This is a genomic window from Streptomyces echinoruber, from assembly GCF_014651135.1.
Lineage (GTDB): Bacteria > Actinomycetota > Actinomycetes > Streptomycetales > Streptomycetaceae > Streptomyces > Streptomyces echinoruber.
On the sequence record NZ_BMWH01000005.1, the window covers coordinates 1 to 55,879 of the forward strand.

Annotated in this window: 54 protein-coding genes and 1 tRNA gene (1 of these 55 cut by a window edge); 15 read left to right on the forward strand and 40 right to left on the reverse strand. The window is 72.1% G+C overall.

The window, feature by feature from the left end; translation table 11 throughout:
• From IE225_RS08960 to IE225_RS08995, 8 genes are all read right to left on the reverse strand, one after another.
• Positions 1 to 459: Uma2 family endonuclease (locus IE225_RS08960; protein ID WP_190056855.1), on the reverse strand; the 459-nt coding region annotated here is incomplete at its 3' end.
• A gap of 265 nt (positions 460 to 724) precedes the next feature.
• The gene (locus IE225_RS08965) at positions 725 to 988 is read right to left on the reverse strand and encodes a hypothetical protein (RefSeq protein ID WP_190056856.1); all 264 of its coding nucleotides are present in this window, start codon (positions 986 to 988) and stop codon (positions 725 to 727) included.
• Positions 985 to 1,338 (reverse strand): DUF6247 family protein, encoded by a 354-nt coding sequence (locus tag IE225_RS08970; protein WP_308432461.1) that lies wholly within the window; start codon positions 1,336 to 1,338, stop codon positions 985 to 987. The genes IE225_RS08965 and IE225_RS08970 overlap by 4 nt, the downstream gene beginning before the upstream one ends.
• Positions 1,339 to 1,498: 160 nt before the next feature.
• A complete protein-coding gene (locus tag IE225_RS08975; RefSeq protein ID WP_190056857.1) occupies positions 1,499 to 1,798 on the reverse strand; it encodes a hypothetical protein in 300 nt (99 codons plus the stop codon).
• On the reverse strand, positions 1,795 to 2,193 hold the full coding sequence (locus IE225_RS08980; protein WP_190056858.1) for a hypothetical protein: 399 nt from the start codon (positions 2,191 to 2,193) through the stop codon (positions 1,795 to 1,797). The genes IE225_RS08975 and IE225_RS08980 overlap by 4 nt, the downstream gene beginning before the upstream one ends.
• Before the next feature lie 161 nt (positions 2,194 to 2,354).
• Positions 2,355 to 2,552, reverse strand: coding sequence for a DUF397 domain-containing protein (locus IE225_RS08985; protein WP_190056859.1), 198 nt, complete (start codon positions 2,550 to 2,552; stop codon positions 2,355 to 2,357).
• A gap of 18 nt (positions 2,553 to 2,570) precedes the next feature.
• The gene (locus tag IE225_RS08990; protein ID WP_190056860.1) at positions 2,571 to 3,422 is read right to left on the reverse strand and encodes a helix-turn-helix domain-containing protein; all 852 of its coding nucleotides are present in this window, start codon (positions 3,420 to 3,422) and stop codon (positions 2,571 to 2,573) included.
• A gap of 39 nt (positions 3,423 to 3,461) precedes the next feature.
• The gene (locus tag IE225_RS08995) at positions 3,462 to 4,745 is read right to left on the reverse strand and encodes an adenylosuccinate synthase (protein ID WP_190056861.1); all 1,284 of its coding nucleotides are present in this window, start codon (positions 4,743 to 4,745) and stop codon (positions 3,462 to 3,464) included.
• 217 nt (positions 4,746 to 4,962) lie between these two features.
• Between IE225_RS08995 and IE225_RS09000 the strand changes: the two genes are divergently transcribed.
• On the forward strand, positions 4,963 to 5,877 hold the full coding sequence (locus tag IE225_RS09000) for a diacylglycerol kinase (protein ID WP_190056862.1): 915 nt from the start codon (positions 4,963 to 4,965) through the stop codon (positions 5,875 to 5,877).
• A gap of 100 nt (positions 5,878 to 5,977) precedes the next feature.
• On the opposite strand, the gene IE225_RS09005 is transcribed toward IE225_RS09000, so the two are convergent.
• The gene (locus IE225_RS09005; protein ID WP_190056863.1) at positions 5,978 to 6,514 is read right to left on the reverse strand and encodes a GbsR/MarR family transcriptional regulator; all 537 of its coding nucleotides are present in this window, start codon (positions 6,512 to 6,514) and stop codon (positions 5,978 to 5,980) included.
• Between the two features lie 139 nt (positions 6,515 to 6,653).
• Between IE225_RS09005 and IE225_RS09010 the strand changes: the two genes are divergently transcribed.
• Positions 6,654 to 7,550 (forward strand): ABC transporter ATP-binding protein, encoded by an 897-nt coding sequence (locus IE225_RS09010; protein ID WP_190056864.1) that lies wholly within the window; start codon positions 6,654 to 6,656, stop codon positions 7,548 to 7,550.
• A complete protein-coding gene (locus tag IE225_RS09015) occupies positions 7,547 to 9,169 on the forward strand; it encodes an ABC transporter permease (RefSeq protein WP_190056865.1) in 1,623 nt (540 codons plus the stop codon). The genes IE225_RS09010 and IE225_RS09015 overlap by 4 nt, the downstream gene beginning before the upstream one ends.
• A gap of 165 nt (positions 9,170 to 9,334) precedes the next feature.
• Here the strand turns inward: IE225_RS09015 and IE225_RS09020 are convergent, their stop codons facing one another.
• The 11 genes from IE225_RS09020 to IE225_RS09070 form a co-directional block, all read right to left on the reverse strand.
• Positions 9,335 to 10,555 (reverse strand): cytochrome P450, encoded by a 1,221-nt coding sequence (locus IE225_RS09020; protein ID WP_190056866.1) that lies wholly within the window; start codon positions 10,553 to 10,555, stop codon positions 9,335 to 9,337.
• 226 nt (positions 10,556 to 10,781) lie between these two features.
• On the reverse strand, positions 10,782 to 11,693 hold the full coding sequence (locus IE225_RS09025) for an alpha/beta hydrolase family protein (RefSeq protein WP_190056867.1): 912 nt from the start codon (positions 11,691 to 11,693) through the stop codon (positions 10,782 to 10,784).
• Between the two features lie 448 nt (positions 11,694 to 12,141).
• A complete protein-coding gene (kynU, locus tag IE225_RS09030; protein WP_190056868.1) occupies positions 12,142 to 13,383 on the reverse strand; it encodes a kynureninase in 1,242 nt (413 codons plus the stop codon).
• On the reverse strand, positions 13,376 to 14,215 hold the full coding sequence (locus tag IE225_RS09035; protein ID WP_190056869.1) for a tryptophan 2,3-dioxygenase family protein: 840 nt from the start codon (positions 14,213 to 14,215) through the stop codon (positions 13,376 to 13,378). Before IE225_RS09035 ends, kynU begins: the two co-directional genes overlap by 8 nt.
• 167 nt (positions 14,216 to 14,382) lie before the next feature.
• The gene (locus IE225_RS09040; RefSeq protein WP_190056870.1) at positions 14,383 to 14,796 is read right to left on the reverse strand and encodes a DUF3151 domain-containing protein; all 414 of its coding nucleotides are present in this window, start codon (positions 14,794 to 14,796) and stop codon (positions 14,383 to 14,385) included.
• A gap of 187 nt (positions 14,797 to 14,983) precedes the next feature.
• A complete protein-coding gene (gene fbaA, locus IE225_RS09045) occupies positions 14,984 to 16,015 on the reverse strand; it encodes a class II fructose-bisphosphate aldolase (RefSeq protein WP_190056871.1) in 1,032 nt (343 codons plus the stop codon).
• Positions 16,016 to 16,149: 134 nt separating this feature from the next.
• Positions 16,150 to 16,698, reverse strand: a complete 549-nt coding sequence (gene pyrE / locus IE225_RS09050) for an orotate phosphoribosyltransferase (RefSeq protein ID WP_190056872.1) — start codon at positions 16,696 to 16,698, stop codon at positions 16,150 to 16,152.
• A gap of 210 nt (positions 16,699 to 16,908) precedes the next feature.
• Positions 16,909 to 17,697 carry an aldose epimerase family protein gene (locus tag IE225_RS09055; protein WP_190056873.1) on the reverse strand — a complete coding sequence of 263 codons (789 nt, stop codon included), beginning with the start codon at positions 17,695 to 17,697 and terminating at the stop codon, positions 16,909 to 16,911.
• A gap of 223 nt (positions 17,698 to 17,920) precedes the next feature.
• On the reverse strand, positions 17,921 to 18,835 hold the full coding sequence (locus IE225_RS09060; protein WP_190056874.1) for an SRPBCC domain-containing protein: 915 nt from the start codon (positions 18,833 to 18,835) through the stop codon (positions 17,921 to 17,923).
• Between the two features lie 507 nt (positions 18,836 to 19,342).
• Positions 19,343 to 20,995: a polyamine aminopropyltransferase gene (locus tag IE225_RS09065; RefSeq protein ID WP_190056875.1), complete on the reverse strand. Its 1,653-nt coding sequence runs from the start codon at positions 20,993 to 20,995 to the stop codon at positions 19,343 to 19,345.
• A 306-nt stretch (positions 20,996 to 21,301) separates the two neighbouring features.
• Entirely contained in the window at positions 21,302 to 21,838 is a 537-nt protein-coding gene (locus tag IE225_RS09070; protein WP_190056876.1) for a DUF2617 family protein, read from the reverse strand.
• 1,137 nt (positions 21,839 to 22,975) lie between these two features.
• Here IE225_RS09070 and IE225_RS09075 point away from each other — a divergent pair.
• Positions 22,976 to 24,292: a pyridoxal phosphate-dependent aminotransferase gene (locus IE225_RS09075; protein ID WP_190056877.1), complete on the forward strand. Its 1,317-nt coding sequence runs from the start codon at positions 22,976 to 22,978 to the stop codon at positions 24,290 to 24,292.
• A gap of 318 nt (positions 24,293 to 24,610) precedes the next feature.
• On the forward strand, positions 24,611 to 25,822 hold the full coding sequence (locus IE225_RS09080) for a putative hexosyltransferase (RefSeq protein ID WP_373303149.1): 1,212 nt from the start codon (positions 24,611 to 24,613) through the stop codon (positions 25,820 to 25,822).
• A gap of 24 nt (positions 25,823 to 25,846) precedes the next feature.
• Here IE225_RS09080 and IE225_RS09085 read toward each other — a convergent pair whose 3' ends face one another.
• The 3 genes from IE225_RS09085 to IE225_RS09095 form a co-directional block, all read right to left on the reverse strand.
• The gene (locus IE225_RS09085) at positions 25,847 to 26,374 is read right to left on the reverse strand and encodes a YbjN domain-containing protein (protein ID WP_190056878.1); all 528 of its coding nucleotides are present in this window, start codon (positions 26,372 to 26,374) and stop codon (positions 25,847 to 25,849) included.
• A gap of 379 nt (positions 26,375 to 26,753) precedes the next feature.
• Positions 26,754 to 29,363: an ATP-dependent chaperone ClpB gene (gene clpB, locus IE225_RS09090; protein ID WP_190056879.1), complete on the reverse strand. Its 2,610-nt coding sequence runs from the start codon at positions 29,361 to 29,363 to the stop codon at positions 26,754 to 26,756.
• 564 nt (positions 29,364 to 29,927) lie between these two features.
• Positions 29,928 to 30,224 carry a Rieske (2Fe-2S) protein gene (locus IE225_RS09095; RefSeq protein WP_190057106.1) on the reverse strand — a complete coding sequence of 99 codons (297 nt, stop codon included), beginning with the start codon at positions 30,222 to 30,224 and terminating at the stop codon, positions 29,928 to 29,930.
• Between the two features lie 26 nt (positions 30,225 to 30,250).
• Here IE225_RS09095 and IE225_RS09100 point away from each other — a divergent pair, with 26 nt between their 5' ends.
• Both IE225_RS09100 and IE225_RS09105 read left to right on the forward strand, forming a co-directional pair.
• Positions 30,251 to 30,526 (forward strand): hypothetical protein, encoded by a 276-nt coding sequence (locus IE225_RS09100; protein WP_190056880.1) that lies wholly within the window; start codon positions 30,251 to 30,253, stop codon positions 30,524 to 30,526.
• 146 nt (positions 30,527 to 30,672) lie between these two features.
• Positions 30,673 to 31,644: a helix-turn-helix domain-containing protein gene (locus IE225_RS09105; protein ID WP_229879350.1), complete on the forward strand. Its 972-nt coding sequence runs from the start codon at positions 30,673 to 30,675 to the stop codon at positions 31,642 to 31,644.
• Here IE225_RS09105 and IE225_RS09110 read toward each other — a convergent pair.
• The 7 genes from IE225_RS09110 to IE225_RS09140 form a co-directional block, all read right to left on the reverse strand.
• Positions 31,580 to 32,647, reverse strand: a complete 1,068-nt coding sequence (locus IE225_RS09110; protein WP_190056882.1) for a helix-turn-helix transcriptional regulator — start codon at positions 32,645 to 32,647, stop codon at positions 31,580 to 31,582. The two genes, IE225_RS09105 and IE225_RS09110, sit on opposite strands and share 65 nt — an antisense overlap.
• Before the next feature lie 228 nt (positions 32,648 to 32,875).
• Positions 32,876 to 33,979 (reverse strand): sugar ABC transporter substrate-binding protein, encoded by a 1,104-nt coding sequence (locus IE225_RS09115; RefSeq protein ID WP_190056883.1) that lies wholly within the window; start codon positions 33,977 to 33,979, stop codon positions 32,876 to 32,878.
• 574 nt (positions 33,980 to 34,553) lie between these two features.
• Positions 34,554 to 35,018, reverse strand: a complete 465-nt coding sequence (locus tag IE225_RS09120; protein ID WP_190057107.1) for a heat shock protein transcriptional repressor HspR — start codon at positions 35,016 to 35,018, stop codon at positions 34,554 to 34,556.
• Between the two features lie 5 nt (positions 35,019 to 35,023).
• A complete protein-coding gene (dnaJ, locus tag IE225_RS09125; RefSeq protein ID WP_190056884.1) occupies positions 35,024 to 36,184 on the reverse strand; it encodes a molecular chaperone DnaJ in 1,161 nt (386 codons plus the stop codon).
• A 39-nt stretch (positions 36,185 to 36,223) separates the two neighbouring features.
• Positions 36,224 to 36,961 (reverse strand): nucleotide exchange factor GrpE, encoded by a 738-nt coding sequence (grpE, locus tag IE225_RS09130; protein WP_190056885.1) that lies wholly within the window; start codon positions 36,959 to 36,961, stop codon positions 36,224 to 36,226.
• Positions 36,958 to 38,799: a molecular chaperone DnaK gene (gene dnaK, locus IE225_RS09135; RefSeq protein ID WP_190056886.1), complete on the reverse strand. Its 1,842-nt coding sequence runs from the start codon at positions 38,797 to 38,799 to the stop codon at positions 36,958 to 36,960. Before dnaK ends, grpE begins: the two co-directional genes overlap by 4 nt.
• Positions 38,800 to 38,894: 95 nt before the next feature.
• Positions 38,895 to 40,082, reverse strand: coding sequence for an MraY family glycosyltransferase (locus tag IE225_RS09140; RefSeq protein WP_190056887.1), 1,188 nt, complete (start codon positions 40,080 to 40,082; stop codon positions 38,895 to 38,897).
• Positions 40,083 to 40,539: 457 nt separating this feature from the next.
• On the opposite strand from IE225_RS09140, the gene IE225_RS09145 reads away from it, so the two are divergent.
• Positions 40,540 to 42,822 (forward strand): (Fe-S)-binding protein, encoded by a 2,283-nt coding sequence (locus IE225_RS09145; protein ID WP_190056888.1) that lies wholly within the window; start codon positions 40,540 to 40,542, stop codon positions 42,820 to 42,822.
• 111 nt (positions 42,823 to 42,933) lie between these two features.
• On the opposite strand, the gene IE225_RS09150 is transcribed toward IE225_RS09145, so the two are convergent.
• A complete protein-coding gene (locus IE225_RS09150) occupies positions 42,934 to 43,272 on the reverse strand; it encodes an antibiotic biosynthesis monooxygenase family protein (RefSeq protein ID WP_190056889.1) in 339 nt (112 codons plus the stop codon).
• A gap of 158 nt (positions 43,273 to 43,430) precedes the next feature.
• Here IE225_RS09150 and IE225_RS09155 point away from each other — a divergent pair, with 158 nt between their 5' ends.
• Entirely contained in the window at positions 43,431 to 44,441 is a 1,011-nt protein-coding gene (locus tag IE225_RS09155; protein ID WP_190056890.1) for a Yip1 family protein, read from the forward strand.
• A 258-nt stretch (positions 44,442 to 44,699) separates the two neighbouring features.
• Here IE225_RS09155 and IE225_RS09160 read toward each other — a convergent pair whose 3' ends face one another.
• The 3 genes from IE225_RS09160 to dcd all read right to left on the reverse strand — a co-directional run bounded on the left by IE225_RS09160 (position 44,700) and on the right by dcd (position 47,398).
• Positions 44,700 to 45,617: a helix-turn-helix transcriptional regulator gene (locus IE225_RS09160; RefSeq protein ID WP_190056891.1), complete on the reverse strand. Its 918-nt coding sequence runs from the start codon at positions 45,615 to 45,617 to the stop codon at positions 44,700 to 44,702.
• 679 nt (positions 45,618 to 46,296) lie between these two features.
• Positions 46,297 to 46,806, reverse strand: a complete 510-nt coding sequence (locus IE225_RS09165) for a phosphoribosyltransferase (RefSeq protein WP_190056892.1) — start codon at positions 46,804 to 46,806, stop codon at positions 46,297 to 46,299.
• Positions 46,807 to 46,822: 16 nt separating this feature from the next.
• Positions 46,823 to 47,398 carry a dCTP deaminase gene (gene dcd / locus IE225_RS09170; protein ID WP_190056893.1) on the reverse strand — a complete coding sequence of 192 codons (576 nt, stop codon included), beginning with the start codon at positions 47,396 to 47,398 and terminating at the stop codon, positions 46,823 to 46,825.
• Between the two features lie 615 nt (positions 47,399 to 48,013).
• Here dcd and IE225_RS09175 point away from each other — a divergent pair.
• Positions 48,014 to 48,087: transfer RNA gene (locus IE225_RS09175), tRNA-Gly, on the forward strand.
• Positions 48,088 to 48,161: 74 nt separating this feature from the next.
• On the opposite strand, the gene IE225_RS09180 is transcribed toward IE225_RS09175, so the two are convergent.
• Entirely contained in the window at positions 48,162 to 48,611 is a 450-nt protein-coding gene (locus tag IE225_RS09180; protein ID WP_190056894.1) for an ATP-binding protein, read from the reverse strand.
• A gap of 418 nt (positions 48,612 to 49,029) precedes the next feature.
• Between IE225_RS09180 and IE225_RS09185 the strand changes: the two genes are divergently transcribed.
• From IE225_RS09185 to IE225_RS09200, 4 genes are all read left to right on the forward strand, one after another.
• The gene (locus IE225_RS09185; protein WP_190056895.1) at positions 49,030 to 49,233 is read left to right on the forward strand and encodes a cold-shock protein; all 204 of its coding nucleotides are present in this window, start codon (positions 49,030 to 49,032) and stop codon (positions 49,231 to 49,233) included.
• A 229-nt stretch (positions 49,234 to 49,462) separates the two neighbouring features.
• Positions 49,463 to 50,956, forward strand: coding sequence for a DEAD/DEAH box helicase (locus tag IE225_RS09190; protein WP_190056896.1), 1,494 nt, complete (start codon positions 49,463 to 49,465; stop codon positions 50,954 to 50,956).
• 42 nt (positions 50,957 to 50,998) lie between these two features.
• On the forward strand, positions 50,999 to 51,370 hold the full coding sequence (locus IE225_RS09195; protein ID WP_190056897.1) for a CBS domain-containing protein: 372 nt from the start codon (positions 50,999 to 51,001) through the stop codon (positions 51,368 to 51,370).
• Positions 51,371 to 51,412: 42 nt separating this feature from the next.
• Entirely contained in the window at positions 51,413 to 51,727 is a 315-nt protein-coding gene (locus IE225_RS09200) for an SCO5918 family protein (protein WP_190056898.1), read from the forward strand.
• A gap of 500 nt (positions 51,728 to 52,227) precedes the next feature.
• Here IE225_RS09200 and IE225_RS09205 read toward each other — a convergent pair whose 3' ends face one another.
• Positions 52,228 to 52,401, reverse strand: a complete 174-nt coding sequence (locus tag IE225_RS09205; protein ID WP_190056899.1) for a transposase — start codon at positions 52,399 to 52,401, stop codon at positions 52,228 to 52,230.
• Between the two features lie 113 nt (positions 52,402 to 52,514).
• Between IE225_RS09205 and IE225_RS09210 the strand changes: the two genes are divergently transcribed.
• On the forward strand, positions 52,515 to 52,982 hold the full coding sequence (locus IE225_RS09210; RefSeq protein ID WP_190056900.1) for a hypothetical protein: 468 nt from the start codon (positions 52,515 to 52,517) through the stop codon (positions 52,980 to 52,982).
• A 240-nt stretch (positions 52,983 to 53,222) separates the two neighbouring features.
• Here the strand turns inward: IE225_RS09210 and IE225_RS09215 are convergent, their stop codons facing one another.
• From IE225_RS09215 to IE225_RS09230, 4 genes are all read right to left on the reverse strand, one after another.
• Positions 53,223 to 53,930, reverse strand: a complete 708-nt coding sequence (locus tag IE225_RS09215) for an SDR family oxidoreductase (protein WP_190056901.1) — start codon at positions 53,928 to 53,930, stop codon at positions 53,223 to 53,225.
• On the reverse strand, positions 53,927 to 54,385 hold the full coding sequence (locus IE225_RS09220; RefSeq protein WP_190056902.1) for a VOC family protein: 459 nt from the start codon (positions 54,383 to 54,385) through the stop codon (positions 53,927 to 53,929). The genes IE225_RS09215 and IE225_RS09220 overlap by 4 nt, the downstream gene beginning before the upstream one ends.
• 9 nt (positions 54,386 to 54,394) lie before the next feature.
• Entirely contained in the window at positions 54,395 to 55,177 is a 783-nt protein-coding gene (locus IE225_RS09225; protein ID WP_190056903.1) for an antibiotic biosynthesis monooxygenase, read from the reverse strand.
• Positions 55,178 to 55,325: 148 nt separating this feature from the next.
• Positions 55,326 to 55,879, reverse strand: the 3' end of a protein-coding gene (locus tag IE225_RS09230) for an MFS transporter (protein ID WP_190056904.1). The gene runs 814 nt beyond the window's last position; the window shows 554 of its 1,368 coding nt (coding positions 815-1,368); the start codon falls outside the window, past its right edge — the gene reads right to left on this strand; its stop codon occupies positions 55,326 to 55,328.

The following is a 55,879-nucleotide window of genomic DNA, read 5'->3' on the forward strand; positions in this document are numbered from 1 at the left end:
GCCGGCCCGGCCGATCCCCCACTGGTACGTCCACGTGCCGTCGCGCGGATCCAGGATCAGGTAGTGGGGGATGCCCATGGCGGGATAGTCGCGGGTCTTGTGGTCGTAGTCGTTCTCGGGGTTCGACGGCGAGACGATCTCGATCGCGAGGACGATGTCGTGCGGATCGAGCGGGTCATCGGTCTGCATGGCCTCGCCGGAGCAGACGACGAGGTCCGGGACGCGCAGCTTGCCGAGGGTCTCGTCGTCCGTGTCGGTTCCCTCGAAGGTGAAGAAGCCCTCCGGAAGCTGCGCGTCCAACTGCCGCGACACCAGCTTCGCCGTGTACTGGTGGCGAGGCCGCGGGCTCATCATCATCACAAGCTGTCCCTCGCTGATCTCCGGCCAGGCGAAGCCAGGAGGCGGAGTGATCCGGTCGCGGCACTGGCGCAGCCGCCGGTACAGGGCCTGCTGAGTCATGGGTCCTCCCGCTTTCAGTATGGCGGTGACCTACGGGTGCCGCGGCTACGGCCGGTGGATTCCCCCGCTGCCCACGCTGGACACGCGCGCCAGCCGTCCCCTGGTCGCCGTGGAGGCGGCTCCGTCGCTCGTCCATACCGGGGGGGAAGCCGGCGTCTGGGCGGCTCCGCACGGAACTCGCCACCCACCCCACTCACCTCAAGGCCGGAGAGGCAGCTCGAGCTCTGAGAAGGGCGGGTCCGGGTGGGGAACGCGGGCCGGTGGTCTATCCGTTCCAGACGATGTTGCAGATGTACACGCACTCGTGCCGGGGGACGGCGAGGAACTGGATGAAACCGCGTCCGCCGAAAATGGGGAAGTTCCGCAGGCCGCCCGGTTTGTCCTCCGGTCTGCTTCCCGCGTTTTCCGCATCCCTTCCCAGGGCTGCCAACTCGGTGGCGATGCGCTCCACCTCGGCGATCACCCCGACCGGAAGTCCCTCGGTCAGGTATTCCTCGCTCGGGTTGTAGTCCCACTTCCAGTCGGTCACAACCCCGCCTCGGCCGCCGCGTCCGCGTGGATCTTCCTGATCTCCGCGATGGCGTCCGTCGGGTCCTCGACACCACCGCTCACCACCTCTTCCAGGTGGCGCAGGCGGGCGGCTCGTGAGGGGTACCGCTGGATCGCGACGAAAACGCCCCACCTGTGGACAAAGCCGCGCAGAGGCGCGAGGGATTGGGTTTCCTGAGCGCTGGTGGTCGCTTCGACGAGATCGCGGATGAACGTCTGCATGCGGCTGGGCGTCAGCCTCTCCACCGCGGCGCGCAGGGCTTCGGGTGTGAGGGCCGGCATGGGGATGAGCGGTTCGTCGGCCTGCGGGTCCGCGGGCAGTGCGGTCACGGTCGTGCTCCCGGTTCGGGGTAGGCGTTCGCTGCGTTCTCGACGGTACTCGCACACAGCGGGCGGATGCAGGGGCAAGGCAGGGGATGGGCGGTCCGGGTGGACGGCGCGGGCGGCGCGTTCGTGCACGTGCCGTCCACCCGTGTGTGAGCTGCGGCTACTACGGCCAGTGGACTCCCCGGCTGCCCACGCTGGGCTTGCGGCAGTCCGGTGTGTGGTCTTCGGGTGGTGCCGTCGGCGGTTCGTCGCCGAGGGCGTAGCAGAGCTGGGCGTGCAGCGACTCCGCCTCCGACGGGGAGAGGCGGAGGGGGACGTCGCCGTCGAACTTCCCGTCGTAGGTGAGCCAGAGGGGGATGGTGTAGCGGCCGTCCTCGTCCCGGCGCACCGGCTTGTTCGGCACCCGGTGGACGCGGAAGCCGCGGGAGCCGTCGGGCGGCGTGGTGTGCGGTGCGGGCGTCATGCGGCCGCCCCCGTCACGGGCGTGCCGACGTGGTGGCCGTGGATCACCCACGGGCCCACGTCGACGCCCGCCAGGGCGAGGGCGAGGGCGGCGCGGCGTTCCTGTTGGCGCCGACGGCGTTCGTGGGCGAGGAGGTAGGGGCGGACCAGGGGGCCGGGGTCGTCGAGGAGGGGGTCGCCGGTGGGGGCCGTTCGCGGTCGGGGGAGGGGCAGGAGGAGGGCGGTGCGGCGGACCAGCAGGCGGCGGCCGGAGAGGGTGCGCGGGGGTGGGGGAACGGCCCGGGGGACCCGGCGACGGCGGCCGGTGCCGGATGCCGGGGCGGGCAGGAGGGAGAGGATCAGGGCGAGTGTTCGTTCCAGGGTGAGCTGGAGGGCAAGCCGGATACGCTTGGGCATGCTGATGCTCCTCTAACAGCGTTGGCCGAGCCCCGGGGTGCCGCTAACACCGCCGGGGCATGTTTTTTGACCCCTCACACAGCACGGAGCGTGTGGGGCAACGCACTCAGAGTAGAGGTATCATGCTGCGCCAAACAACATGTTGCCTGAAATGGGGATCGCTACGGCAGTGTGCCGACCTGTCCCGCCCTGGCCGCCTCCAGCAACGCCCGCAACCCGTCCACGGAGGTGTGGAGAACCGCACCGGGGTCGTCGCTCTCCCTGAGCAGGATCTCGTTCCTGTGAACAGCCAGCTCGATGCAGTTGCCGGTGTCCGCCGAGAACGACGACTTGCGCCACACGATGTCCGTCGAATCCACTGGTCCGCCTTCGGGTCGTCACACGTCCTGAGCCACTGCGCGGATGAAGTCCCGCGAGCGTTCCGGGTCGAGAGCGCGTTCCTCGATACGGTCCAGCACCGCGCGGTAGTTGACCAGATGAGTCTCTTCGTGGAGGAAGAGAACCCCCGTGGGCACGTCGATCTGCACCGTGTCGAGCTGCGGGACAGGGCCGTGGGCGTAGACGGTGCAGCTTCCGACGTTGGCGAAGCCGCCTGCGGCGAACGGGATCACACGCACCGCCACGTTGTCCCGCTCCGACTCCTTCAGCAGGTGGGCGAGCTGCGTCCGCAGGACGCCCCGGTCGCCGTACCAGATGCGCAGGGCGGCTTCGTGGATCAGGAAGGTGCACCGGGGCGGATCGTCCCGGTCCAGCACCTCCGTCCGCCGCAGCCTGAACTCGACGTGCCGGTCCAGTGATTCAGGGGTCAAGGGCGGTACGGCCTGCTGGAACACCCCGCGCATGTAGTCCCGGTGCTGGAGCAGGCCGGGCATGTGCGTGATCTGGGCGTAGCGGAGCGCCACGGCGTGATGCTCCATCTCCGCGATGTCCACGAGCTGGGGAGCGAGTTTGCCGCGGTACGCGTCCCACCACTGCGTGCCCCGCATCCCGGCCAGGGCGGCGAGCGCGTCCACGTACGCCGCGTCGGGACACGAGTAGTTCGCCGCCCATACCCGCACGCGGTCGCTGCTGACGCCCGACCGCGCGGACTCGGTGTTGCTGACGGTGGTCCGGTCGGTGTGGTGGAGGGTGGCGGCCTCGTTGATCGACAGACCCGCACGTTCGCGCATCCGCCGCAGTTCCGCGCCGATTCTCCGCTGCCGCTCGGTCGGCGGTTTCCTCACCGGCATCGGCCGCCCCCTCCCTCGTCGTTACCGGAACGAGCGTCGTTACAGGAACGAGTTGATCTGGATCGTCTCGTCCCGGCCCGGGCCCACGCCGATCGCGGAGATCGGGGCGCCGGACATCTCCTCCAGGGCCTTGACGTAGTTCTGCGCGTTCTTCGGCAGGTCGGAGAAGGTCTTGGCCTTGGTGATGTCCTCCTGCCAGCCGGGAAGGTACTCGTAGATCGGCTTGGCGTGGTGGAAGTCGGTCTGGGAGTAGGGGAGTTCCTCGACGCGCTGGCCGTCGATCTCGTAGGCGACGCAGACGGGGATCTGCTCCCAGCCGGTGAGGACGTCGAGCTTGGTGAGGAAGAAGTCGGTCAGGCCGTTCACGCGGGTCGCGTAGCGGGCGATCACCGCGTCGAACCAGCCGCAGCGGCGGTCGCGGCCGGTCGTCACGCCCCGCTCGCCGCCGATGCGGCGCAGCGCCTCGCCGTCCTCGTCGAACAGCTCGGTCGGGAAGGGGCCGGCGCCGACGCGGGTGGTGTACGCCTTGAGGATGCCGATGACGCGGCTGATGCGGGTCGGGCCGACGCCGGAGCCGGTGCAGGCGCCGCCCGCGGTCGGGTTGGAGGAGGTCACGAAGGGGTACGTGCCGTGGTCGATGTCGAGCAGCGTGCCCTGGCCGCCCTCGAAGAGCACGACCTTGTCCTCGTCCAGGGCCTTGTTCAGGATCAGGACCGTGTCGGCGACGTACGGCTTGAGCTGCTCGGCGTAGCCCAGCAGTTCCTCGACCACCTGGTTCGCGGCGATGGCGCGCCGGTTGTACAGCTTGGTCAGGATCTGGTTCTTGACGTCGAGGGCCGCCTCCACCTTCTGGGTGAGGATCGACTCGTCGTACAGGTCCTGCACCCGGATGCCGACCCGGTTGATCTTGTCGGCGTACGTCGGGCCGATGCCGCGGCCCGTGGTGCCGATCCGGCGCTTGCCGAGGAAGCGCTCGGTGACCTTGTCGATCGTCACGTTGTACGGCGTGATGATGTGCGCGTTGCCGCTGATGAGCAGCTTGGAGGTGTCGACGCCGCGCTCGTTCAGCCCGCTCAGCTCGGAGAGCAGGACCGACGGGTCGACGACGACGCCGTTGCCGATGACGGGAATGCAACCGGGGGACAGGATGCCGGACGGGAGCAGGTGGAGGGCGTACTTCTGGTCGCCGACGACGACCGTGTGGCCGGCGTTGTTGCCGCCCTGGTAGCGCACGACATAGTCCACCGAGCCACCGAGCAGGTCGGTGGCCTTCCCCTTGCCTTCGTCACCCCACTGAGCACCGAGCAGCACAAGTGCGGGCACGCGCGTACACCCCTTCCGGGCGGGGCATGTCCATGGTCGGGGCGTACGCGGCACGGCGTGCGGTGCCTGTGCCTCGTACACCGCGGCCCTCGTCGGCCACGACCGTCGGACCGGATGCCCCGGAATAGACGAAGCCCCCGGCGAAACGGCGCAAGGGGCTCTTGCACAAAGATGCTACCCGAGGAAGCGAGGCAGGACCGAGGTGGCGACCTTCGCGATGTCCGACCAGCTTCTGGTGATCATCGATCCGGTCGCCCGGCACACGGACGGCGAGGCCGTGCGGATCGCGAAGGACGTGCTCACCGCGGGTGCGCGGGTGAAGCTGTGCCTGCCGGACAGCCCGGAGGAGTTCGCCCGCGCGCTGCGCCGGCGCGGCTCCCGGCGCCCGGTCGTGGTCGGCGACGACCGGGCCCTGGTGCGGGCGGTCACCCAGCTCCACCGGCAGCGCGAGCTGGCCGGCTGCGCCCTGTCGGTGGTGCCGGTCGGCGCCCCGGAGGCGGTGGCGCTGGCCCACGGGCTGGGCGTGCCGGCCGGGACGGTGGCGGCGGCGCGGGCGGTGCTCGACGGGGAGGTGCGGCGCCGTGACCTGCTCGTCGACGACAGCGACGGCGTGGTGCTGGGCGCGCTGCGGATCCCGCCGGTGGCGGGGGCGCAGGGGACGGGGGCGCAGGGGGCGGCGGGTGGCGCGCCGTCCGGGCCTTCCTGGGTGCGGACCTGCCGGTCGCTGGTGCGGGGCCTGGCGGCGGTACGGCCGGTACGGGCCGGGGTCGCCGTGGCGCCGGGCGGCGGCCGGGCCGCGCCGTCCCGGCTGCGGGTGGAGGTCGACGGGGAGACCCTGATCGACCTGGACCGGCCCGTGCAGGCGGTGACCGTGACGCCCGGCGGGCGCGCCGGGGCGGCCGAGGTGGAGGTGCGGCCGGTGTCGGTGGGCGCGGAGGCGCTGCCGCTGCGGGCGGCGGGGCGGGCGGTGACCGTGACCGGCGCGGACTTCCGCTACCGGGCGGACGCGGTGGAGGCCGGGCCGGTACGGCGGCGGACGTGGGTGGTGCGGGAAGGGGCGTGGGCGGTGACGGTGCCCCGGCCGGGGCTGGGGCGCCGGGCCGGGCAGGGGGCGGGGCACGGGCCGGCCTGAGCGCGGGCGGGCCGCGGCGCCGGGTGTCGGACCTCCGTCCCCGTCTCCGGCCGTCGGACCTCCGTCCTCGTCCCCGGCCCCGGCCGTCGGGCTCCCGTCCTCACCCCCGCCCGTCGCCCGCCCCGAACGTCTTCTCCCGGTGCGCCCGCCAGCGTTCCATCATCGCCTCGACCTCCCCCTCCACGAACTCGAAGAAGGCCAGCGTCTCGGCGAGGCGGCGGCCGGCCGGGGTGTCGGCGCCGAGGCTGGTGACGCCCTCGCGCAGGGCGTCCTCCCACCGCTTGATGAGCGCCTCGCGGTTGGTGAGGGCCTCGTACCACTGGTCGCTGTGCACCCGGTAGCGGTCCCGGCGCGAGCCGGGCTCCCGCTCCCGCGACACCAGGTGGACCTGGGCGAGGTAGCGCACCGCGCCGGAGACGGCGGCGGGGCTGATGCGCAGCTGCTCGCCCAGTTCGGCGGAGGTCAGGGCGCCGGTGTCGGAGGCGAGCAGCGCGGCGAACACCCGGGCCGGCATGCGCGGCACGCCCGCCTCGACGAGCTGCGCGGCGAAGTGCTCGACGAAGCGGGAGACCGATTCCGGGTCCCGCCGCGTCCGGCCGGGCTCCCCGACCTCCCTGGGCTCCCTGGGCTCCGCCATGTCTCGATCCTCTCCCCTGCTCACCGCTCCCCGCTCCCCGCTTTCCCTGCCTGCTCGCCCCTTCCTTCCCGAAGTCTACCCGCGCTTCACAGGATTCCTTACCTTCACAAATTTCTGAAAGAAGCGTAGCTTCTGCTGCATGACGAGAGCCATCACCGTCTCCGGACTGTGCAAGTCGTTCGGCAGGACCCGCGCCCTGGACGGTCTCGACCTCGACGTCGAGACCGGTGAGGTGCACGGCTTCCTCGGCCCCAACGGCGCCGGCAAGTCCACCACCATCCGCGTCCTGCTCGGCCTGCTGCGCGCCGACGCGGGCGCCGCGCAGGTCCTCGGCCGCGACCCGTGGACGGATGCGGTGGAGGTGCACCGCCGCCTCGCCTACGTCCCCGGCGACGTCACCCTGTGGCGCAACCTCTCCGGCGGCGAGGTCATCGACCTGTACGCCCGGCTGCGCGGCGGCGTCGACCGGCGGCGGCGCGACGAGCTGATCGAGCGCTTCGAACTCGACCCGACGAAGAAGGGCCGCACCTACTCCAAGGGCAACCGGCAGAAGGTCGCCCTCGTCGCCGCGTTCGCCTCCGACGTCGACCTGCTGATCCTCGACGAGCCGACCTCCGGCCTGGACCCGCTGATGGAGGCGGTGTTCCGGCGCTGCGTCGAGGAGGAGCGCGACCGGGGCCGCACCGTCCTGCTCTCCTCACACGTCCTCAGAGAGGTCGAGGAGCTGTGCGACCGGGTCAGCATCATCCGCAAGGGCCGCACGGTGGAGAGCGGCACCCTCGCCGAGCTGCGCCACCTGACCCGGACCTCCGTCACGGCCGAACTCGCGGGCCCGCCCGACGGCCTGTCCCGGCTGCCCGGCGTGCACGACCTCGACGTGCGGGGCCGCCGCGTCCGGCTCCAGGTCGACACCGACAAGCTGGACGCGGTCCTGCGCTCGCTGAACGCGTCGGGCGTGCGGTCGCTGACGTCCACGCCGCCGACGCTGGAGGAGCTGTTCCTGCGGCACTACCAGGACGAGGTGACCCCCCGATGACCGCCACCGGCCTCGCGGCACGTCCGGCCGCCCCCCGCCGCCCGGCAGGCCCCCGCCGGCTGGCCGGCACCGGGACCCTGCTGCGCCTCGCGCTGCGCCGCGACCGGGTGATGATCCCGGTGTGGGTCGCGGTGACCGCCCTGATGGTCCTGTCCATGCCGAACACGCTGAACACGCTGTACGGCACCGCGGCCGAACGCGCGCAACTGCGGGCGCAGATGGCGGCCAACTCCTCCCTGCGCGCCCTGGTCGGCCCCGTCTTCGACGACTCCCTCGGCGCGCTCACCGCCTGGCGCGTCGGCGTGTACGCGGGCGCGCTCGCCGCCGTGACCGGCCTGCTCGTCGTCGTACGGCACACCCGGGACGAGGAGGAGAGCGGGCGCCAGGAACTCCTCTCCTCCGGGATGGTGGGCCGCCGCGCCCCGCTGACGGCGGCGCTGCTCGCGGCCGCGGTGGCCAACACGGCCCTGGCGGTGCTGATCGCCGCCGGACTGGCCGGGCGGGGCGCCGCGGGGGCCGTGGCCTTCGGGCTGGCGGTCGGCGGCACCGGCATGGTCTTCGCCACGCTCGCGGCGGTCGCCGCCCAGCTCACGGAGAGCGCGCGACTGGCGCGCGGGCTGACGGCCGGGGTGCTGGGCGCGGCGTTCGTGCTGCGCGCGGCGGGCGACTCGGCGACGAACGACGGTTCCTCACCGCTGACTTGGCTGTCGCCGCTCGGCTGGCTGGAGAACGTACGGCCCTTCGCCGGCGAACGCTGGTGGGTGCTGCTCCTGCCCGCCGCCGCCACGACCGTGCAGGCCGGCCTCGCCTACGGCCTGGCCGGCCGCCGGGACCTCGGCATGAGCTTCCTGCCCACCCGGCCCGGCCCCGCCGAGGGCCGCCTGGCCGGCGCCGGCGCACTGGCCTGGCGCCTGCAGCGCGGCAGCGTCCTCGGCTGGAGCACCGGCTTCCTGCTCGCCGGGGTGGTCTACGGCGGGATGACCGACGGCGCCGTGGACCTGGTCGGCGACAACGAGCGGGCCCGGCAGATCTTCGAGCGGATGGGCGGCCACGCGGGCCTCACGGACGCCTTCCTGTCGTCGATGGCCGGGATGCTGGGCCTGGTCGCGTCCCTGTACGTGGTGTCGTCCGTGCTGCGCCTGCACGGCGAGGAGACCTCCGGGCGGGCGGAACCGGTGCTGGCCTGCGCGGTCGGCCGCCTGCGCTGGGCCGCCGGCCACCTCGCGATCGCCTTCGGCGGCACCGTCTGGCTCATGCTCCTGGCGGCGGCCGGCCTCTCCCTCGGCTACGGCGAACGCCCCGGCGCCCTCGTCGCCGCCTGCCTCGTCCAGGTCCCGGCCGCCTGGGTGATCGGCGGGGCAGCGGTCCTGCTGTACGGCGTCCTGCCCCGGCTGACGACCGCCGCCTGGGGCGTCGCCTGCGGCGTCCTGCTGCTGGGCTGGGTGGGCCCGTCCCTGAACCTCCCGCAGACGGTCCTGGACCTCTCCCCCTACGGCCACCTGCCGAAGCTGCCGGGAGGCGAGCTGACGTGGGGCCCGGTCCTGGCCCTCACGGCGATCGCGGCGGCGCTGGTCACCGCGGGCCTGGCGGGGCTGCGGAGGAGGGACGTGGTGGCGTAGTGGCGGCGTAGGCGACCGGACGGAACCCCGGGCCACCGGAGAGAGAGGGGGCGGAGCCCCCGCCGGAGTCCGGGGCGGAGCCCCGTGGCGGTCACCCGTGCCCCACCGAGGCGGGCGGGCGAGCAAGCTGACGGACGGCGGACGGGCAGGCGGGCGGGAAGTCCCTCACGCCACCACGACCGGCAGCCCCTTCAGCCCCCGGATCACGAAATTGGGCTTGCGTTCCGGTTCCGCCGCGGGCCTGAGGGCCGGGGCCCGCCGCAGCAGCGCCGTCATCGAGGCGGCCAGCTCCACGCGGGCCAGCGGCGCGCCGATGCAGTAGTGGATGCCGGCGCTGAAGGAGATGTGCGGGTTGTCCCGGCGGGTGAGGTCGAGGCGCTCCGGCTCGGCGAAGACCGCCGGGTCGTGGTTGGCGGAGCCGAACAGCATCGCGATCTCCGCGCCGCGCGGGATCACCGTCCCGTCGATCTCGATGTCGTCCAGCACCCAGCGTTCGAAAAGCTGCAGCGGGGTGTCGTAGCGCAGGAGTTCCTCGACGGCGGTGGGGACCAGGGAGTGGTCGGCGCGCAGGGCGGCCAGTTGGGCGGGGTGGCGGAACAGCGCCCACCAGCCGTTGACGGTGGCGTTCACCGTCGCCTCGTGCCCGGCGTTCAGCAGCAGCACGCACGTGGAGACCAGCTCCTGCTCGGTCAGCCGCTCCCCCTCGTCGTACGCCGCGATCAGCCCGGAGATCAGGTCCTCGCCGGGCTCCTTGCGGCGTTCGGCGATCAGCTCGCGCAGGTAGGCGGAGAACTCGACCGACGCCCGCACCGCCCGGGCCGCCGTCTCCTCGGACGGGTTCAGCTCGTACATTCCGCAGATGTCCGCCGACCAGGGCCGCAGCAGCCCCCGGTCCGCCTCGGGGATGCCCAGCATCTGGGCGATCACCGCCACCGGCAGCGGCTCGGCGACGTCGGTCAGCAGGTCCCCGCCGCCCGCCTCGACCAGGCGGCAGACCAGCTCGTCGGCGAGCCGGCGGACGTACGGTTCGAGCCGCCGCACCGTGCGCGGTGTGAACGCCTTCGACACCAGCCGCCGGATGCGGGTGTGGTCCGGCGGCTCCAGGTCGAGCATGCCGTGGTCGTTGAGGGTGTGGAACGGCTCGTGCTCCGGCGGGGGCGGGGTGCGCCCGAACTCCTCGTGCGTGAAGCGGTGCCGGTAGGTCCGTCCCAGCCGCCGGTCGCGCAGCAGCGCCGAGACGTCCGCGTGGTGCGGGACCAGCCACTGGTTCGTGGGCTCGTAGTGGTGCACCCGGCCCCGGGCGCGCAGTGCGGCGTAGACGGGGTAGGGGTCGGCGACGAACTCCGGGTCCCACGGGTCGAAAGCGAGGTCGCTGCGCGCTGCCATGGACGGACGGTAGCCCGGCCGCTCCCCGGCCGGCCAGAGGTCCGCCGTTCCCGGCCGCGGTCTCCCGTTCCCCGGCCGACCAGGGGTCCGCCGTTCCCGACCGCGGTCTCCCGTTCCCCGGCCCGCCAGGGGTCCACCGTTCCCGGCCGCGGTCTCCCGTTCCCCGGCCGGCCGGAGTCCGCCGCTGCCCTGCCCCGTCGGCCGCCGGCCCCACCGCCGGCCCCGCTCACCACGCCAGTTGGGCGATCTCCTCCGCGACCACCGCGCAGGCGTCCGCGGCCGGGTCGATGAGCGGGAAGTGGCCGACGTCCTCCAGCAGGGTCACGCCGACGACCTCCCCGGCCTTGGCGGCGGCCTCGGCGTAGGACTCGGCGACGGCCTGCGGGACGACGATGTCGGTGCGGCCCTGGACCAGGGTGGTCGCGATGCCCGTCGGGAGCAGCAGGGCGGGGTCGGCATACGGCTGGCGCTCCGCGAAGTGCTCCTCCCCGCCCAGGAGCTGGCGCCCGGCGCCGGAGCACACGTCGAGCTTGTCGGCGACGGCGAGGTCGGCGATCGGGGCGAGCGCGACGACGCCGCGCAGCGGGGCGGGGTGCTCGATGCGCCAGGGCGCGTCCGCGGGCAGCACGTGCCGGGCCGCCGCCCACAGGGCCAGGTGGCCGCCGGCGGAGTGCCCGGTGAGGACCGTGCGGCGGGTGTCGGCCTGCGGCAGCGCCTTCCCGACCAGCCCCGGCAGCGCGTCCAGGGCGGCCGCGACGTCGTCGAAGGTGTCCGGCCAGCGGCCCGCGGCGGGCGGCTCGCCCCCGCCCTCGCCGCCCCGCCGGTACTCGACGTTCGCCACGGCGAAGCCGCGCCGGGCGAGGAAGTCCGCGAACGGGCTGACGTGCCGCCGGTCGTACCGCGCCCGCCAGGCACCGCCGTGCAGCACCACCACCAGCGGGGAGGACCCGGTCGGGGAGGGGACGGCGGCCGTGGCGCGCGGCGCGTAGAAGTCGATCACCTGGTCGGGGTGGTCGCCGTAGACGGCGGTGGCGTCCGGGTCGACCGGACGGTGCGAGAAGGCCGACTCCTGTTCTGCGGCATCGCGGGCGGCGGCATCGCGGGCCATGGCATCGCGGGCTGCGGCGTCGTCCGACATGCTCCAACCTCTCAGCCTTGAAACGGTGCTGGCGGACCAGGAGGAAAATCAGGCCGTCGGCGGGGACGTTATCAGGCCAGTGAGGTGCGCGAACACGGGGAGGTGACGCTGGGTGAACGCCGGCCGGTGGGTGGCTCGGCCACGGCGGCGCCGTACGCGCCCTTGGCCGGGAATGTCGCGGCCGGCCCGCGTTCTCGCGGCTCCGCCGCGGCGGGGCGGGCGGGCACGGCGCCCTCGGTGGGCGGGCACGGCGCCCTCGGCGGGCGGGGGCGCGGAACCGGCCCGGGGCCGGTCCGGGGCCGGTCCGGGAAGCGGCCCGGGAAGCGGCCCGGGGCCGGTCCGGGAAGCGGCCCGGGAAGCGGCCCGGGGCCGGTCCGGGAAGCGGCCCGGGGCCGAGCTGCCCCGGGCCGCTCCGGTACCCCGGGCCGCTCCGGGCGTCCAGGGGCGCCTACGCCCCCACCGTCTCCCCCAGCACCCGCGCCGCCCGCTCCACGTCCGCGAAGCCGACGTACAGCGGGGTGAAGCCGAAGCGCAGGACGTCCGGGGGGCGGAAGTCGCCGACGACGCCGCGGGCGATGAGGCGCTTCATGACGTCGCCGGCGTCGTCGCAGCGCAGCGCCACCTGGCTGCCGCGCTCCTCGTGCCGCAGCGGGGTCAGGCACTCCACCCGGCCCGGCGGCACGTAGGCCTCGACGCACTCCAGGAAGAAGTCCGTCAGGGCCAGGGACTTGGCGCGGACCGCCTCCATCGAGACGCCCTCCCAGACGTCCAGCGCCGCCTCCAGGGCCAGCATGGACAGGATGTCCGGGGTGCCGACGCGGCCGCGCGGGGCACCCGGCGCGGGCCGGTACTCCGGGCGCATGCCGAAGGGCTCGGCGTGCGAGTTCCAGCCGGGCAGGGGGGAGTCGAAGCGGTCCTGCAGGTCGCGGCGGACGTAGAGGAAGGCGGGGGCGCCGGGGCCGCCGTTGAGGTACTTGTACGTGCAGCCGACCGCGAGGTCCACGCCGTGCTCGTCCAGGCCGACCGGCAGGGCGCCCGCGCTGTGGCACAGGTCCCAGACCGCCACCGCGCCCGCCGCGTGCGCCGCGGCCGTCAGCCGCGGCAGGTCGTGCAGCCGGCCGGTGCGGTAGTCGACGTGGTTGAGCAGGACGGCCGCGGTGCGGTCGCCGACCGCGCCCGGGACGTCGTCCGGCAGCACGGCGCGCAGGCCGCGGCCGGTCAGGCGCGCCGCCGACTCGGCGATGTACCCGTCCGTGGGGAACGTCGTCGCGTCGACGACGATCTCGTCGCGGCCCTCGCCGGCCATCCGCACCGCCGCCACCAGCGCCTTGAAGACGTTGACGCTGGTGGAGTCGCCGACCACGACCTGGCCCGGGGCCGCCCCGACCAGCGGCGCGATCCGGTCGCCGATCCGCTCGGGCGCGGTCCACCAGCCGCTCTCCTCCCAGGAGCGGATGCGCAACTCGCCCCACTGGCGGCGGACCACGTCGGCCACCTTCTCCGGCACGTGCGCCGGGAGGGCGCCGAGCGAGTTGCCGTCCAGGTAGACGCCCGCGGGGCCGGCCGGGTCGCCGGGCGCGGCGTCCAGGACGAACTCCGCGCGCTTGCCGCGCAGTTCGTCGGCGGCGTCCAACTTCTGCGCCTTCTCGACGAGTTCGGAGAGTGCAGAGACTTCAGAGAGTTCAGACATGTGACCGCGCCGTCCACAGCTCGGGGAACACGTGCTTCTGCGCCCGCTTCTCCAGCCAGGCCACCCCGGCGGAGCCGCCCGTGCCCTGCTTGGCGCCCATGGCGCGGCGGGTGGCCATGAGGTGGTCGTTGCGCCAGCGCCAGACCAGTTCGGCGACGTCGGTCAGCGCCTCGCCCAGGCGGACGAGTTCGTCGTTCTGGTCGCCGGAGTAGATCCGCGCCCACACCTCCTCGACGGCCTCACAGGGCTCGTAGCGCCGGGAGACGTCACGGTTCAGGATCTCGGGCGGGATCGCGTGGCCGCGCCGGGCGAGGAAGCGCAGCACCTCGTCGTAGAGGCTGGGCTCCTGCAGCGCCTTCTCCAGCTCGGCGTGGACGCGCGGGGAGCCACGGTGCGGGACGAGCATGGACGCGGACTTCTCGCCGAGCAGGAACTCCAGGCGGCGGTACATGGCCGACTGGAAGCCGGAGCCCTCGCCGAGGGCGCCGCGGTAGGAGTTGAACTGGGCCGGCGTGAGCTGCCCGAGCGGCTTCCAGGAGGCGTTGAGCGCCTCCAGTTCCCGCACGGACCTCTTCAGGGCGTCGATCGCCACCCGCGGCCGGTCCTCGCGCAGGGCGCGCGCCGCGGTCTCCCACTCGTGGACGATGACGGTGAACCACAGCTCCATCACCTGGGTCGTGACCAGGAAGACCATCTCTCCGGGATCGTCGGAGAGGGGGTGCTGGAGGTGGGTGAGCACGTCGGCCCGGACGTAGTCCTCGTACGGCGTGGTGCCGGCGAAGTCGAGATGCGGGGTCTCGGGCTCGGGAGCGAGGTGAGCCTCGTGGGACATCGCTGTCTCCTGTGATGCACTCCGGGTAGCGGTCCGCCCCTGCCGATACCGGCACGGGGGCCCCGGTCCCCATCCGCATCCTCCGCAATCACCCCGGACGCCGCAAGGCCCGCCCCGGTCACGGGCGGGCCGTGCGGCGCGGCGTGCGGGGTGATTGCGGACCGCGGTCAGCCCAGCGTCTGCGCCGCCGTCGGCGAGGAGTCCTTCAGGAACTGCGTGCAGCGCTCGTACTCCTCCCGCTCCCCGATGGCCTGCGCGGCCCGGGCCAGCGCGTGCAGGGCGCGCAGGAAGCCGCGGTTCGGCTCGTGCTCCCAGGGGATCGGGCCGTGGCCCTTCCAGCCGTTGCGGCGCAGCAGGTCCAGGCCGCGGTGGTAGCCCGTCCGGGCGTAGGCGTACGACTCCACGGCCGCGCCGCGCCGGAAGGCGTCGTCGGCGAGCTGGACCCAGGCCAGCGAGGACGCGGGGTGCCGCGCGGCGACCTCGGCGGGCGCCACGCCCTTCGCCAGCAGCTCGCGCGGCTCCGGGTCGTCGGGGAGGTGGGTCGGGGGCGGACCCCCGAGAAGGTTCTCGTGAAGGGACATGGAGCCAGTATCCCCGCACCTGTCCCCGCGACGCCGAAGCGCCCGCCCGCGCCGGAGCCGGCGGGGACGGGCGCTCGGGAGCGCGGGCGGCCGCGGGGTGCCGGCGGCCGCTACGGGCCGCCGCGGGTTACCGGCAGCCGCCACGGGTTGCCGCGGACTGCTGCGGGCCGCCGCGGGCCGCCGCGGGTTACTTGATCTTCGTGCCGGCCGAGCGCAGGTGCTGGCACGCCTCGACGACGCGCTGCGCCATCGACGCCTCGGCGAGCTTGCCCCAGGTGCGCGGGTCGTAGGCCTTCTTGGAGCCGACCTCGCCGTCGACCTTCAGCACGCCGTCGTAGTTGCGGAACATGTGGTCCGCGACGGGGCGGGTGAAGGCGTACTGGGTGTCGGTGTCGATGTTCATCTTCACCACGCCGTTCTCCAGCGCGGTGTGGATCTCCTCGACGGTGGAGCCGGAACCGCCGTGGAAGACGAAGTCGAACGGCTTGCTGTCGGCCGGCTTGCCGAACTTGGCGGCGACGCCCTCGTTGAGCTCCTTCAGCAGCTCGGGGCGCAGCACGACGTTGCCCGGCTTGTACACGCCGTGGACGTTGCCGAAGGAGGCGGCGAGCAGGTAGCGGCCCTTGTCGCCCAGGCCGAGCGCCTCGGCGGTGCGGATCGCGTCCTCGACCGTCGTGTACAGCTTGTCGTTGATCTCGTGGGAGACGCCGTCCTCCTCACCGCCGGTCGGAGTGATCTCCACCTCCAGGATGATCTTGGCGGCGGAGGTGCGGGCGAGCAGCTCCTGCGCGATCTCGAGGTTGTCGGCGAGGGTCTCGGCGGAGCCGTCCCACATGTGGGACTGGAACAGCGGGTTCTTGCCCGCCTTCACACGCTCCTCGGAGATCGCCAGCAGCGGCCGTACGTACCCGTCGAGCTTGTCCTTGGGGCAGTGGTCGGTGTGCAGGGCGATGTTGACGTCGTACTTCTCGGCGACGACGTGCGCGAACTCGGCCAGGGCCACCGCGCCGGTGACCATGTCCTTGTTGTGCTGGCCGCCGAGGAACTCGGCGCCGCCGGTCGAGATCTGGACGATGCCGTCGCTCTCCGCCTCCGCGAAGCCGCGCAGCGCCGCGTGCAGGGTCTGCGAAGAGGTCACGTTGATGGCCGGGTAGGCGAACTTGCCTGCCTTCGCCCGGTCCAGCATCTCGTTGTAGACCTCGGGGGTTGCGATGGGCATCTGTCCGCTCCTTGTTGTGCGGGTATGGGCGTTCTGCGTACTTACGGCCCTGACCTAGACCTTGGGTGCGACGTCATCGTCGGCCCCATCTTTCCAGACGTGACCGAATGCTCCACAGGTGTGGTCAGGTGTGGTCAGCCGAGCCCGAGGTCGTCCTTGGAGTACGCGTACCGGTACGGCACACCCGCCTCCCGCTCGATCCTCTCGGCGGCGCCGGTCGCCCGGTCCACGATCGTCGCGACGGCCACCACCTCGGCCCCGGCCTCGCGCAGCGCCTCGACGGCGGTGAGCACCGAACCGCCGGTGGTGGAGGTGTCCTCGACGGCGAGGACCCGGCGGCCGGCCACGTCCGGTCCCTCGATCCGGCGCTGCAGGCCGTGCGCCTTGCCCGCCTTGCGCACCACGAACGCGTCCAGGTGGCGCCCCCGCGCCGCGGCGGCGTGCAGCATGGCCGTGGCGACCGGGTCCGCGCCCATGGTGAGGCCGCCGACGGCGTCGTAGTCCAGGTCGGCGGTCAGGTCGAGCATCACCTGGCCGACCAGGGGGGCCGCCGTGCCGTCCAGGGTGACCCGGCGCAGGTCGACGTAGTAGTCGGCCTCCTTGCCCGACGACAGGGTCACCTTGCCGTGCACCACGGCCTTGTCCTTGATCTGCTGCAGCAGCTCGCCACGTGCGTCACTCATGGCAGTCAGACTAGACGGCGCCCCGGACGGCGCCGCGGGCGCCGGGTCGGGTGGCCGCGGGCGCCAGGTCGGATGGTGGCGGGCACCGGGTCGGACGGCGACATGCACCGGGTCGGACGGCGACATGCACCGGGCCGGACGGCGACATGCACCGGGCCGGACGGCGACGGACACCGGGCCGGGCGACGACATGCACCGGGCCGGACGGTGCTACGGGCGCCGCCAGGTCCAGGTGGTGGTGGCCTCCAGCGGCTCCAGCGGGGTGACGAGCCGCGGGTGGGTGTTGAGGCCGTCGGGCGGGCCGGTCTGCGGCTCCACGCACACCGCCGCCTCCTGCTCGTCGTAGATCACCACCCACCGCTGCGGGCTGGTCACCCTCAGCTCCAGCCGCCCCGGCCAGGTGAGCGTGACGTCGACGCCGTCCGGCATGCCGAAGCAGTCGTCCCACGGGCCCGGCCGTGGGTCGACGCGGCGTCCGGTGGGCAGGTGGTCGGCGCCGCGCTCCTCCTGCCAGGCGGGGCTGAAGTCGATCGACACCGGGGTGCCGTCGAGGGTGCGGTTGAACCAGGGGTGCCAGCCGATCTGCGCCGGGAACGACGACTCGTACGTCTCCACGGACGCCGCCAGCGTCAGGCTGTCCGGGGCGAGGGTGACGACCTGGGTGACACGGCCGGAGTAGGGCCACGGGTCGGTGAGGTCGTACGTGATCACCGCCTCGGTCGCGGAGGCACGGGCCACGCTCCACTCGCCGTCGCGGGCGGTGCCGTGGATGGCGTGCGGCGGGGCGTTCAGCGGCATGCGGTGCACGACGGCGCCGTCCCGGAAGCGGCCCTCCCGGATCCGCCCGCACCACGGCACCATCGGGAAGCACCCGAAGCGCTCTCCCTGCCGGAGCAGCTCCACCCCACCGACACGCAGACTGCCGATCCGCCCGCCGTTGCCCGGCCGCACGATCGCTTCCGCGTCACCCGCGGTCAGCGTGATGTCCTCGTTGCTCACGGGACGACCCTACTGGGGCGTTCAAGAGGGCGTCCCGGCCATGTCCGGGCCGCCCGCGCCGTGTCCCGGTCCGGTCGGCCCGGCGCAGTCAGCGGCGGCGCAGTCAGCGGCGGCGCAGTCAGCGGCGGCGCAGTCAGCGGCGGCGCAGTCAGCGGCGGCGCAGTCAGCGGCGGCGCGGTCAGCGGCGGCGCGGTCAGCGGCGGCGCGGTCAGCGGCGGCGCGGTCAGCGGCGGCGGCGCAGGGCGCGGCCGAGGACGACGGCCGAGGCGAGGACGAGGGCGGCGGCCGGGGCGGCCCAGCGCAGGGGCGAGGGGGCGGCGGCGGTCTGGGCGGCGGGGACGGGGGCGTACCGGCCGCGGGGCGGCGCGTGGTCGACCTCCTCGGCACTGCGGCCGATCATCGTGCGGCGGGCGTGGGCGGCCTCGGCGGGCGGCTGCGGGGACTCGGAGAAGTCCTGCGAGACGCCGGTGTCCCGGCGGGCCTTCGCGCCGTCCGCGCCGTCCGCGCCCTCCGCGTCGTCCACGCCGCCCGGGGCGTCCGCGCCGTCCGGGGCGCCGCCGGTGGCATTGGTGCCGGTGCCGATGGCGCCGGTGTCCTCCGCGTCGCCGGTGTCCTCGGTGTCCTCGGCGTCGTCGGCGGCCGGGTCCAGGGACGGGGGCGGGACCTCCGTGTCGAAGACCGACGCCGGCCGCTGCTCCGGCTCCCGCGCCTCCGCATCGGCCAGGTGCTCCGCGAAGCGGTTCAGCAGGCGGGTGACGGCCGCCGTCACCTGCTCCGCGGGCAGCTCGGTGATCCGGCCGTCGGCCTCGACGGTGCCGTCGCAGGCCAGGGTGGTGCCGGTGCCGTCCTCGCGCAGCCGGAGGGTGAGGGCCAGCTTGACCGAGCCGGTGCCCCGGGACTCGGTGCCGTCGGCCTCGACGGTGTACGACCCGTCGTCGCGGACGGAGAGCCGCAGCGTGCCGCGATAGGTGACGGAGTGGCTGCCGATCCGCAGTTTCAGGCGCCCGGCGAGTCGGCCGGCGTCCTTCTCGCCCGCGTCCTGCTGGAGCCCGGGGATCGCCCGGGCCACCTGGGCGGGGTCGGCGAGCGCCACCCGCAGCCGATCGGCCGGAACCGGAACGAACACCTCGTGCTCCATGTCGGGGGAGCCTACCCGCGCAACGGCCGGATGACGTCCCACTGAAGCGAAGTCTTGGCGCGCATGCGGCCGTCGGGAGTACGCGGGACGCGCCGCGCGGGCCGGTCGACGTCTCCCGCACGGGCCGGTCGGGGTCCGCGCGTCGCCGGTCGGGGCCTCGCACGCCGCCGGTCGGGGCCCCGCACGCCGCCGATCGATCCCCCCGCACATCACCGGCCGGGCCCTCGCACGTTGCCGGCCGGGTCCTCGGACGCCGTCGGCCGGGGCAACCGCGTCGTCGGCGCCCGGCTCCTGCGGCCGGGGGCGGGCGCTTCGCGTCGCGGCCGGCTGCGGACGCGCGGACGTCGGCCGCGTGAGCGGTGATGGTCGGCCTCGGTCGGCGAGGGCGCCGGAGCACAAAGGGCGCCGGACGGGCCGGGCCGCCCGGGCGTCGACGGTGGCGGAAAGGCGCGCGGCCGGTGCCTTTGGAGAGCATCCTCCGCCGTACGCGACCGTGTTGACGCACCGTCAGGGCCCGTACCGCGGGTGTATCAGCGTCGACGGGCGCAGGCCCGGGACGCGGGTGCGGGCGGCCGCCGCGACGTCCGCGGCGAGGGCGGCCGGGGTGAGGGTGCGCGGGCGGGGGCCGTGCGGGTCGAGGCGGGGCTCCGGCCGGGCGCGGGCGGCGAGGACGAAGCCCCAGTCGCGGGGGGCGCCGGCGCGGCCGGGACCGGCACGGCCGAGGCCGCCCGGGGCGCGGGCGGCGACCCGGTGGGGAGCGGTGACCCGGTAGGGGGCGGTGCGCAGCCCGGCGGCGCGGATCGTCGCCTCCACGGTCCAGAAGACGCGCGGGTGCGCCGTGACCGGCCCGGCATACACCACCAGGCGCCCGTCGCGGGCGAGACCGCGCCGGGCCAGGCCGTAGAACTCCTGCGCGTACAGCTTGGTGCTCGCGGTCAGGCCGGGGTCCGGCAGGTCGGCGACGATCACGTCGTACGCCGCCGGGGGCGTCCGGCGCAGCCGGCCGAAGACGTCCGCGACGACCGTGTGCACGCGCGGGTCGTCCAGCGCGTGGCCGTTGAGCCGGGCCAGCGCCGGGTCGCGGCGGGCGAGGCGGACCAGTACGGGATCGGGGTCGACGACGTCCACCCGGCGCACGCCCGGAAAGCGCAGCACCTCGCGGGCCGCGAGCCCGTCACCGCCGCCGAGGAGGAGGACGCGGGCGTGCGGGCCGTTCATGGCGGGGTGGACCAGCGCCTCCTGGCGGCGGCGCGCGTCGCGGCCGTCGGCGTGCGGCCGGCCGTCGAGGAACAGGCCGAGGGGCCGCCCGCGGGTGCCGCCGGTGAGGACCACCTCGTGCCCCGCGCCGCGCAGGGCGACGCGCACGTCCGGGCCGTAGACGGCGTGCCGGGCGGCCCGTTCGAAGTCGCCGGCGAGGGCGGCGGCGGAGGCGAGCAGGGCGAGGACGACCAGGCCGGCGGCGAGCAGCAGGCGGCGGGCGCGCGGGGTGAGGTCGCGCCGGAACAGGCCGAGCACGAGCGCGCCGCCGGCGACGACGTTCACCGCGCCGGTCAGCAGCGCGCTGGTCAACTGGCCCAGGTGCGGCAGCAGCAGGAAGGGGAAGGCGAGGCCGCCGAGCAGGGCGCCGACGTAGTCCGCGGCGAACAGGTCGGCGACCGCGCCGCCCGCGTCCTGCCGCCGGATGCGCTGGATCAGCTCCATCAGCAGCGGCACCTCGGCACCGATGAGCAGGCCGATGGTGAGCGAGAAGGCGACCAGCAGGCAGCGCGGGGCGCCCGCCCACGGCCCGCCCCAGCCGCCGGTCCAGGCGAAGGCCGCGTACAGCGCCGGCGCGCTGCATCCGCCGACGAGCGCGAGCACCACCTCCACCGCGCCGAAGCCCGCGGCCGCCAGCCGGCGCAGCCGTTTGGCGGCGAGCGAGCCGACGCCCATCGCGAAGACCATGACGGACAGCACGACGGACGCCTGGGTGACCGAATCCCCCATCAGGTACGAGGCCAGCGCGACGAGTTCGAGTTCGTACACCAGGCCGCAGGCCGCACAGACGAACACGCCCGCGAGGACGAGGAGCCGTCCGGTCGCCGGCCGGACGGGCAGCCGCACCGGCGGGCACCACGGCGGGGCGGCGTGGGGCGGGGCCGGGGCGTGCGGGTCGATCACGACTGTGACGTTACGTGACGCACACGGAGTGCTTCGTCACCCACACGTGTGGAAAAAGGGCCTGTTGAGACGCCGGGGGTTTGAACCGGCGCGGGGCGCGGCCGCCGGCCGGATCCACGCGCCGCTCCCGCCCGCCGCCCGCCGCGCACCGCTCCCGCCCGCCGCGCACCGCCCCCGCGACCGTACGCCACCGCGCCCCCGGACGCCGGACGCACCGGACCGCCCCACCACGCCCCAGACACCGGACGCACCGGACCGCCCCGCCACGCCTCAGGCACCGGACGCACCGGACCGCCCCGCCACGCCTCAGGCACCGGACGGGCTGAGCTGCTCCGCCGTCACCCGGGCGCCCACCCGCGTCCGCGTCGCCACCAGTTGCCCGTCCTGCGGATAGGCGTGCCAGGTGCGCCAGTGCACCGCGCCCTCGGACCGCCGCGCCAGCAGCGCGGTGAACGCGTGCGGGCTGCCCGGGAAGACGCCGGCCAGGCCGTTGGGATGGTCGGCGACCAGGGCCAGCAGCTCCTGGGCGCGGCCCGCGAAGGAGTTCGGGGAGAGCAGTTCGACGCGGGCGGCGAACTCGTAGTCCCAGTCGCCGACGCGTCTGGCCACGCCGAGCGGCAGCGGTGTGCTGAAGCCGGGCATGCAGGCCACCGTCTCCGAGCAACTGCCCTGGTCCTCCTCCAGAAGCACCTGGTGGGACGCGCCGAGGAGTCTCAACTGGATTTTCGCTCCCGACAGTTCGAGGTCGAGGGTGGCCAGTGCGGGGAGTGGTTCGCGTCCCAGGGCCCAGGCGAGGTCGGCCGCACGTGTGTCGGTGTAGGAGGTGTTCAGGGTCGTGAGCATGGATCGGCTCCGCTATCACGCAAAAAGTGGAGAGGCGGACCGGTGCTCCTCGGTGGGGGACGGGAGTTCGGCCCGGCAGCCCGGTCGGACAGGTGTCCGCGGACAGGGGACCGCAGGACGGTCCGAGGGCTGCGTCGGTGTGGGAGAGCGAACCATGAACGGCGATTCCCCCACAGCGTTTTTACCCAACTTCGTGACGTTTCCATCCCTGCGTGGGCTCCACAGTTCAACTGTTCAACTACGGCGCACGCCTTGGCCGCCAGGCACACGCCCCGTCCGGGCGGCGTGCGCCGTCGCGTGGGACCGGCGGCGGCCGATGTCGGCCGGTGAGAGGTGGGCCCTGCGGGGCTGTTCGGCACGTACGGGACCGGACGTCACCCGGTCGCGGCGCGCATCCCGCGCCGCACGCGGGCGCCGGTCGCGGGCGCCGGTCGCGCCCCTGCGCGACGACGGGCACGCCCGCCGACCGGTCCGCCGCCACGGGCGGGGCGCGGCCGACGGACGTGGCCGTCCTCGTGGTCGTGGGCCGGCGCCTCGCCCGGAAGTCCGTCCCGGACCGGTGCGGCGCCCGACGCCCAAGCCCCCGGCCCAAGCCCCCAGCCCAAGCCCCCGACCCAAGCCCCCGACCGGATCATCCCGCCGGGGCAGAGGGCCGACTCCTTCAACTGCCGCCGCCGCAGCCACCGCCCCCGCCGCACGAGGAGCCGCCGCCACAGGAAGAGCCGCCGCCACAGGAAGAGCCGCCGCCGCACGAGTGCCCCCCGCACGAGTGCCCCCCGTGGCCTCCGTGCCCGCCGGACGACGAGCCGCACGACGCGCTCGACGCGCCGTCGCTCCCCGCCCACCAGCTGGAGCCGCTGTCGTACCGGCCGCGGCGGGAGCGGCCCGCGCCGCCCGCCCCCTTGCCGAGGACGGCCCCCCGCCGCTGCTTCCGGGTGGCCGCGCGGACCACCGCGAGCAGCAGCACCACCGCTACCAGGACGATGCCGATGACCATGGCGTCATCCCCCTTTCCGTTCCCCCGTAGTCGCCCGGGACGTCCCCCGTCGGCCGTCCCGTCCTGTTGCGTGACCGGGAGATGCCCGGTGCCGGGGGCCGCCCAATCGCACTTGAGGAACTCCAGAGCTTGGACGGAGGATGACCGCCATGACCTCGACCCCGCGCCCGCTCCTCAACCGCAGCCTCGCCGAGTTCGGGACGACGATCTTCGCCGAGATGTCGGCTCTCGCCGCCGCCACCGGGTCGATCAACCTCGGCCAGGGTTTCCCCGACACCGACGGCCCCGAGCAGATCCGGGAGGCGGCCGTACGGGCGCTGCGCGAGGGGCGCGGCAACCAGTACCCGCCGGGCCCCGGCGTCCCCGAGCTGCGCACCGCGATCGCCGCCCACCAGCTGCGCCGCTACGGGCTGACGTACGACCCCGACACCGAGGTGCTGGTCACCGCGGGCGCCACGGAGGCGATCGCCGCGTCCCTGCTGGCCCTGCTGGAGCCCGGCGACGAGGTGGTGGCGCTGGAGCCGTACTACGACTCCTACGCCGCCTGCATCGCCCTGGCGGGCGGACGCCGGGTCCCGGTGACCCTGCGCCCGCACGTCACCGAGGACGACGAAGCCGCCGCCGAGGGCGGCGGGGCCACCACCGGCGGGGCCACCACCGGCGGGGCCATCACCGGCAAGTCCGCCACCGGCAGGTCCACCACCGGCAGGTCCGCCGCCTTCCGCCTCGACCTGGACGAACTGCGCGACGCGGTGACCGACCGCACCCGCCTGCTGCTGATCAACACCCCGCACAACCCGACCGGCACCGTCCTCACCCGCACCGAGCTCACCGCGATCGCCGAGCTGGCCGTGGAGCGGGACCTGCTGGTGGTGACCGACGAGGTGTACGAGCACCTGGTGTACGACGATGCCGAGCACGTGCCGCTGGCGACGTTCCCGGGGATGCGGGAGCGGACGGTGACGATCGGCAGCGCCGGCAAGTCGTTCTCGTTCACCGGCTGGAAGGTCGGCTGGGTGACGGCGGCCCCCGAGTTGGTCACGGCGGTGCGGTCGGCGAAGCAGTTCCTGACGTATGTGTCGTCGGGGCCGTTCCAGTACGCCGTCGCGGAGGCGCTGAACCTGCCCGAGGCGTACTTCGCCGCCTTCCGCGAGGACATGCAGGCCAAGCGTGACCTGCTGAGCGCGGGCCTGACCGAGGCGGGCTTCTCGGTGTTCAGGACCGCGGGCACCTACTTCGTCACCGCCGACATCCGTCCCCTCGGCGAGCACGACGGCTTCGCCTTCTGCCGCGCCCTGCCCGAGCGCGCCGGCGTCGTCGCCATCCCCAACGCCGTCTTCTACGACCACCGCGAGGCGGGCGCGCCGTACGTGCGGTTCGCCTTCTGCAAGCGGACGGCGGTCCTGGAGGAGGCGGTCGCCCGCCTGAAGGCGCTGCGCGCCCGCGGCGAGGCGTGAACCCGCCGCCAGCGGACCGCGTCAGGGCCCGCGTCCGCCGACCCGGCCGACTCGGCCGACTCGCCCCGCCCGGCGAGCCGGGGCGCCGGCCGGTGGGGTACGTGCACGGACCGGGCCGCGTGGACCCCGCCGGCTTCCCGCGGTCCGGAGGGCGGTCCGGGGAACGGCCGGGGGGACGGTCCGGAGAACGGTCCGGGGGATGGCCCGGGAGACACCCCCCCGCCGCCCGTCACGCCGCCACGCCGGGCGGGACGGAACCGTACCCGCTCGGCGGTACACGGTGCGCGGTGCGCGGCCTTTGCCGGGCAAGGTGCCGGTGTGACCCATGCCAGTACGACCCTCATGCCCCGTCCCCTCGGCAGGCCCGTCGACGGCGGGCCCGGCACCGGGGGGCGTGTCCGGCCCCGGCTGCCGCTGCCGCAGGCGGCCGGGGTGGCGCTCGGACTGTTCGCCGCCGCCCGGCTGGCCGGCGCCGCCGTGCTCGCCGTGACCGCCTGGGCCATGGGCCGGCATCCCCTCGCCCTGCTCGGCCGGTCCTGGGACTCGCTGTGGTACCTGGGCATCGCCGCCCACGGCTACGTCCGCACCTTCCGCACCCACTCCGGCGCCGTCCACAGCGACCTGGCGTTCTTCCCGCTCTACCCGGGCCTGGTGCGCGCCGTGACGTCCCTGGTGCCGATCGGCGGCGGCGCCGCCGGACTGCTCGTCTCCTGGTGCGCGGCCGCCGTCGCCGCCTGCGGCGTGTACGCCGTCGGCGCCCGGCTGCACGGGCGGGCCGTGGCCACCGCGCTGGTGGTGCTGTGGGGGCTGCTGCCGCACTCGGTGGTGCTGTCGATGGCGTACACCGAGCCGGTGCTGACCGCCTTCGCCGCCTGGTCGCTGTGGGCGGTGCTGGACGGGCGCTGGCTGTGGGCGGGCGCGCTGGCCGCGCTCGCGGGACTGTCCCGCCCCAACGGCTTCGCGGTGGCGGCGGCGGTGCTGGCGGCCGCCGCCTGCGCGGTGTGGCGGGCCCGCGGGCGCGCCTCCCTGCGGCTGTGGGCCGGCGCCGGGCTGGCCCCGCTGGGCTGGGCGGCGTACGTGCTGTGGGTGGGCCGCCGCACGGGCGACCTGCTCAGCGGCTACTTCGAGGTGCAGCGGCGGTGGGGCTCGCGCTTCGACCTCGGCCACGGCACGCTGCGGTTCGTGCGCCGGCTGCTGCTGCACGGCGGTCAGGTCGCCTACCCGATGGCGCTGGTGATCGTCGCGGCGGGTGTGCTGCTGTACGCGCTGCTGCTGGCCGACCGCGCCCCGCTGCCGCTGCTGGTGTACTGCGGCGTCCTGCTGCTCGTCGCCCTCGGCGGCTCCGGCTTCCTCGCCTCCAAGCCGCGGTTCCTGCTGCCCGCCTTCCCGCTGCTGCTGCCGCTCGCCCGGGCCCTGGTCCGCACGGCGAGAGCCCGGCCGTGGCACGCGGTGGCGGTCACCTGCGCGCTGGCCGGGCTCTCCTTCTGCTACGGGGCGTACCTCGTCGTACTGGCGCGGACGCCGCTGTGAGGGCGCGGGGCGGGCGGGGAGGGGTCACTCCTCCTCGCCGGGCTCCCCGGTGTCGTTGATCTCCTTCTCCAGGCCGAGCTGCTCCACGAGCCAGCGGTCGAACTCGATCGCCGCACGCACCCAGCTGACCGTCGAGGACACGAAGTGCTCCAGACCGACGCCCTGGCCGATCAGCATCTGCGCCTCACCGATCAGGCGGACGGTGCCGTCGTCGTGGGTGTGCGTGTAGACCTTGGGCCACAGTGTGCGGCGGTTCCAGTCGTCGACGGACTCCAGGAGCTGGGGCTTGTCCTCGATGGCGTGGGGCCGGTCGTAGAACGTCCGCACCGAGTAGACCTGCTGGTCGCCCTCGCCGCGGAACATGAAGTACGTGCGGAACTGCTCCCACGGCGCCGCGAGGTCGCCCTCTTCGTCGACGACGTACTTGAGTTCCATCTGGTCCAGGAGCTGCTTCACGAGGTCCTGGTCCGGGATGACGGGGCCCGTCGGTCCTTGGGGCTGCGGCTCGGGCTGGCCCCCGAAATTCGGAATCGAGGACGGGTCGATGCTCACCGTGTTCTTCCCTTCGTATGGATCTCGCCATCCTCTCCCATCCGGGGAGGGTGGTGGCAAGCCCCGGCCGCCGCTGTCAGCCGACGGCTGACACGATCCGGTCACGGGACGGCCGTGCTACGAGTACCCGCCCTGCCGCAGGCAGTCGCGGTCGGACGGCACCGAAAGCCATGCCCGATCCGCCGGCGCGGAGCGGAGCCGTCCCCGATCCGCCGGCGCGGAGCGGAGCCGTCCCCGATCCGCCGGCGCGGAGCCGGCGCGGAGCCAGCGCGGAGCGGAAGGACACCGAAACGGCCCCCTGGTCCGCGCAAGGGCGGGTCAGGGGGCCGTCCCGGTGGGCCGCGTCCCTGGTGCCGCGGCCCGACTCGGCGGCGCCGCCTCACAGCGTCTTGGCCGGGGTCTCCTCCGTGGCCGGGCCGACGATCAGGTCGTCGCCGAAGGTGTCCACCCGGACGGTGTCGCCGTCGCGGATCTCGCCGGCCAGGATCTCCTTGGCGAGCCGGTCGCCGATGGCCGTCTGGACCAGCCGGCGCAGCGGCCGGGCGCCGTAGGCCGGGTCCATGCCCTTGTCGGCGAGCCACGCCAGGGCGCCCTCGGTGACGTCCAGGGTGAGCCGCCGCTCGGCGAGCCGCTTGGCCATCCGCTGGATCTGCAGCCGGGCGATCTGCTCCAGCTGCGGCTTGGTCAGCGCCTGGAAGACGACGATGTCGTCGAGGCGGTTGAGGAACTCCGGCTTGAAGGACGCCCGGACGACCTCCAGCACCTGCTCCTTCTTCTGCTCCTCACTGGTCAGCGGGTCCATCAGGAACTGGCTGCCCAGGTTCGAGGTCAGCACCAGGATGGTGTTGCGGAAGTCGACGGTCCGTCCCTGACCGTCCGTCAGCCGCCCGTCGTCCAGCACCTGCAGCAGGATGTCGAAGACCTCCGGGTGGGCCTTCTCCACCTCGTCCAGCAGGATGACGCTGTACGGCCGCCGCCGCACCGCCTCGGTGAGCTGGCCGCCCTCCTCGTAGCCGATGTAGCCGGGCGGGGCGCCGACCAGGCGGGCCACGCTGTGCTTCTCGCCGTACTCCGACATGTCGATGCGGACCATCGCCCGCTCGTCGTCGAAGAGGAAGTCGGCGAGCGCCTTGGCCAGTTCGGTCTTGCCGACACCGGTGGGGCCGAGGAAGAGGAACGAGCCGGTGGGCCGGTCGGGGTCGGCGATCCCGGCGCGGGAGCGCCGCACCGCGTCCGACACCGCCCGTACCGCCTCCGTCTGGCCGATCAGCCGCTTGCCGATCTCCTCCTCCATGCGCAGCAGCTTCTGCGTCTCGCCCTCCAGCAGGCGGCCGGCGGGGATGCCGGTCCAGGAGGCGACGACGTCGGCGATGTCGTCCGGGCCGACCTCCTCCTTGACCATGGTCTCCTGCACGGCCTCCTCCTCGGCCTGCGAGGCGGCCTGCAACTCCTTCTCCAGGGCCGGGATCTCGCCGTACAGCAGCTTGGAGGCGGTGTCGAAGTCGCCGTCGCGCTGGGCGCGTTCGGCCTGCCCGCGCAGGTCGTCCAGCTTCTCCTTCAGCTCACCGACCCGGTTGAGGGACTGCTTCTCCTTCTCCCAGCGGGCGGTCAGGCCGCGCAGCTCCTCCTCCTTGTCGGCGAGGTCGCGGCGCAGCTTCTCCAGCCGCTCGCGGGAGGCCGCGTCGGTCTCCTTGCTGAGCGCCAGCTCCTCCATCTTCAGCCGGTCGACGGCGCGCTGGAGCTCGTCGATCTCGACGGGCGAGGAGTCGATCTCCATGCGCAGCCGGGACGCGGCCTCGTCGACGAGGTCGATGGCCTTGTCGGGCAGGAAGCGGGAGGTGATGTACCGGTCGGACAGGGTCGCGGCGGCCACCAGCGCGGAGTCGTTGATCTGCACCTTGTGGTGGGCCTCGTAGCGGCCCTTGAGCCCGCGCAGGATCGCGATGGTGTCCTCCACGCTCGGCTCGCCGACGAACACCTGCTGGAAACGGCGTTCCAGCGCCGGGTCCTTCTCGATCCGCTCCCGGTACTCGTCCAGCGTCGTCGCGCCGATCATGCGCAACTCGCCGCGGGCCAGCATGGGCTTGAGCATGTTGCCGGCGTCCATGGCGGAGTCGCCGCCGGCGCCCGCGCCCACGACGGTGTGCAGCTCGTCGATGAACGTGATGATCTGCCCGTCGCTCTCCTTGATCTCGGAGAGCACGGCCTTCAGCCGCTCCTCGAACTCGCCGCGGTACTTCGCGCCGGCCACCATCGCGCCCAGGTCGAGCGCGACGAGCCGCTTGTCCTTGAGCGACTCGGGCACGTCGCCCTTCACGATCCGCTGGGCCAGTCCCTCGACGACGGCGGTCTTGCCGACACCGGGCTCGCCGATGAGGACGGGGTTGTTCTTGGTCCGGCGGGACAGCACCTGCACCACGCGCCGGATCTCCTGGTCCCGCCCGATCACCGGGTCGAGCCTGCCCTCCCGCGCGGCGGCGGTGAGGTCGGTGCCGAACTTCTCCAGGGCCTTGTACTGGCCCTCGGGGTCGGGTGTGGTCACCCGGCGTCCTCCCCTCGCCTTCTTGAAGGCGTCCTCGAGCTTCTTGGCGGTGGCGCCCTGCCGGGAGAGCACCTCGCCGGCGGCACCGCCCTTGGCGGCGATACCGATGAGCAGGTGCTCGGTGGACAGGTACTCGTCCCCGAGCTCCTTCGCCCTGGCCTGCGCGTCCGCGACCACGGCCAGCAGCTCCCGGTTGGGCTGCGGCGGCGCGACCGTGGACCCGGTCACGCTCGGCAGCCCCGCGAGCACGCGTTCGACGCCGGAGCGGACGGCGGCCTGGTCGGCGTCGGTGGCGGCCAGCAGGTCGATGATGTTCTCGTTGTCCTGCCCCTCGAGCAGCGCGAGGAGCAGGTGGGCCGGAGTGAGGTCCGGATGCCCCTCGGACACGGCGCGGCTCTGCGCCGCGCTCAACGCCTCCCGGCTCCTGTTGGTCAGCTCGGCGTCCACGTTCCCTTCTCTCCTCCTCGGCCGTCAGCTGTTTTCCCTGTACCCCAGTGCTGACTCACTCAACGTACACAAAGTTGAGTCTATTCCACTCAAGGGCGGAGGGGGAGGGATCGCGGGCGGACGGAGGATGCGGGGAGAGGCGAGAGGGAGACGGGGAGGCAAGGGGGAGGGAGGCAGGAGGGAGGGAGGCAGGAGGGAGGGAGGCAGGAGGGAGGGAGGCAGGAGGGAGGGAGGCAGGAGGGAGGGAGGCAGGAGGGAGGGAGGCAGGAGGGAGGGAGGCAGGGGGAAGACAAGGAGGGGACAGGGGAAAAAGAGGGAGAAGACGGGGAGGCGGGGAGAAAAGCGGAACGGCCGTGCGAGCCGGAAGCTCGTACAGCCGCATGGCCCGCCGTGGACAGCCGTCGCCGTCGACCGGCGAATTCCAGTCACCTGCCGGAGGGTCCTTATTCCGCCGCACACCGGGAGAAGTCGCCGCAAACTACAGCGGCGTCACCGTGTTCAGGTCACGGTGACGCCGCTGCGGGGGGAAGCACCTGCGCGATCTTTTACGACGGGGGAATCGCGTCAGGCACTGCGGGGGGTGGCTGAAATAGTCCTGAGGGGCGAGGCGTCCGACTCCACCTGCCGGGCGTCCCGCCGGTCCAGGTTCACGAAGATCATTCCGTATCGTATGGCACACCGTACGGGCTGCGGCGCCCCCCGAGGCCGCCGCAGGCACTTGTACGCCCGCACGTCCCCGTCCTCGTCCCGCGTGACGACGACCGGCTCACCGAACACCGTCACCATCAGCGAGTCACCGCTGTGGGGGATGGCGGTGACCAGGTCGATGAAGTGCCAGCCGGAGCGGTAGGCGGTGGCCATCTCGCGACGGAAGGAGCGGTCGTCGGGTGGAATGGTCACGTCAGCTCCCGGATCCCTCTGCCCCGGAGCTCGGCCAGCTGCTGTTGCTCGCGGCGTCGGCACCCGCGGCCACCGACGGCCAGCTGCTGTTGCTCACGACATCGGTGCCCACGGCCACCGACGGCCAGCTGCTGTTCGCCCGAACGTCGTTCTTCGCATCGGAGAAGCCACCCAGCGCGCCGATGGCCACGACGGCGGAGAAGGCGGCTACAAGCACCGAGCGAAGCAGTCTGTTGCCCATGGTCGGCTTCGTCCTCACCTGAAGGTCCCTTTCCCCCGTCAGGTATGACGATGGCTCATTCGGGCACGTCATGGCCACACAATCGGTGCATCATGTTCCTGCATGTTCAGGACCCTGGGGGGTGGAGATTTGGCATCGAATCACACAAAGGCGACACATCCCCACGCGATGGCCGAGTTGTGCGACGAAGGCAGTCGCCTCTACGCCACCGCGCTGCGCACGGGACGTGTCGCCCGCGCGGATGCGCAAGACGCCCCCTGCCTGGTGGAGTTCGCCCTGCTCCACCCGGATCCGGACGACTCGGACTGGCTGCTCCCCATCCCTCCGGCGGTCGCCCTGGCCCGGCAACTCAACCCCCTGGAGCGCGAGATCGCCGAGCGCCGGCGGTGGGCGACGGAACTCACCACGGCGTTCGAGCCGTTCATGGCCCTCAGTACCCGGGTGACCTCCACCAGTGACTCGATCACCGTGCTGGAAGGCGGCGACCGGATCAACGCCGCGCTCAACATGGCCGCGGCCCAGTGCCAGACGGAGATGCTCACCGTGCAGCCGAGCGACCGCTTGTCGGAGCGCAGCCTCCTGCTCGGCCTGGAGCGCGACAAGCCGCTGATCGAGCGCGGGGTGCGGATCCGGACCCTCTACCAGCACACGGCCCGCCACAACCCGGAGAAGCTCGCCTACGCGGCCCAGCTCTCCAACGGCAAGGCGGAGTACCGCACCATCGACGAACTGGTCGAGCGCCTCATCGTCTGCGACCACACCGTCGCCTTCATCCCCGCCCGCGACGACCAGCAGGTCGCCCTGGAGCTGCGCCATCCCGGCATCATCCGCTACCTGATCAAGGTCTTCGAGTACCTGTGGGACCGCGCGGTCCCGCTGAGCACCAAAACGCCGTACGAGACGGCCTCCGACGGCATCACGGAGATCCAGTACTCCATCGCCAAGCTGCTCGTCGAGGGCCACGTCGACGAGGCGATCGCCCGCCGGCTCGGCATGAACGTCCGCACCTGCCGCGCCCACATCGCCAAGCTCGCCTCCGCCCTGGGCAGTGGAAGCCGGGCCCAACTGGGCTACCTCATCGCACAGTCCGGGATCCTCGAGCGGCCGGAAGGCGGGAGCCGGGGACGCCCGGCACGCTGAGGGCGGGGTCGGTGGAGGCGGTGCGCGGCGGCCCGTCGAGGCCGGCCTGGGCGATGCGGACGCCGAGCTGGGTGCGGCTGGCGGCGCCGAGGGTCTCGGAGAGGCGGGCGATGTGGGCGCGGCAGGTCCGCACGCTGATGCCGAGCCGTTCGGCGATCACGGCGTCCTGGTGGCCCTCGGCGAGCAGCGCGGCGATGGACTGCTCGCGGTGGGAGATGCCCTCGATGCCGGTGTCGGGGAGCGGCGCGGTGAGGGGGATGGCGAGGCGCCACAGCCGTTCGAAGACCGTGGCCAGGTACTGGATGAGCGCCGGGTGCCGCAGCTCCAGCGCCATGGTGCGCTCGGGGTTGGCGGGGATGAAGGCGACGGTGCGGTCGAAGAGGATGAGGCGGTCGATGACCTCGTCGAGGGTGCGCGCCTCGACCGCGTCGCCCATCAGCTCCAGGTAGGTGAGCAGGCCCTGGCCGTGCCGGGCGACGTGGTTGTACAGGTCCCGCATCCGCACGCCCCGGCCGCGCAGGGTCATCGCCCGGTGCAGCCCCTCGGCGAGCTCGTGCTCGCGCCGGATGCCGCCGGGCTGGACGGTGAGTACCTCGGTCGTACAGGCCTCCGTGGCCTCGTCCATGGCCGCCTGGATGCGGGCCAGGCCGTCCAGCACGCGGATCGAGGAGCCCTCGGTGGAGGCGGCGGGGTCCCGGCGTCCGAGGCCGGTGTAGCGCTCGAAGGCGGCGACGGCGGAGCCGACCCGGCGGTGGCTCTCGCCGACCTCGTCGTAGACCGCGCGCAGCAGCCGGGTCATCACCTCCTGCGGCGCGGTCGGCACCAGCCAGTCCATGTCGTCGGGGTCCGGGTGCAGCAGCGCCAGTTCCAGCAGGCAGGGCGCCGTCTCGGCGTCCCGCCGCGGCACCCGGCCGCGGCGTACGGCACGGGAGTACACGCGGTCCCCGGCCTCGCACAGTCGGTCAGCACCGTGGGGATGCTCGTCCGTCCCGTGCTCGGCCATGGCTCCTCACACCCTCGGTTCCAGCCTCTTCCGCAGCGCAACTATGCGCGGCCGGGACCGCCACCGCAACACGGCTCCTCTCACCACGGCCAGTGGTACGTCCGCTTTCCTCCTGGTTCGTACGGGCCTCCGCCCTTCCCTTTGCAACAAGCTGACGGTGCCGGCGCGCCGGAGGGGCACCGCCCCCGGCGCGCCGGGCCGCCGGCTTCTCCCGCCCCGCCGGGCGCCCTACTCCAGCCCCGCCGCCGCGCAGGCCGACTTGTACTTCGGCGTGCAGATGTCGGACACCTTGTAGATGCCGTCGGCGATGACGGTGTCCTTGATGTTGCTCTTCTTCAGGGCGACGACGGAGAGGAGCTGTGCGGGGATGTCCTTGTTGGTGGGGCTGTTGACCTTGTCGCGGGCGAGGGAGTCGAACTCGATGTCCCTGCCCTGGACGCGGGCGACGGCCATCTGGGCGGCCGCCTCGGCCTCCTGCGGGTAGGACTTGTAGACGCTCATGTACTGCTCACCGGTGAGGATGCGCTGCACGGCGTCGAGTTCGGCGTCCTGGCCGGTGACGGGCGGCAGGTCGGTGACGCCGGCGGCCTTGAGGGCCTTGATGACGCCGGCGGCCATGCCGTCGTTGGCGGAGTAGACGCCGGCGATGTTGCCCTTGCCGAGCAGGGCGATGGCCTCGGCCATGTTGGCCTGGGCGTTCTCCGGCTTCCAGTCCTTGGTGTCGTAGGACCGGGCGATGGTCACCTTGCCGCTGAGCTCGGAGAGCGCGCCCTCCTTGAACTGCTTGGCGTTGGGGTCGGTGGGCGAGCCGTTCATCATGACGATCTTGGAGGCGGCGCCGGAGCCGATCGCCTCCAGCAGGGAGCGGCCCTGCACCTCGCCGACGAGTTCGTTGTCGAAGGAGATGTAGGCGTCGATCGGACCCTCGGCGAGCCGGTCGTAGGCGATGACCGGGATGCCGGCGTCCTTGGCCTTCTTCACCTCCCCCGCGATGGCATGGGAGTCGACGGCGTCGAGCAGGATGACGTCGACCTTGTCCTCGACCATCTGCCGCATCTGGCGGGCCTGCTTGGCGGCGTCCGCCGCGGCGTTGGCGTACTCCACGCGACCCTTGCCGTGGGTGAGGGAGGCGACCTTCCGCTTGATGATGGGGTAGTCGAAGCGGTCGTAACGGGTGTTGGCCTTCTCCGGCAGCAGCAGGCCCACGGTGACGTCGTTGCCCTTCGTCGGGCTCGCGCTGCTGCTGTCCCCGGTCACTCCCAGCGCACCGCAGGCGGCGAGCGAGAGGGACATCGTGGACGCGGCCACGCATATGGCGATTCGACGACGCATGGGGGAGCTCACTTCTGGTGCCTTTCGGACGCGGGCGCAGCATTGCGACCCAGGTGACTGAAAAGCCAACGCGTCAGAGCCCGTCTACGTCAAGACAAACCACTTAACGAGATGGCAACATCACGCTCGGTCTCGGTCGTGAACGAACAGGGCGCACCACAGCCGACCACCTTCACCAGGACTTCACGCCGTACACCGGGAGTTCGCCGCCCCTTCGGAAACGGACCGAAAGATACCGGCCAACGGGCGCATGAGAGGGGCACGTCGGAGGCCGGCGGAGGCGCCGGGGATCAGCGGGCACCCCGGGGATCAGCGGACACCCCGGGGATCAGCGGACACCCCGAGGACAGAGCGGATGCTGCGGGAAATAATGGGCGTTACAGAGAACGGCGGGCATCCCGGGCGTGCGGAAGGGCCGGAGGCGTCGCCGCCCTCCGGCCCCTTGTTCCACTCGTGCGCGTCCGGTCCGCGCGTGCGCGCGTGCGCGGCCGCCGAGCGCGGCGGCCCGGCCTGTCCGGACGTTCGGTCCGCGCGTGCGCGCGTGCGCGCCTCGGCCCGCTCGGCCGCTCAGTCCTCAGTCCGAGGACTGCGGCCTCTGCTGCCGCTTGGGCGGCCGCCACACCACCAGCGCGCTGGTCTGCTGGACCTGCTGGTAGGGCACCAGGTCGCGCCGGTAGGAGGCGTGCACGGCGGCCTCCCGCTGCCGCATCGCGGCCGCCGCGCCGTCCAGCGCGGCCTCGAGCTCGGCGATCTGCGCCTTGAGCTGGGCGACCTGGTTCTCCAGCTCGATGATCCGCTTGATGCCGGCGAGGTTGATGCCCTCGTCCTGCGACAACTGCTGCACCTGCCGCAGCAGTTCGATGTCGCGGGCCGAGTAGCGCCGGCCCCGGCCCGCGGTGCGGTCCGGGGAGACCAGACCCAGCCGGTCGTACTGACGGAGAGTCTGCGGGTGCAGTCCGGACAGCTGCGCGGCCACCGAGATGACGTACACCGGTGTGTCTTCCGTCAGTTCGTACGGGTTGCGGCGGCGGCCGTCCATCTCACTCAAGCTCCCTTCGCGGCCTCGAACAGCTCCGCCCGCGGGTTCTCCCCCGCGGTCGCCTCACGGTACGCCTCCAGTGCGTCACGAGCCTTCCCCGACAGGTCCTTGGGAACGCTCACCTCGACGGTGACCAGCAGGTCGCCGCGGGTGCCGTCCTTGCGGACCGCGCCCTTGCCACGGGCCCGCAGGGTCCGCCCGTTGGGCGTGCCCGGCGGCAGCTTCAGGGTGACCGGCGGCCCGCCCAGGGTGGGCACGCGGATCTCGCCGCCGAGCGCGGCCTCCGCGAACGTCACCGGGACGGTCACCGTCAGATTGTCGCCCCTGCGGCCGAAGACGGGGTGCTCCTTGACGTGGACGACCACGTACAGGTCGCCCGCCGGTCCGCCCCGCTGGCCCGGCGCGCCCTTGCCGCGCAGCCGGATGCGCTGCCCGTCCTGGACGCCCGCGGGGATGCGTACCTGCATGGTGCGCGACGACTGGGCGCGGCCGGAGCCGCGGCAGACGTCGCACGGGTTCTCCGCGATCAGGCCGCGGCCCCTGCAGTCCGGGCAGGGGTCGGTGAGCGAGAACCCGCCGCCGCTGCCGCGCGCCACCTGCCCGGTGCCGACGCAGGTCGGGCACACCCGCGGGGTGCCGTTCTTGTCGCCGGTGCCGGAGCAGGCCTTGCACGGCGCCTGGGAGGTCATCCGCAGCGGCACCGTGGCGCCCTCGATGGCCTCCGTGAAGCTGAGCGTGGCCTCGGTCTCGACGTCCTGGCCGCGCCGCGGCTGGGTGCGGGTGCCCGCCGTACCGCGGTTGAACAGTCCTCCGAAGACGTCACCGAGCCCGCCGCCGAAGCCGCCGGCCCCGCCCTGGCCGCCGAAGAGGTCGCCCAGGTCGAAGTTGAAGGTGCCGCCGGCGCCGGGCCCCGGGCGGAAGCCGCCGTTGCCGAACAGGGCGCGGGCCTCGTCGTACTCCTTGCGCTTCTTGGGGTCGCCGAGCACGTCGTGCGCCTCGGAGATCTCCTTGAAGCGCTCCTCGGCCTGGGCGTTGCCCTTGTTGGCGTCCGGGTGGTACTCGCGGGCGAGCTTCCGGTACGCCTTCTTGATCTCGGCCTCGGTGGCGTCCTTGGGGACGCCGAGGACCTTGTAGTAGTCCTTCTCGATGAAGTCCTTGGTGCTCATCCCCGACGCCCCTCCTCTCCTGCCTCGTTCGTCGCTGCGTCAGCCCTCCTGCGGGCCACCGTTCTCCTTGTCCTCGGCCGGCGCCTGCTGCTGCTCGGCCTGCTCGGCGGGCTGGGAGCCGGAAGAACCGGCGTCCTCCGCCTGCTTGACCGTCTGCGCACCGGGCTGCGGCTCGGCCACGGCCACCCGCGCGGGGCGGATGGTGCGCTCGCCGATCCGATACCCGGGCTGCAGAATCGCCACGCACGTCGTCTCGGTGACGTCCGGGGCGTAGCTGTGCATCAGGGCCTCGTGCACGGTCGGGTCGAAGGGCTCGCCCTCCTTGCCGAACTGCTGCAGGCCCATCTTGGCGACGATGGTCTCCAGCGACTCGGCCACCGACTTGAAGCCGCCGACCAGTTCGCCGTGCTCCCGCGCCCGGCCGATGTCGTCGAGCACGGGCAGCAGCTCGGTCAGGAGGTTCGCCTGGGCGATCTCCTTGACCGCGGCCCGGTCGCGTTCGACCCGGCGGCGGTAGTTCTGGAACTCGGCCTGGAGCCGCTGCAGGTCGGCGGTGCGCTCGGTGAGCGCGGCGCGCGCCTGGTCGAGCTGGGCCTCCAGGGCCGCGGTCCGGTCCGCGTCCCCGGCCGGGGCCGCCGCCTCCTGCTCCGCGGAGGGAGCGGCGGCGGCCTGCGGCTCGGCGTCGTCGGCGGCGGCGCCGGAGGGGACGTCGGGCTGCTGCGGCGGGCCCTGCTGGGCCTGCTGCTGCTCGTCGAAGCCCGGGGTCTCCTCCGTCACGCGGCACCGTCCTTGCGCTCGTCGTCCACGATCTCGGCGTCCACGACGTCGTCGTCGGCCTTGGCGTCACCGGCGGCGGAGCCGCCCGCGGCGGCCTGCGCGGCCTGCGCATCGGCGTACAGGGCCTGGCCGAGCTTCTGGGAGACGGCCGCGACCTTCTCGGTGGCGGTCTTGATCTCGGCGGTGTCCTCGCCCTTGAGCTTCTCCTTCAGCTCGGCGACGGCGGCCTCGACCTCGGACTTGATCTCGCCGGGGACCTTGTCCTCGTTGTCCTTGAGGAACTTCTCGGTCTGGTAGACGATCTGCTCGCCCTGGTTGCGGGTCTCGGCGGCCTCGCGGCGCTTGTGGTCCTCCTCCGCGTACTGCTCGGCCTCCCGGCGCATCCGCTCGACCTCCTCCTTGGGGAGCGAGGAGCCGCCGGTGACGGTCATCTTCTGCTCCTTGCCGGTGCCGAGGTCCTTGGCGGTGACGTGCATGATGCCGTTGGCGTCGATGTCGAAGGACACCTCGATCTGCGGCACGCCGCGCGGGGCCGGCGGCAGGCCGGTCAGCTCGAACATGCCGAGCTTCTTGTTGTACGCGGCGATCTCGCGCTCGCCCTGGTAGACCTGGATCTGCACCGACGGCTGGTTGTCCTCGGCCGTGGTGAAGATCTCCGAGCGCTTGGTCGGGATCGTGGTGTTGCGCTCGATCAGCTTGGTCATGATGCCGCCCTTGGTCTCGATGCCCAGGGACAGCGGGGTGACGTCCAGCAGCAGGACGTCCTTGACCTCGCCCTTGAGGACACCGGCCTGCAGGGAGGCGCCGATGGCGACGACCTCGTCGGGGTTGACGCCCTTGTTGGGCTCCTTGCCGCCGGTCAGCTCCTTGACCAGGTCGGCGACGGCCGGCATACGGGTGGAGCCACCGACCAGCACGACGTGGTCGATGTCGTTGATGGAGATGCCGGCGTCCTTGATGACGTTGTGGAACGGCACCTTGCAGCGCTCGAGCAGGTCCGCGGTCAGCTGCTGGAACTGGGCGCGGGTGAGCTTCTCGTCCAGGTGCAGCGGGCCCTCGGCGGAGGCGGTGATGTAGGGCAGGTTGATCGAGGTCTCGGTGGACGAGGACAGCTCGATCTTGGCCTTCTCCGCCGCCTCACGCAGGCGCTGGAGGGCCATCTTGTCCTTGGACAGGTCCACGCCGTGGGCGTTCTGGAACTGCTTGACCAGGTAGTCGACGACACGCTGGTCCCAGTCGTCGCCACCGAGGTGGTTGTCGCCGTTGGTGGCCTTCACCTCGACGACACCGTCGCCGATCTCCAGCAGCGACACGTCGAACGTACCGCCACCGAGGTCGAAGACCAGGATGGTCTGGTCCTCCTTCTCCAGGCCGTAGGCGAGCGCGGCCGCGGTGGGCTCGTTGACGATGCGCAGCACGTTCAGGCCCGCGATCTCGCCGGCCTCCTTGGTCGCCTGGCGCTCGGCGTCGTTGAAGTACGCCGGGACGGTGATGACCGCGTCGGTCACCTTCTCGCCCAGGTAGGCCTCGGCGTCCCGCTTCAGCTTCTGCAGGACGAAGGCGCTGATCTGCTGCGGGTTGAACTCCTTGTCGTCGATCTTGATCTTCCAGTCGGTGCCCATGTGGCGCTTGACCGACCGGATGGTCCGATCGACGTTGGTCACGGCCTGGCGCTTGGCGACCTCGCCCACCAGCACCTCGCCGTTCTTGGCGAAGGCGACGACGGACGGCGTGGTCCTGGCACCCTCGGCGTTGGTGATCACGGTGGGCTCGCCGCCCTCCAGAACGCTGACGACGGAGTTCGTCGTGCCCAGGTCGATGCCGACCGCACGTGCCATGTCTACATTCCTCCAGCTGACTTGAGTGGAACAGGCTCAAGTGTGCCCGACACCCGGCGCCGGGTCAACGTACCTGAGTCAACCGGACTCAAGTCTTATCTATTCCTCACACGCAACGGTGCCCCGACCTGCGGCGCCGCTCGCCGCGGCGGCCGGATCGCCCCCGCGGCCGGGCGCTCCGGCCGCCGGCCCGCCCGCTGCTCCGCGCCCGGCTGCGGGCCCATCCGCCGCTCCGCGCCCCGCTGCGGGCCCGTCCGCCGCTCCCCGCCCCGCTGCGGGCCCGGGAGCGCCCGGCCGGGCCGCCGCCGGGGACCCCGGGGACCGTACACGGGCACCCGCAGCAGCCCGCCCACCACCACCGCCAGCACCCCCGCCACCCACGCCGCCGCCGCGGCGCCCGTCCATCCGGCGTGCACCGACACCCCGGCCAGCCCGCCGCCGAAGGCCCCGGCGCCCAGCAGCACCGCCGTCCCCTGCGGGGTGAGCCCCAGCCGCCGCAGCCGGTGCCCGAGATGGTCGGGCCCGCGCCGCCCCAGCGGCCGCCGGGCCAGCCGGCGCGAGACGACGACGAGCACGGCGTCCGCGACCGGCACGGCGAACAGCGCGAACAGCACGGCGGCGCTGGGCGCGAGGCCGTAGCCGGCCCGGGTGAACACCGCCGCCGCGGCCAGCATGAAGCCGGTGAAGAGCGACCCGCACGCGCCCAGCCCGACCGGCGCGGACGGCCACCCCCGCAGCAGGAACCCGGCGAGCGCCGCGGCCAGCGCGCTCAGCAGCGCCGCCGGTCCGTCCAGCACCTCCACCGCCGCGCACGCCCCCACCCCGAAGGCGGTGACCGCCCCCACGGCTCCCGCACCCCCGTCCACGTGGTCCAGGCCGCGGAAGGCCAGCGCCACCGCCGTGATCCACCCGACGGCCAGCACCCCGCCCGGGACGCCCGTCTCGTCGTACGGCACCACGCAGGCGGCCGCCACCGCCGTGCCCACGGCCGGCAGCCGGGTTTTGATCCGCCACACGTCCGCGGCCAGCCCCAGCGCGGCCACGCACCCCCCGGCCGTCAGCAGCCGCATGACCCCCGTGCCGAGCGGCGCGAGCCGCGTCCAGTCCCCCGCGACGGCCACCAGGCAGGTCGCGAGCACGACGGCGGCGCCGCCGAGCAGCGGCACCGGCCGCGACCGCCGCCGGTCCACGATCCCGAGCCGCAGGGCGGGCACCCGGAGCAGTCCCGTCAGCAGGCCGGCGAGGAGGAGGGCGGTGGCGGCGGAGGCGATTCCGTAGAGCACAGCCCTAAATTAGGTGCAAATCACCCAATTCCTGACGCATAACACGATCAGATGTCCCGCCGATACACCCTCCCGATACACCCTCCCCGCCGAAACAGCCACCGCACATCCCCCGATACGCCCCCCGATACATCCCCCGATGCACCCCCGATCGGCCGCGGCACCACCCCGCGGACCGCTCCGGCACACCCCCGCGGACCGGCCCCGACGCCCTCTCGCGGACCGATTCCGGCATCCCCCGCGGACCGGCCCCGGCCCCGCCCGCTCAGGCACACCTCAGCGACGCACATCACCGAGCGGACGGCTACATTGCGACGGAAGATGGGGGTACTCTCAGACGGACTGGATAAGTTACCGCTTAGTAATCAAGACGGCTCGGCTTGACAGCAGACAGCGCTGACAGCTCCGTCTCGACAGCCCGTCCCCTAGCCCCCTCGCAGGCCCGAGGAGCCCCGAAATGCAACTCGCCGCGATCATCGTGTCGCTGGTACTCGCCGTGGTCGGCGTGGCGCTGTTCGGCCGTGCCATCGCCCAGATCTACCGGTTCGTACGGCTCGGCCAGGACGTCCCGGCGGGTACCCGGACGAACGACTGGACCGCCCGCACCGCCACGGTGATCAGGGAGTTCCTCGGCCACACCCGGATGAACCGCTGGGGCGTCGTCGGCGTCGCCCACTGGTTCGTCGCCGTCGGCTTCTTCACCCTGGTCCTCACCCTGGTCAACGCCTTCGGGCAGCTCTTCCAGGCGGACTGGTACCTCCCGGTCATCGGCGACTGGACGCCGTACGAGGTGTTCACCGAGCTGGTCGGCCTGCTGACCACCCTCGGCATCCTGACGCTCATCGTCATCCGGCAGCTCAGCAAGCCGACCCGGCCCGGCCGCAAGTCCCGCTTCGCCGGCTCCAACTTCGGCCAGGCCTACTTCGTCGAGGCCGTCATCCTCATCATCGGCCTGTGCATCCTCACGCTGCGCGGCCTGGAGGGCGCCCTGCACCACGTCGAGGGCTACGAGGCCGCGTACCTGGTGTCGTACCCCCTGGTCGCCGCCTTCAAGGGCCTGGGCCTGACGACGCTGCAGAACCTGACCTACCTCGTCGCGATGATCAAGATCGCGACCTCCTTCATCTGGATGATCACCGTCTCGCTGAAGACGGACATGGGCATCGCCTGGCACCGCTTCCTGGCCTTCCCCAACATCTGGTTCAAGCGCAACGCCGACGGCTCCACCTCCCTGGGCGCCCTGCAGCCGATGACCTCGGGCGGCAAGCCGATCAACTTCGAGGACCCCGGCGAGGACGACGTCTTCGGCGTCTCCCAGATCGAGCACTTCTCCTGGAAGGGCCTGCTGGACTTCTCCACCTGCACCGAGTGCGGCCGCTGCCAGTCGCAGTGCCCCGCCTGGAACACCGGCAAGCCGCTCTCCCCGAAGCTGCTGATCATGTCGCTGCGCGACCACGCCTTCGCCAAGGCGCCCTACCTGCTGGCCGGCGGCGGCAAGACGATGGAGGGCGAGGAGAAGGCGTCCGAGGAGCAGCTCGCCGGCGTGCCGGCCGCCGCCCTCGCCGAGGCCGAGCGCCCGCTGGTGGGCACCGCCGAGGAGAACGGCGTCATCGACCCGGACGTGCTGTGGTCCTGCACCACCTGCGGCGCCTGCGTCGAGCAGTGCCCGGTCGACATCGAGCACGTCGACCACATCGTCGACATGCGCCGCTACCAGGTCATGATCGAGTCCGCGTTCCCCTCCGAGGCGGGCACGATGCTCAAGAACCTGGAGAAGAAGGGCAACCCCTGGGGCCTGGCCAAGAAGCAGCGCCTGGAGTGGACCAAGGAGGTCGACTTCGAGGTGCCGGTGGTCGGCCGGGACATCGAGGACCTCTCCGAGGTCGAGTACCTGTACTGGGTCGGCTGCGCCGGCGCCCTGGAGGACCGCGCCAAGAAGACCACCAAGGCCTTCGCCGAGCTGCTGCACATCGCGGGCGTCAAGTTCGCGATCATGGGCGGCGACGAGAAGTGCACCGGCGACTCCGCCCGCCGCCTGGGCAACGAGCCCCTCTTCCAGGAGCTCGGCATGGAGAACGTCATGGCCCTGAACACGGCCTTCGGCGAGGAGCTGGACGACGAGGGCAAGGTCACCCCGGAGTCGAAGAAGCCGAAGTCGGCGAAGAAGATCGTCGCCACCTGCCCGCACTGCCTCAACACGCTCGCCAACGAGTACCCGCAGCTCGGCGGCGACTACGAGGTCATCCACCACACCCAGCTGCTGCAGCACCTGGTCGACGAGGGCCGGCTCATCCCCGTCACCCCGGTCGAGGGCATCATCACCTACCACGACCCCTGCTACCTGGGCCGCCACAACAAGATCTACACGCCGCCGCGCGAGATCATCGGCAAGGTCCCGGGCCTGCGCAACGAGGAGATGCACCGCCACAAGGAACGCGGCTTCTGCTGCGGCGCCGGCGGCGCGCGCATGTGGATGGAGGAGCGCATCGGCAAGCGCATCAACAACGAGCGCGTCGACGAGGCCCTCTCCCTCGACCCCGACATCGTCTCCACCGCCTGCCCGTTCTGCCTGGTCATGCTGACCGACTCGGTCAACGGCAAGAAGAACGACGGCAAGGCCAAGGAGTCCGTCCAGGTCGTGGACGTCGCCCAGCTGCTGCTGGACTCCGTCAAGACCCCGGCCGACCCGGCCGGCGAGGCCGAGACGGAGAGCACGCCGGAGCCCGAGCCGGTGAAGTGACACCGGCCGGCCGCATGACGCGGGGCGCCCCCCGACCCGTGGCACGGGTCGGGGGGCGCCTTGTATGTGTGGGCGTGTGGGCGTGTGCGCGTGCGCGGTACGCCGACTCCGCTACTCCTGGGCGCCCTTCGGGCCGGCCTGCTGCACCACCTCGAAGGACCACAGCGTCGACCCGGAGGCCGCGGGCCGGGGCCGCTCGCCGCCCGCCGCCTCGCCGGTGCCCTGGTGAGCGGCCTTCATCGGCCCCTCCATCCAGGCCCGGAACGACTCCTCGTCCCGCCAGCGCGTGTAGACGAGGTAGGTGTCGGTGCCCTCGACGGGCCGCAGCAGCTCGAACCATTCGAACCCGTCGGAGCCCTCCACGGCGTGCGCCCGCGAGGCGAACCGCTTCTCCAGCTCCTCCCGCTGCTCGGCGGGCACGGTCAGTACGTTGATCTTGACTACGCTCATGCCCCCATCCTGCCCCCCGGCCCGCCCCGCGGCGACGGCGACGTCCGGGGACCTCCCCGCCCCGCCCCGGGCGCGGACACCCGTACGGCACAACCCCGAGCAGCCCCCGAAGCCACCCCGAGCCGCCCCCGAAACCGCCCCCTGCCTTCCCTTAGGGGATGTCACAGCTCGGCCGCAAAGCCGGGCCCGGACGGCCGGGCCCGGCACGTCACTCTCCGGGACCAGGTACGTTCGAAGACGTGGCTGGATTCAGGATCGGACGCGGCGGCCGGGACGACCGCGCCCCGCAAGCGCGACCGCAACAGGCTCCGTACGGACGGCAGGTGCCCCAGACCCCGGGCCCGGGCCCGTCGTACGGCTCGTACGGCTACCCGCAGCCGCCGCAGTCGTACGCGCCCCCGCAGCCGTACGCGCAGCAGCCGCCGCCCTACGCGGCCGGCGGCTACGCCGGCGACCAGGACGGGCCGGAGTACTTCGGCGACGGCACCCACCCGCACGGCGGCGCCGGCGACCCGTACGCGGCCGACCAGCCGGGCCACACCCAGATGTTCGCCGTCGGCGAGGACCCCTACGGCCAGGGCGAGACCTACCACGCGGGCGCGGCCCCGGCCCCGGCCGGCCCGATCGGCCCCCGCCTGCACTGGAAGGACCTGCTGCGCGGCATCGTCCTCTCCCCCAACCAGACCTTCCTGCAGATGCGGGACTACACGATGTGGGGCCCCGCCCTCGTCGTGACCTTCGTCTACGGCCTGCTCGCGGTCTTCGGCTTCGACAAGGCCCGCGAGGACGCCATCAACGCGACCCTGTCGAACGCCGTGCCCATCGTCCTGGTCACCGCCGTGGCGATGGTGCTCAGCTCCTTCGTCCTGGGCGTGGTCACCCACACCCTGGCCCGCCAGCTCGGCGGTGACGGCGCCTGGCAGCCGACGGTCGGCCTCTCCATGCTGATCATGTCCCTCACGGACACGCCCCGCCTGGTCTTCGCCATGTTCCTCGGCGGCGACGCCGGCTTCGTCCAGATCCTCGGCTGGGCCACCTGGGTGGCCGCCGGCGCCCTGCTGACCCTCATGGTCGGCCGCTCCCACGACCTGCCCTGGCCGAAGGCCCTGGGCGCGTCGGCGATCCAGCTGATAGCGCTGCTGTCGATCGTGAAGCTCGGCACGTTCTGACCGACCGGCCCGGCACGCGCCGCGCCGCCCGGAACCGGAAAAGGGGCTCCCCACCTGGGGAGCCCCTTTCGCACACTGCCGTACTTCTCTCCGTACCCGCTCGGGCGGCGCCCATACGGCCGCTCCGGCCGCGCTCCGGCCGCCTCGGACGGCGCCCGGCGCGGAACGGCGACTCAGGACGGCGCAGGGACGGCAGCTCAGGCGTCGAGAACCTGCCCCGCCCACCGCACGACGGGCGGCAGGCCGGGGCCTTACGCGCTATGCGGCGATCGCCAGGCGCCTTTGAATGGTAGGAACCTCGTCTTCCTCATCTGCCTCGCTTGCGAGCGCGAAGGCTGCTTGCGGGTTCTGCTGAACCAAGCCCAGCCAGTCCCCGACCGTAGCTTCCTGTGGAACAAAAACGATCTTTGTTGGCCGTGGGGGCGGGCAGGTGGAGAGCACCATCGCTGTGAACTGATCAGTGGCCGTGACGAGGATGACGTCATGGCCGAAGCTTGAAACACGTTCCATCACGCCAGAAGCTGGCTCCCCAGAATCCGCGACTACCAGCACATGCGCTCCGTGCTCGTCCGTTGTGCGGTCGAGTCTTGCCAGGAACCCCATGAATCCAGGGATGTGCTTGTTTTGAAGCTCCTGGATCACCTTTTCACGGCCAGCTTGGAAACCAGGGGTTTCCGCCCATGTGAAGTTGAGGGTGACGGACACTGAGTTGGCCAGCGCCACATCAATCTCCGCCATCTCCTCCCGGGTGGGGTACATCGCACCGTCATCCAACCCGTGAGCAGCCAGCCATCGATTGACCTCGCTCCAGAGCCATGCCTGCGACCTGCCCACAGTCCCCTCAGGGGCCGGGAACGGTTCGCCTTGGGCCTTCCGTGCCCCCGAGATCCACTGACTGACATTCTGGCGTGACCGTCCTGTCCTCTCAGCGATCTCGTGAATCCCGACAAGATCCCGGTCCAGTCGGTGCACCCGAAGCTGTGGCACAGCAGCGCGAGCAGCAGAAACCGCCGTCAGGGCGGCATCAATGGCCGAGTCTCCAGTCCCAGTGATCACCAGGAGATCGACGCCGCCGGCCCGAGCCAGCAGCGCATCACACTTCTCTTGCAAGGCATCGACGGCAGCCTGGTCATCCACATCTACGCCTGAGACGACAAAGGTGAAGTCATAGTCCATGGTTGCCCCCTAATCCCCCACCACAGTCGCAGAGGCGTTGACATTCGTCAACAGCAGAACCGGGAGAAAACCGGACAAAAAATCCTGTGACTAATCCCGGGGGCGGCCAGCGAGGCTCCGCTGAGGGGAGTCCGGAGGTAGAGGACAGCGGGAGGCCAGCCGATCCACCCGCCGAGCATGCGAGCTCTCATTCTGCGGCGTCCCAGAGATGGGGATGGCCGTACATTCCGTCTCACAGGGGCAGTACAGCTTGCCCCAGTGGCCTTCTTTACGCAGGGACCACCCGCGACCGACCCACTTCTCCAGGACTCGACGCACATCCTTCTTCGAGTGATCAGAAGGCCTGAGGTCACGGCCGACCAACTTGTCACCACCCCCACCAGGGTGCAGTGCCCTGGGGGGATATACCGCCCGCGTCGCAGGAGAAGCCAACGTCCCACGCGGAAGTAGCGCGGGGATGAACATTTGCCACGGGCTACTGTGCTCCTCTAGCGCTGGCCTCACGGGGGCCATGCACCCGCAGGCAAGATCACTTCCGTGTCAGAGGGGTAACGCTCCGACATCAGCACAATACTCCAAATGACCGACACCCTGTCAGAAGCACGCACATCGGCGGCCTCGTTCGGCGACCGAAGTTCCATCTCCCGACACGACCGGCCAACGAGTGACGGCACGCTGACTACAACGCTTCCTTCGAGGGCGCGATCGGCTGCCCCGGCTTATGCACCGGAGGCAACACACTCCACGGGAAGTTGATCCAGTCGTCGGTCCGCTTCCACACGTACTCGCACTTCACCAGCGACTGCGACTTCTCGTAGATCACCGCGGAACGGACCTCGGCGACGTGCTCCTTGCAGAAGTCGTGCACGAGCTTGAGCGTCTTGCCGGTGTCGGCGACGTCGTCGGCGATGAGGACCTTCTTGTCGGTGAAGTCGATGGCGTTGGGCACGGGCGCGAGCATGACGGGCATCTCGAGGGTCTGCCCGACGCCGGTGTAGAACTCCACGTTCACCAGGTGGATGTTCTTGCAGTCGAGGGCGTAGGCCAGCCCGCCGGCCACGAACACGCCGCCGCGGGCGATGCTCAGGACGAGGTCGGGTTCGTAGCCGTCGTCGGCGATGGTCTGCGCGAGCTCGCGCACCGCGGTGCCGAACTGCTCGTAGGTGAGGTTCTCGCGTATGTCGCTCATGGTCCCGTCGGCCCCGTCACACCTGCGTCCGGTGGAAGTTGATGTACGACCGGGAGGCGGTCGGCCCCCGCTGCCCCTGGTAGCGCGACCCGTACCGCTCGCTGCCGTAGGGGAACTCGGCCGGCGAGCTGAGCCGGAACATGCACAGCTGCCCGATCTTCATGCCCGGCCACAGCTTGATCGGCAGGGTGGCGAGGTTCGACAGCTCCAGCGTCACGTGCCCGGAGAACCCGGGGTCGATGAAGCCGGCCGTGGAGTGCGTGACGAGCCCGAGCCGCCCGAGCGAGCTCTTCCCCTCCAGCCGGGAGGCGAGATCGTCGGGCAGTGTGATGACCTCGTAGGTGCTGGCGAGCACGAACTCCCCGGGGTGCAGGATGAACGGCTCGTCCCCCTCGGGTTCGACGAGCCGGGTGAGGTCCGGCTGCTCGACGGAGGGGTCGATGTGCGGGTAGCGGTGATTCTCGAACACCCGGAAGTAGCGGTCGAGGCGCACGTCGATGCTCGACGGCTGCACCATCGAGTCGTCGTACGGGTCGATCCGCACCCGTCCTGCGTCGATCTCCGCCCGGATGTCCTTGTCTGAGAGAAGCACGTCCCGAGGATACGCACAGCGCGCGGAGCCCCCGTAATCGCGGGCTCCGCGCGCTGCCGGGCCGGCGGTGCCCGACCGCTGCGGGTGTCCCCGCCGCTCACCGCCGCCTCTGCTGCTGCTACCGCTTGCGCAGCTTCCGCTACCTCCCGCTACCGCTATTGCTGTAGCTATCGCTCTCGCTATCGCTATCGCTTCTGCAGGCTCACCGGCACCACGCTGCGCAGCCGCGCGCAACGGGGACACCGGACGAGCCGGCCGGGCCCGAGCCGCTCGGCCTGCTGCATCGGGAACGAAGCGGTGCTGAACACGTGCCCATCGGCACAACGGACGACGGTGCGCTCCATCAAGTCCTAGAGTCCCTTCCCCGAGAACCGCGTCCGGCTCACTGCCGCGACGACGAAAGCCACATTACGGGATCAAAGGGACGGCCCTCCAGGCGGCACTCCGGCCCCGCCCGGCCCCTGCTCCACCCCACCACCGTACGCCCCAACTCCCTTTACCCGCAGCCCGCGTCTCCACTCCCCCACGCAATCAGGCCCCGCGGTTCGCACACCGGGGGCCTGGGATGAGGTACAGTATCGATCGTCCGGACACCGGTCCCGACCGGCGTCTTACGCGGGTGTAGTTTAATGGTAGAACATCAGCTTCCCAAGCTGAGAGCGCGAGTTCGATTCTCGTCACCCGCTCCAGTGTGAAGGCCCAGGCAAGCCGCCTGGGCCTTTTGCTTTGCCACTGATCAACCGCCGCATCGCGGGCGATCCCGTTACGTCGGCCAGGCAGGCCAGGCATCGGCCACGACGAAGGAGACGACGGTTCCGCCGAAGTGACTGGGTCCGGAGTGCCAGGAGTCGGCGATGGAGTCGACCAGGAGCAGTCCCCGCCCGTGCGCGTCGTTGGCGTCCGGGTGCCGCATCCGTACGTTCGCCGGGAAACCCGGGTTGTGCACCTCGACCCGGAGCGGGGACCCCTCGCGGAACCACTCCACCCGCACCAGCCAGGGCTCGTCCGACCGCCCGTAGCGGATCGCGTTGGTCACCAGCTCCAAGATCATCAGGACGCAGTCGTCGACCGAGCAGGCCGGCTCATGGGGAGTGATGAACCGCCGGAACCAGCGCCGGGCCCGCGGCACCGACTCGGGCTCCGGATGCAGGGTCATCGCCGCTCCGAGCCGCGCCGAGCCGGGGCCGACGTAGCGTTCGATCATGAAGGCCATGCGCGCTCACTCCTTGCACCGGTCGTCGCGCCCTGCGCGGGGGATGTGACCTTCATCGCGGCAGTGGGGTCTCAGCGCGTTCGCCGTGGCGCCGTCCACTGACGACGATGGCGGCGGCGCATCTCCGTCGACCGAGGTCACAGGGCTGTGACGGGAAGAGCACGGCAAGGGGGCCGCGCCCACGGAGAGAAATATCTGCGCTCGTGACGTGAGAAATACGTGCGGGGCGCCACGAGTATTCCCCGGCCGTCGGCCGGAGCGGAATTATCGACCGTGCAGAGCCGGTCGCACCGTGCTACTGTCGATCTCAGTTGCAGGTGTGGTTGCCAGAAGGTTCGTTTCCGACGGGGTGATCATCACGGCGACACGGAATGTGCACAAGGCGCATTCCTGACACCGCCTCCGAAGGAGAAATGACATGGCTACTGGCACCGTGAAGTGGTTCAACGCGGAAAAGGGCTTCGGCTTCATCGAGCAGGACGGCGGCGGCGCCGACGTCTTCGCCCACTACTCGAACATCGCCACCCAGGGCTTCCGCGAGCTGCTGGAAGGCCAGAAGGTGTCGTTCGACATCGCGCAGGGCCAGAAGGGCCCGATGGCCGAGAACATCGTTCCCGCCTGACACCGGCGCTGACGCATACTCCGCAGCTGGGGCCCGCACCTCTGGGGTGCGGGCCCCGGCTCGCTGCATTTCAGGACGCGCGGCGGAAAGATTCCACCGCATCACCGACCGGTGCCGTATTGCCGTCGGCCCGACTCGGCTCCCATCACTTCGGCTCGTTTCGAGATTCTCTGCGCCACTCATCTGCTGCGGGAATTCCTTGCCACGTGCCCCTCAAGGAAGGTTCCGCATGAAGCGTGACCAGACGCCCCGCACATATGACCGCTCCAAAGGAGGCGCCGGCGCCAACCGCTCCGGCGGTCCGCGCCGCTCCAAGGGCTACGGAAATCGACGGGTCGGACGAGCCGTGCCGAGCGAGTTCGCGCCACCGAAGACGATCACCCCCGCGCTGCCCGCCGTCGAGTCGTTCGCCGATCTCGCCATGCCCGCGCGGCTGTTGGCCACGCTCGGCCACGAAGGCGTGACCGTACCGTTCCCGATCCAGGCGGCGACCCTGCCGAACTCCCTGGCCGGTCGTGACGTACTCGGCCGTGGCCGCACCGGCTCGGGCAAGACCCTCGCCTTCGGCCTCGCGCTGCTGGCCCGTACGGCGGGCCGCCGCGCCGAGCCGAGGCAGCCGCTTGCCCTCGTCCTCGTCCCCACCCGCGAACTCGCCCAGCAGGTCGCCGACGCGCTCACTCCGTACGCCCGCTCCGTGCGCCTGCGGCTGACCACCGTCGTCGGCGGCATGTCCATCGGCAGGCAGGCCGGTGCGCTGCGCGCCGGGGTCGAGGTCGTCGTCGCGACGCCCGGGCGGCTCAAGGACCTCATCGACCGGGGCGACTGCCGACTGGACGATGTTGGCACCACGGTCCTCGACGAGGCCGACCAGATGGCCGACATGGGCTTCATGCCCCAGGTCACCGCCCTGCTCGACCTGGTGCGTCCCGACGGGCAGCGGATGCTCTTCTCGGCCACCCTGGACCGCAACGTCGACCTGCTGGTCCGCCGCTACCTGACGGACCCGGTGGTGCACTCCGTCGACCCGTCGGCGGGCGCGGTCACCACGATGGAGCACCACGTACTCCACGTGCACGACGCGGACAAGCACCGGACGACCACCGAGATCGCGGCGCGAGACGGCCGCGTGATCATGTTCCTCGACACCAAGCACGCGGTGGACCGGCTGACCAAGCACCTGCTGAGCAACGGCGTTCGCGCCGCGGCCCTGCACGGCGGCAAGTCCCAGCCGCAGCGCACGCGGACCCTGGCCCAGTTCAAGAGCGGGCATGTGACGGTACTGGTGGCGACCAACGTCGCGGCGCGCGGGATCCACGTCGACAACCTCGACCTGGTCGTCAATGTGGACCCGCCCAGTGACCACAAGGACTACCTGCACCGTGGCGGCCGTACGGCCCGCGCCGGCGAGTCCGGCCGCGTCGTCACCCTGGTGACCCCTGATCAGCGTCGCGGTGTCAGCCGACTGATGGCTTCGGCGGGCATCACCCCCCGGATCGCCCAGGTGAGTTCGGGCGAGGCGGAACTGAGCCGCATCACAGGTGCCCAGGACCCTTCCGGTGTCCCGGTCGTCATCACCGCGCCGGACGTGGAGCGTCCCCGCGGCGCGTCCTCATCGTCCCGAGGCCGTCGGAGTCGCCGGGGCCACACCGGCCGGGGCCGGCTCGTCGGCGAAACGGCACGCCGCGGGACACAGCGGCGGTCCGGCTTCGGTTCGGCCGCCTAGAGCCGCTGTGATCACCAGCCCATCCCTTTCCAGGAGGCACCCATGACACCGGCTCGGACGCAGCACCATGGAGGGGCCCCCGCCCCCGAGACCGTGGTCGACGGCGGGGAGGCGTCCGGACCTCGGGTCCGTGACGACATGACGGTCGAGGTGGCTCTGTCCCTCATGGCCGGTGCCCGTGTCGATCACCTTGTCCTGTGCGACGAGGACGACCAGAGCACGGGCCTGATCACTCTGGCCCGACTCGCCGTTCTCCGTGACAGCCCCACCTACACGGACCGGATCCGTCTGCGGGACGTCCTCGTCGGACCGTTCGCCTCGCCCGGTGCTCGGCCCGGCGCCGTCGGGGAGCATGGCCGGGCCCCGGGCGTCCTCACCCACGCCCGGTCAGCCCCTTCTCCTTCTTCCCTGTGAGTCCTTTTCCCTGTGTTTCCCTGTGTTTCCCTGTGAGGCATCATGCGCTGTGTCATCGCCCGGTACCCGTTCGAGCTGACCAAGGACGGGGTGCTGGCCTCGATGAAGGGCGTCAAACCCGAGCCCGTCACGGGTGAGTCCGTGACCATCGGCCGCCGCCGCTACCCGGTCAAGCAAGTAGGCCAGGTCATCACCCGACAGGACCGCCGCGACTTCACCAGCGGCGAAGTCGTCCGGGCCATGACCCGCCTCGGCTTCACCTGCCACGAGCCCCCCGAGACCGCGCCGGTGGGTGTCGCCACTCCGCTTCAGACCGCGTCGGCGCTGCTCGGGGGAGCCGCCTCCCCGGAAGGGTGAGAACAGGCGGCGAACCGCCGCCAAAGACCCGGTGAGAGCCCTGTAGCGGGCAACCACGGTGAGCAGTGGTGCCGGCGGGCCTGCGCGTCGGCGCCTGCGCGACGAGTTCGCCCAGGTCAGCGGTACGGCAGCCGCCCGGGCACCGTCGCTTCGTCCGGCTCGGCCGGGGGCGCCCCCTGACGAAAGCCGCGCGGCGGTGTCGGTCGCCGGAGCACCTCACGGGAACGTGGGGCGCGGGGACGGTCCGGCGGCCGGCGGTCGTGCGGGCCTCGTCGGGGCGGCACGGTTCAGGTGCGGGCCGGCAGGGCCAGGCCGGGGAGCTGGAGTCCAGGCGATCGCGGGGATCGACTTCGGTGCGGCGATCCGTCGTCGGGCGGCCACGGGCTCAGCCTGGTCCCGGCCGGTCGGCCCGGGCGGCCGGTCGGCCGGGCGGCTGGTCGGCTGGTCGGCTGGTCGGCTGGTCGGCCCGGGAAGCTGCCCGGTGTCGACGAGAGCTGACGTCACCAGACGTAGAGCGTCTGCTCGCTGATGCCGAGATCGTGGGCGACCTTCCTGATCGCCCGGCCGGAATCGGCGGGATCATCGACGGGATCGAAGACCTCGCACCGGAACTCGGCCGGATAACTGCGGGGCGCTGAAGCCTCCTTGATGTCTGGGAGTGTCTGGAGCGTCATCCGTCCAGCGAGGCGACTCCACCGGAGCCGGGACACGTCTCGCGGCTGGTGCCGCAGGCGGCGGGCTACGGTCACCTTGATGACCAGTCGTGTGCCGCTCCCGGGGACCTCCTATGGCAGAACTTGTGCGTCGGCAGCAGCTCGACGTGTTCGTGGACGACCACGCGTTCGGGCTGCAGGAGTCCGATGACACCTACCTCGACCTGCTCTTCCCCGACGGATTCGACCACCGAACGTTTCTCGGCACTCACCCTGGGCGCCTGGACATCACCAGTGCCGGGCACACCCACACCGCCGCGGTGACGGTCGAGGTGTGGGACGGGTCGCCGCCCGCCCAGGACCCCGCCGGCTGGGAGGAGCAGGCCGAGGCGGACTTCGAATCGCTCAGCGGCCGGGTCGCCGTGTGGTCGATGAGCCTGGGACGGACCGACGATCTGATCACGCTGGCCGATTCCGGTGGCTCCTGGCACGTCCGGGTCAGTTCCTCGGGCCGGGCCGCGGTGAAGGCTTTGGAGGAGAGCGAGGAGAGCATCCGGGGAGTGGAGCGCTACTTCGTGCAGTTCTGGCCCGCCGGCTCCTGAGACGGCGGCGCGGCGGGGACGGCCGGTCTCGGTCGGCGGTGCGTTGCGGTGCGGCATGAGGGCGGCATGAGGGCGGCATGAGGGCCTTTCTGGTCGCCGGTGCGGATGCGGCGATCCCCACCGAGAGGATCCATACCGAGCAGGGATCCACACCGAGCAGCAGGCCCTCACCCGTTTCAAGGTCGCTCAGCCGTGGCGTCCATCATCAACCTCCACCATCAACCTCCATGGACGGAACACCTAGTTGACCTGGCCGGTCGGCCGGATCGTGACGGTGTTCACATCGACGCCGTCCGGCTGGCCGAGCACCCACATGATGCCGTCGGCGATGTTCTCCGCGCTGAGGGCGGGGCCGGGCGGAGTACCGCCGCGCGTGTCCCAGAACGGTGTGTCCACCTTGCCGGGGGCGATCAGGCTCACCCTGACGCCCGACTCGGTGACCAGCATGCGGGTGTTCTCCGCGAGGGCGTGTACCGCCCACTTGGTGACCGAGTAGAAGTTGCCCGGACCGTACTTGAGGCCGGCGACCGAGCCGAGCAGCACGATCCGGCCACGGGACCGCTTCAGCTCCGCCAGTGAGGCACGGATCAGCAGCGTCGGTCCGAGGACGTTGGTGAGGAGCATCGAGCGCATCAGCGCCGGATCACCGTCCGCCACCGAGTCGTGGGTGGAGTAACCGGCGTTGGCGATGACGTTGTCGATCCGTCCGAAGCGCTGCACCGTGGCGTGCACCGTGTGTGCGACCGCGTCCGCGTCGGCGGCGTCACCGGGCAGGAGCAGCAGTTCCTCCGGGTCGCCGAGGGTCCGGGCGAACGCCGCGAGCTTGTCCGCGTCCCGCCCGGTGGCGGTCACCCGGTGACCGGCCTTGAGCAGCCGTCGTACGGTCTCGGCACCGATGCCGGTCGATCCTCCGGTGATCAGCGTGACGGGCGTGGGGGTGGCACTCACTGTTCCTCCAGTGCTCGTTCGTCCAGGGTGCCCATCGGCTCGCCGCCGGGCTGCCAGGTGGCCAGGAAGTCCGGCTGGAGGACCGCGTCGACGAGTTCGATGTCCGCCCCGATGCTCTTCAGATGGTGGTACGCGTAGGGCCGACCGAAGGGACACCCGGAGAACTTGGCCGGAAGTCCCCGCCTTTCCAGTCGCCGTTCCGCCGCGCCGAGGTCGTCGGTCCAGAACCCCAGGTGGTGGAAGCGCGGGCCCGCCGAGGCGTTCCAGGGGCTGCCCGGGCCGCCCTCGACCAGTTCGACGAACGGCGGTCCGGGGAGGCTGAAGACAATACGGAAGGACCACTCGCCGATCCTCCCCGGGCGCGGATCCGCCCATTCCACGCCGGCGGCGGCCCGCAGCTCGCGCATGGCCGCCACCAGATCGGGAACGGCGAAACCCACGTGGTAGAAGGCCATCCGCTGTTCCTAGCGGCCGGAGAGCCCGGGGTAGCGGCCCGTGTTCACCCATTCGTCCATGGCGGGCCGGTCGGCCGTGTCCACGTACTCGATCCGCATGCCCTGGAGATCGGGCCCGGTGATCACGGCGAACGGCGTCTCGCCGGGGCCGGGCCGGAAGTAGGCGTCGATGCCGATGTCCGCGGCCTCCAGCTTCTTCAGCCGCGCCTCCATGTCGCTCTCCCACACCCCGTAGTACAGGACCTTCCCGGCGTGTTCGAGGGAGGTGATGCCGTCCCCGTCGGCCTGGATCAGTTCGTACTGCGGATACGCGGTACGCGAGAAGGCGGCCGTCATCCGGCCCGGACCGCCCTGCCCGCCCTGCTCCAGATACGGGATCTCGAAGGTGGCCGGCTCGGTGAACTCGATGCCGAACCACTGCGAGTACAGCTCGACGGCCTCGGCCAGGTCCGGCACGACGACGCCGACGTGGAAGCACGACTCCGGCAGGGGCGCCTTCTCCCCGGCGGGCCGGAACGTCTCCAGGATCGGCGGTTCGAGCAGGCATTCCAGGAGCTGGGGAATGAACTCCGCCAGGTAGGGGGTGTGCTTGTGCGCTTCGAGAGCGGCCTCGTCGGCGTACTCCTCGATGACCAGGCGCTCTCCCGGCCGGTCCGCGGAGATGACGTAGTCGAAGCGGAGGCAACCGGGTTCATGGGCCCGGATGGTGCGTTCGAGCCCTGCCATCAGGGCGTCGAGGCGGGCTTCGGTGCCCGGCCTGACCAACTGCCGTGCGGTCGCGATGATCGTCACGATCTGCTCCTGTCAGTGAGACGTCCGAAGAAGGAGAAGGAGAAGGAGAAGGAAGGGAAGGAGAGGATGGTGGAGCCGGGTGGGCGTCGGTCGGTGTCCGTGCCGTGGGGCGGACGCCGGGCGCGCCCGGGGGACGCGTACCGTCCGGTCAGGCCGTCGACGGCGTGGGGCGTACCGCGGCCACCAGCAGCAGGGCGAGCAGTCCGCCCGCGGCCAGGACCATGCCGGAGGAGGACAAGGTGGCCAGCGGTGCCAGTGCGGCGACTCCGAGCGCGCTGCCCGCCTGCCGGCCGGCGTTGAACGCGCCCTGGCCGGTGGCCGCGAGTTCCTTCGGAGCGGCGATGGCCATGTCCGCGGTCGCCGCCGGAATGGCGAGCGTGGAACCGAACGAGAGCGTGGCCTGGGCGACGATGATCAGGGCGAGCGGCGTGTCGTCCGAGGCGAAGGCGAGCACCGCACCGGCCGCCGTGTCCAGGGCGAGCCCGACGAGGATCACCCGGCGGGCACCGATCCGGGCGACGAGACGGCCGGTGAGCAGCGGCATGAAGCACATCGGCAGCGTCATCGGCAGGAACGCCATGCCGGTCTCGAACGCCGACAGGCCCCGTTCCTCGACCATCCACTGCGTCAGCGCGTACAGCACCCCGTAGAAGACGAACGAGGCCACGGCGCCGGCCACGATGTCCGCCCGTACCCGCGCCA

Bases quoted from the DNA above. Each gene is read 5' to 3' on its own strand.
- IE225_RS08975 (WP_190056857.1), bottom strand. From the start codon at position 1,798: ATGACGCCCGCACCGCACACCACGCCGCCCGACGGCTCCCGCGGCTTC.
- IE225_RS08980 (WP_190056858.1), bottom strand. From the start codon at position 2,193: ATGCCCAAGCGTATCCGGCTTGCCCTCCAGCTCACCCTGGAACGAACA.
- IE225_RS08990 (WP_190056860.1), bottom strand. From the start codon at position 3,422: ATGCCGGTGAGGAAACCGCCGACCGAGCGGCAGCGGAGAATCGGCGCG.
- IE225_RS09000 (WP_190056862.1), top strand. From the start codon at position 4,963: ATGTCCGACCAGCTTCTGGTGATCATCGATCCGGTCGCCCGGCACACG.
- IE225_RS09005 (WP_190056863.1), bottom strand. From the start codon at position 6,514: ATGGCGGAGCCCAGGGAGCCCAGGGAGGTCGGGGAGCCCGGCCGGACG.
- IE225_RS09010 (WP_190056864.1), top strand. From the start codon at position 6,654: ATGACGAGAGCCATCACCGTCTCCGGACTGTGCAAGTCGTTCGGCAGG.
- IE225_RS09015 (WP_190056865.1), top strand. From the start codon at position 7,547: ATGACCGCCACCGGCCTCGCGGCACGTCCGGCCGCCCCCCGCCGCCCG.
- IE225_RS09020 (WP_190056866.1), bottom strand. From the start codon at position 10,555: ATGGCAGCGCGCAGCGACCTCGCTTTCGACCCGTGGGACCCGGAGTTC.
- IE225_RS09025 (WP_190056867.1), bottom strand. From the start codon at position 11,693: ATGTCGGACGACGCCGCAGCCCGCGATGCCATGGCCCGCGATGCCGCC.
- kynU (WP_190056868.1), bottom strand. From the start codon at position 13,383: ATGTCTGAACTCTCTGAAGTCTCTGCACTCTCCGAACTCGTCGAGAAG.
- IE225_RS09035 (WP_190056869.1), bottom strand. From the start codon at position 14,215: ATGTCCCACGAGGCTCACCTCGCTCCCGAGCCCGAGACCCCGCATCTC.
- IE225_RS09040 (WP_190056870.1), bottom strand. From the start codon at position 14,796: ATGTCCCTTCACGAGAACCTTCTCGGGGGTCCGCCCCCGACCCACCTC.
- fbaA (WP_190056871.1), bottom strand. From the start codon at position 16,015: ATGCCCATCGCAACCCCCGAGGTCTACAACGAGATGCTGGACCGGGCG.
- pyrE (WP_190056872.1), bottom strand. From the start codon at position 16,698: ATGAGTGACGCACGTGGCGAGCTGCTGCAGCAGATCAAGGACAAGGCC.
- IE225_RS09060 (WP_190056874.1), bottom strand. From the start codon at position 18,835: ATGGAGCACGAGGTGTTCGTTCCGGTTCCGGCCGATCGGCTGCGGGTG.
- IE225_RS09070 (WP_190056876.1), bottom strand. From the start codon at position 21,838: ATGCTCACGACCCTGAACACCTCCTACACCGACACACGTGCGGCCGAC.
- IE225_RS09075 (WP_190056877.1), top strand. From the start codon at position 22,976: ATGACCGCCATGACCTCGACCCCGCGCCCGCTCCTCAACCGCAGCCTC.
- IE225_RS09095 (WP_190057106.1), bottom strand. From the start codon at position 30,224: ATGGCCACCGCCTACCGCTCCGGCTGGCACTTCATCGACCTGGTCACC.
- IE225_RS09105 (WP_229879350.1), top strand. From the start codon at position 30,673: ATGGCCGAGTTGTGCGACGAAGGCAGTCGCCTCTACGCCACCGCGCTG.
- IE225_RS09110 (WP_190056882.1), bottom strand. From the start codon at position 32,647: ATGGCCGAGCACGGGACGGACGAGCATCCCCACGGTGCTGACCGACTG.
- IE225_RS09115 (WP_190056883.1), bottom strand. From the start codon at position 33,979: ATGCGTCGTCGAATCGCCATATGCGTGGCCGCGTCCACGATGTCCCTC.
- IE225_RS09120 (WP_190057107.1), bottom strand. From the start codon at position 35,018: ATGGACGGCCGCCGCCGCAACCCGTACGAACTGACGGAAGACACACCG.
- dnaJ (WP_190056884.1), bottom strand. From the start codon at position 36,184: ATGAGCACCAAGGACTTCATCGAGAAGGACTACTACAAGGTCCTCGGC.
- dnaK (WP_190056886.1), bottom strand. From the start codon at position 38,799: ATGGCACGTGCGGTCGGCATCGACCTGGGCACGACGAACTCCGTCGTC.
- IE225_RS09145 (WP_190056888.1), top strand. From the start codon at position 40,540: ATGCAACTCGCCGCGATCATCGTGTCGCTGGTACTCGCCGTGGTCGGC.
- IE225_RS09150 (WP_190056889.1), bottom strand. From the start codon at position 43,272: ATGAGCGTAGTCAAGATCAACGTACTGACCGTGCCCGCCGAGCAGCGG.
- IE225_RS09155 (WP_190056890.1), top strand. From the start codon at position 43,431: ATGTCACAGCTCGGCCGCAAAGCCGGGCCCGGACGGCCGGGCCCGGCA.
- IE225_RS09160 (WP_190056891.1), bottom strand. From the start codon at position 45,617: ATGGACTATGACTTCACCTTTGTCGTCTCAGGCGTAGATGTGGATGAC.
- IE225_RS09165 (WP_190056892.1), bottom strand. From the start codon at position 46,806: ATGAGCGACATACGCGAGAACCTCACCTACGAGCAGTTCGGCACCGCG.
- IE225_RS09180 (WP_190056894.1), bottom strand. From the start codon at position 48,611: ATGGCCTTCATGATCGAACGCTACGTCGGCCCCGGCTCGGCGCGGCTC.
- IE225_RS09185 (WP_190056895.1), top strand. From the start codon at position 49,030: ATGGCTACTGGCACCGTGAAGTGGTTCAACGCGGAAAAGGGCTTCGGC.
- IE225_RS09190 (WP_190056896.1), top strand. From the start codon at position 49,463: ATGAAGCGTGACCAGACGCCCCGCACATATGACCGCTCCAAAGGAGGC.
- IE225_RS09195 (WP_190056897.1), top strand. From the start codon at position 50,999: ATGACACCGGCTCGGACGCAGCACCATGGAGGGGCCCCCGCCCCCGAG.
- IE225_RS09200 (WP_190056898.1), top strand. From the start codon at position 51,413: ATGCGCTGTGTCATCGCCCGGTACCCGTTCGAGCTGACCAAGGACGGG.
- IE225_RS09205 (WP_190056899.1), bottom strand. From the start codon at position 52,401: ATGACGCTCCAGACACTCCCAGACATCAAGGAGGCTTCAGCGCCCCGC.
- IE225_RS09210 (WP_190056900.1), top strand. From the start codon at position 52,515: ATGGCAGAACTTGTGCGTCGGCAGCAGCTCGACGTGTTCGTGGACGAC.
- IE225_RS09220 (WP_190056902.1), bottom strand. From the start codon at position 54,385: ATGGCCTTCTACCACGTGGGTTTCGCCGTTCCCGATCTGGTGGCGGCC.